This window comes from Oscillibacter sp. 1-3, from assembly GCF_000403435.2.
Taxonomy (GTDB): Bacteria; Bacillota; Clostridia; order Oscillospirales; family Oscillospiraceae; genus Oscillibacter.
Window position 1 is genome coordinate 537,071 of sequence record NZ_KE159703.1, and the last position, 56,865, is coordinate 593,935.

Sequence of the window (56,865 nt, forward strand, 5' to 3'; positions counted from 1 at the left end):
CGCACCGTTGCTTTCTCATTCAAGTCCATCTTCCGGCTGCTCACATACGCCTTGACAATACTGTAACCTCCGTCAAACCCCATCTCCCGCAGCTTCTCCAGTATCCGCAACGCTGAATACGGCGCCTCTTCCAGCCACTCGTCCACGATCTGCTTGTACGGGTCCATCTTTGTTGGCTTGGGTTCGCTCAATGTGTACTCCGGCTTCTGCGGCGATTCCGCGTACCGCTTTGCCGTCCGCGGGTCCATGTGGTACTTCCGTCCCAGCTCCACATAGCTCAGCCCTTTTTGTCTGTCGCTTCGGATATCCATCCACTGTGCTCCTTTCATTTTCTGACTCCCTTTCCGGGCTCTTTCTCGCCCTGATTGGGAGTCTATCTTTTTCCCTTCACCTCCGCCACTAAACTACATTTTTTCCTCGGCGTTTTCTTACATTTTATCACTGGCGCTGACAGGCGGGGTAATTTCCTCGGCGGTATAGCTGCCAAGGGGCATATCCTTCCAGGGAACGTCCGTCAGGTAGCCACCTGTCCCGGTAACATATGTGCCGGTAAAATCATTGTCCACGCCGGTGATCTTAATGACCGCTCCGGCAAGGCCCTTGGTGGGGTTGTCCGCATCGACCTTGCGGATGCTGCCCTCGCCGGTGATTTCGGGGGTGTCAGTGAAGGTGACGGTCACGGTGGTATTGCTGCCATTGGGCAGGACAACATACTGCGGCCCCGCGTTGTCGATCTCGTAGCCTGCCGGGGCCTCCAATTCAGTCACGGCATAGGTCCCCGCAACCAAAGGATAAAGGGTGGCGGTTCCGTCCGCGCCCGTCACGACCTCCTTGGAGTAAGCGCCGTTTTCAGAGGCAACGAGAAACCGTGCGCCGGACAAGCCCTTGTTGGGATTGGTGGAATCCACCTTTTTGACGGTCAGGGTATATTCCTCATGGGTGATGTCCAGCTTGCCCACCATGACAGCCTGCACATCGTTGGAGGGGTGATAGCTGGAACCGGGGCCGGTGTAGACGTACTCATAGACCTCACACTCGCCCCATACGCCCTGCGCACCCAGGTCGAGGATATACTGCGCGCGATCCCGGAATGATTTTCCGTCCATCTTATCGTCGATGCTGGAATAGTTGGTATGTTCCAGATTGTTATAGACGCACAGCAGTTCCTCGGCGCAGGCCACAGCGGGGTCAGAGAGCAGACCGGCCTTGTAGCGCCAGACGATAGCCTGGGTCCAGGAGTTCATGGTCCAGGTGTAGTCGCTGTCCCATACGTCATTCACGCCCAGGGCCTTGGCCTGATCGGTAAAGACGCCGGTGGAATGGGCGTAGAAGTAAGCCATCATTGTCTTTACAGTGGGGTCGGAAATGGGCTGGGGATTGCCCCAGGTATGGCCTTTCAGCGACCAGCCCATGCCCTTGCCCTTTTCAGCGCAGAAGCCCATTGTGCTTTTGCCATCATAGTTGAAGTGCATCTGGTGCATATAGCACTCGCCTAAAGCCGGGGAATCGTACTTGGTTCCGCTGTATGCGCAATCGTCCATCTTGATGGTGCTGGGGTTTGCCGCCAGCGCCGTGGAGGGCAGCAGTCCCAACATACACACCAGCACCAACAGCAGAGCCGTCATGCGGGTGAGTGCGGAATAGGTTTTCTTCCTCATAAAAAGTTCTCCTTTGCTTTTTCGGGCAAGAGAAAAGGTCCTCCAGCCTGGGCTGAAAGACCTTTCTCTGTCCGTATTTTGTTATCCGTAGGGATTGATGGTATCCGGCCTGCCGACAAACATATAGCAGTAGGTCACACCGTTGATCTCTGTTACGCCCACGCCGATGCTGTCGCATTTGGGGTCGATCATCGCCTGGAAGTGGCCGGGGGATTTGATCCAGTTCTCCAAAGCGTGTTGGGCGGTGTCCGCAGTTGCCACGCCGGTGAACACAGTGAGATTGGAGCCGAAGCCGTGGGGGTAGCCATAGGCGGTCACGGCCTCACATTCCTCCTGGTTGTGATGGTAGGTGTACTGCCGGTCGGAGCAGGCTTGCGCGGCGTTCATCAGGGCCTCGCTGACCGGCAGCTCCGCCGCGCCGTTTGCCACGCGGGTCTGGTTGATAAGCCGAATCAATTCCTGCCGCACATCCAGATTTTCCGGCTGGCCTGTGCTGTCCGCGCTGGCGGGGGCGGCGGAGCCGACTGTGAGGGTCAGGGTCCCGCGCTCCCCGGCGCGGTTGGCGGCGGTGATTTCCGCAGTTCCCTCGGACTTGGCAACGGCTACCCAAAAGCCCGCTATTTGCTCTACCGCTACTGTGTCCGGGTCGCTGGAGGTGACGGTGTACTCCGTTCCGCTGGGGCCGATGATGAGGCCGCTGCGCTCACCCACATCCAACGAATTGCCTTTGTAGCTGCCCACTCGGATTGTCTCGTCGGGAGCTGCCGCCCTTGCGGGGAGGGTCAGTCCGAACACCAGCGCGGCGCAGGCGATTCCAGCGGTCAGGCGGCTTGCAAAATCTTTCATCTTCATAGCTCTTTATCTCCTTTGTGGTGGTTTTGTGGTTCCGTTGTGAAAAAGATACCACAGAAGAAGAAAAGTGTCGAGGATGCCGCCCAGACCGCCGCCTTAGACCTCCTGGGCCATCACGCACCAGCGATAATCCCGCTCATTCATCACACAGGTATAGAGCGTGATCTGATTGCCGGACGTGGCGGCGGTGCCGCTGGTGTCCGTCTCACTGACTTTGGTAACGCTGGTAACGGAATAGGTCCGGGTGCCGAGTTGGGTGGTGAGGCTGATGGTGTCTCCGGCGTTCAGTGTGTGGATTTTGCCGAAGTGGTTCGTTACCCCTCGATTATGCCCAGCAAGGCAGACGTTGCCGTTCCAGATGCTGGTGTTGGTGAAGTGGCCCGCGCCCTTGGCAAGCTGGGCGCTGTCCGTTCCCTCGTAGATTTTGACGTTCACGCCCAGAGAGGGGATTTTCAGCGTCCCCAGGTAGCCCCCGGAATAGTAGAGATCAGACGTGACCTCTGTGTAGGCGGTGGTCTGCGTGGTGGTGTAGCTGAACTGGCTTGTGCTGCCAGCACCGCCCACATCCACCGTAGGATAACCGCTGTTCGTGACAGTGCCGCCGCCCACGCTGCCCACCTGATTCACCAGTCCGCCGCTGAGAGCGCCAGGGACCAGATTGGGGGTCAGATATTCCCCGGAGTTGGGCAGATAGCTGGTGGGGGTCCCGAAACCGGGCGGGATGAGGGCGGTGTTCTTGCTTCTGTCCACGTTGGGATTCTCCGCCGTATAGGAGGCGTCCTCGCTGGTGGGCCTGCCAAACAGGTAGTCCTCCGGCTCGTCAACGGTGTACTCCAGCGCATGGGCCGGGGCCACCAGCATGGCGGCGAAAACCGCCGTCAAAAGAAAAATGTGCAGTAACCGTTTCATGTTCAATTCCTCCTTCCTTTCATTTTCTGGATGGTCCAAACCGCCGCCGCTGCCAGCGCCGCCACACCGCCAGCACAGCCCAGCAGGGAAAACCAATTTGTGCTACCCGTTTTAGCGGGGGCAGGGTCTGTGTCAGGGGCCTCCGGCCCGGTCTGGTTGGACGGGGCGGAAGGGTCAGCCGGTTTTTCCTCTTTTGCCAGTTCCTCGCTGCCAAAGATGGCGGTGTAGGTGACAACCTCGCAGCCGGTCTTTGCAACTTGGCCCGTATAACTGGCCGTGACCGTGTAGCCGGTGGCGTAGCGGGTGGAGGAAGTGCCGGTATAGGTGGCCGTGGCGGTGTAATAGCCATTCTCGCCGCCGCTCCACTCCACAGCTCCCAGGGTCAGGGTTTTGCCGTTGTCCGTGGTGGTTTTGGGGACAAGGGACAGGTCGGCATCGGACAGGTTGGGATAGGTGCGGGTGGCGGACAGGCTTTTTGTGCTGGTCTTGTAGCCCTTGGCCTCCACGGTGACAGAGGTATAGTCCAGCGCCAGCAGGCCGGTATAGCCGTCCTCAGTCGTGACCTCCCGATGGGGGTCCAACTGTTTCAAGACCGCCGAGAGGTCGTTGGTGTTGCTGTCCTGGGTGATGGTGTCGGTGTAGTCCTGGGTGTCCACCCCCACCTCGTCCTCTCTTATCATGTCCAGCAGGAAATAGCGCCGCCCGTTGCGCTCGAAGTCCTCCGTAGGGATGCGGCTTGGGTCGTCGGACAGCGAAAGCTGGTACACTTTGTTGATGCGCAGCTCGTCAAAGCTGCCGTAGGTGTATTCCTCCACGGAGATGGGATAGAACGGCCCGCCAGCGGCCAGCGCCGGGGGTGCGGCGATGCTGATTGCCAGAACAGCGGTACATAGCAGCGTCAGGATTCGTTTTTTCATAGCTCAAGGCTCCTTTCGATGTCTTATCAGCGGGAATTGGAATCGCCCCGGCCCTGGCCCTTGACGGTGAGGATGCCATCCAGGGTGGTGGCGGTGATGCGCAGGCGCTCGGCGGTGGCGATGTCGTTCTTCACTGTCTCGTCGATGCTCCGCCCGCAGACCACCAGGACGCGGGAGCGGCGGAGATAGTCGCGGGCGATGTCGAGGCCGTCCTTATGCTCCTGGGGGACGGCATCGTGGAGGAAACGGGCGGTGAGCAGGAGGGGGCAGATGGGGGAATAGCCCGCGTCATACACCTGACGGCAGTACCGGGCGGCGGTTTCAGCGTTCTCAATCTCGCTGCCGCTCCAGGCGGCGGTGATGTAAGCAAGGGGGCGTTTCATGGCATGATCCTTTCTCCCGGTGGCCGGGTAAAAAATAAGACGGCTAATTGCCGCCGTTGAGGTCGTGGTTGACTAACATGGTGTAGTGGTTGTCCATCGTGGAGGGCGCGTTGAACAGCGCCGCCAAAAGATAAGCCCTGGTGTTCCAAACGCGGGTGGTGTTTTCCTGGATGCCGTCCAGCACCTTCTCGATGTGGGCGGAGGTGATCTGCTCGAACCGCTGCCGGACGAAGGCCGTAGGATATTCCGCGTCCCGCCCGATCTTCATGGTGGGGGTGCGGCTGAGCGCAACCTCCAGCATAATCTCCACAAACTCGTTGAGCTGCTCCCGGTTGGAGGGAGTAACGATCAGGTCATACTCGATCTGATCCCGAATTTCATCCCGCTTCTCAAAAATTTCTTTCATTCCTTCCACCGGCTGCGCGGGTGTCTCGGAGGGGGTAGGGGGAGGGAATGAATGAGTATTTGATCGCTGAGTATTTGATTTTTGAGTTTTGAATTGATTTATATTTAATTGGGCGGGGTTCTCCGTATGCGGCGCAGCCATATCCGGGCCAGCCACATCCGGGTTTTCCGTATGTGGTGATGCCGTATCTGGCGGGGGCATATCCGGCTCGTCCGCATCCGGCGCGGGCGGCTCCTGCGGCTGGGGCTTTTCGTAGATGATGTACTCGGTGTCCGTAATACGCCCGTTGGCCCCGCGAAGCTGGCGGCGGATGATGTAGCCCGCCTTTTCCAGCTCCTTGATGGTGCTGCCGATGGCGTCAACACCCTCCTTGCAGATGGCGGCAAGCCCCCGTGTGCTGTAATTCCAGTCCTCCGGGAAAGAGAGGAACATGGACAGCAGCCCCTTGGCTTTCAGCGACAGGGATGTATCTTTCAGATGATAATTTGACATGACGGTGTAATCTCGCGTCCGTTCTACACGATAGACAGCCATTTCAACTCACTTCCTGTTAAAATTTTGTGTTATGCGGTGGTTGACCCGTCCTCGCGGGCAAAGCGGGCCTCCAGCCGTTCCACGCTACAATTCTGCTTGAACTGTCCCAGGGGACCGGGGCCGAACATGGCCCGCGCCCGGTTGTCCATATCCAGCAGCCGCGCCCACAACTCTGGGTGGTGGTGGCGCAGTTTTTTCAGCTCTCCTATGCGCTGGAGGGGGCAGCACCAGCAGGATGCACGGCGGTATATCTCGTACAGCCCACCCCAATCGTAGCCCCGGTCATAGCAGATTTGCAGCGCCTGGGCCTCGGTGATTCCCCATTCCACCAATGGATAGCGGTTATGAGGATCGTCTTTGCAGCGGTGGGCTTCATCGGCGGCAATGCCGATATGGTGCAGGGCATTCTTCTCTTTTTTCAGCCGGTTGACCTCTTTTGTGATAAGGTGGGTTTTGAGCTGGCCGGTACACCAGCGCACCCGCATCCCGGGCCAACCATAGCCAGTCGGAGGCTGACCCATAGCAATACGGCGCTCTATGGCCCGCTTCTGTTGCTGGGGAACATCGAACATGAGCCATTCAAAACCGTGGGGATGCCGCAGGGTGGTAATGTGCAATCCTCGCTCCCGAAAAAGAAAATCATCCAGCTTGGCGATATGGGCCTCCATCTCCGGGAACTCCATGCCAGTGTCCGCATAGAGTACGCAGTCGATGGGCAGGCCCTTTTCGATCATCAGAATCAAAAGACACGAGCTGTCTTTTCCACCTGAGAGCGAGACTGCCGAATAGGTTTCGTTGCTTTTTGTGGTTCCCATGACGGGAAAACTGCCTTTTTATCTCCTTTCCCGTCTGTTACAGCTCATAGAGAGGGATGTCGCTCTCATAGTAGGCGGCGCACATTGCGTTGATCTCATCGACCAGCTCATCCAGGTCCAGGTACATGGGGCTGTCCCAAGGGTCCCCCTCCTTGATCTCCCGGTACTCGGTGACGTACTCGCCGTCCCCGCAGTCCAGGGACACGCAGGCCACGGCTACAAGGTCCATGTCCTCCAGCAGCCACAGCTCATAGGTGCGGTCCGTCAGCACGATGGAGGCGCAGCTCTGGTCGTTGTCCTCGTACAGCCGGGTGGCCCGCTGGCCGAACAGGTCCCTGCCCCGGTAGTTGAAGGACATGGGCGCTTTGCCGTCGGTGGTGTAGGCGTGGACGGTCTGGGCATTGTGCCGGACCGCTTGCAGCAGGGCCTCGAAGTCAATGCCGTGGAGCAGCGTCTCCACTTCTTCCTCGCTGTACCCATGCTCCCCGATGCCGCCCTGGAACAGATGCCGGACGGCATACTCCAAAGAATCCACAGAATACATAAAAATCCCTCCTTATAGTTATTTGCCCCGCCGCTTCTTGGGCTTGGCGGGGATGATGTGTCCCTCGATGATGTCAGCGTGTTTGTAGACGCGGACACGGCCCTGCCGCTGGGCGTCCAGCACCTGGGCATAGCCGTCCTCGGTCAGAAACCGCCGGATGTACTGGCCCTCCTGCCCCTGGGGGCAATCCTCCAGCACCAGAAACTCGGCCATGTGGCGGGTATCGTCCCGAAACCGCTCCACAGCCAGCAGATCATGGCCCGTGATGGGCAGATGGACCGCTTTCACTCCTTGCCCTCCTTCTCACTTATTTTCAGTACAGAGCAGCCATACCGGGCGATGAGCAGGGCGTTGACAATCAGGCTGAACGCCAGTGTGTCCACCACCTCCGAAATGGCGAGGTCATTCAGCGCCACGCTGGAGCCGTCCGAGTAAATGTCCTTCGCCGCCGACAGCAGGGTATAGTTGTGGGGCGAGATGTCCTGCGTGGTGGCGTAGTCGAACTCGATGCCATATCTGCAAAAGCAATTCGCGGCGCGGGTGCAGATGTCCTCATTGGCGGTGAGCAGATACATAGCCGCATAGTAGGCCGGGGTGTCCCGGCGTCGGCGGTAGCCCTGCTGGACCTTCATACGCTCCATGCGCTGGTAGTGGGCGGCGGTGAGGAACAGGGAGCCGGAGAACCGGCAGATAGCCGTATGCAGGCGGGCGTCCGTGTGGACGTTCCGGGGGAATGTCTCCATGACAGCCTCTTTGTAGCCCACAACACCAGCCTCGATCCGCTCCGCCAGCCAGGGACAGGTTTTGGCGGTGCAGCCCTTCTTTTTCCCGGCGTACTCGGTACACAGCCTGCAATCGACGTGTTCCGGCTTATACTGGAATGTGTTGATATACAACGATAGGTCTCCTTTCCCGGACAGCAAAAAAGCCGGTCAGAGAAAAGAAAAATCCCTGTCCGGCCTGCTTGTCCGATATTCAATTACCGCTCCTGGCTGCGCTGGCGTTTCTTCATCCACTGTTCCAACAGTTTGATGATGGTGTCCTGCATCTGCTTGGGGGTGTAGGAGCGGGGGAAATATTTGTGGAGGGTATCGGAAGTCAGAACGATCTTATCGACCTCCGGCTTTTTTTCCTCCGACATGATGCCCAGCATGGTGTCCTCATCCAGTTTCCCGGACTGACTGAGTTTTTTCATCCGCTGGGCCTGGGACAGCGACGGAGTAGCCTGTTCACTCTCGATGGTCTCCACCAAAAGTTCCTGTTCCTCCGGCTTCAAATAGGAAATTTCTACGGCGGGGGTCATGGCGATTTTCTTATCGTCCACCATTTGCTGAAGCTGGGGGGATAGTTCATTAAGGCGAAGGTAACGCTGTATAGTCCTGGCACTATCATCTGAGTTCTCGGCAAGAAGGTCACGGCTTTTTACGCCACGGAAATGGTGGCCAACTTGTCCACCATTTTCAACACCAGCAATTTCCTCATCTTTTGAGGGCCTGCCTGCCTTTCGCCGTATAGCATCCATCTTCATCTGATAGGCTTTTGCCTTTTCGCTGGGCAGAATGTTTTCACGCTGGATATTGCTATCTACCATGAAAATCGTAGCGGTGTCCCGGTCCAAGTCTCGAACAATGACCGGCATGGTGTCCAGTCCAGCCAATTCACAAGCGTATTTGCGCCGGTGTCCGGCCACCAACTCATAGCCGCCGCCCTCGCGGGGGCGGGCGATGGCGGGCATGAGAACGCCGTATTCCTTGACGCTCTCCACGGTTTCCTTCATAGAATCATCATCCCTTACGGAAAACGGATGGTCGGGGAACGGGTACAGCTCGGACAACGGGATATTCTGCACCTTCTCCAGCTTGGCGTCCTGACGCTCCTGTTCCGTGGTGAACAGGTCAGAGGCTGATGCCAGCTCTACTTTTCGCGCGCTGCTTTTCAAGCCGTAGCACCTCCCGCGTCAGATTTCCATAGGCTTCGGCCACCTTTCCGCCGGGGTCATGGGCAAAGATGCTCTTGCCCTCGGCGCTGGTCTCCTTGGCCCGGACAGAATGGGGTATCTCGGAATCGAATACCTTGATGTCCCCGCCGTAAGTCTCCCGGAGCAGGGCGCTGATCTCCCTGGCAAAGTTGGTCCGGCTGTCCACCATCGTCAGCAGGATGCCGTCAATGAGCAGCTTGGGATTGATCTGCCGCCGCACCTTGCCCACGGTCTGCAAGAGCTGTTCAAGCCCTTTCGCCGGGAGGTACTCCGCTTGGACGGGGACGATCAGACGATTGGCAGCAGCCAGGGCGTTGACGGTGAGCATACCCAGGGAGGGCTGGCAGTCCAGCAGGATGTGGGTGTACTGTTTCCGAACCGTGTCCAGATACTGCCGCAGGATGGTCTCGCGGCTCATGGCGTTCACCAGCGACACCTCCATGCCGGAGAGCTGGATGTTTGAGGGCATGAGGTCCACGCCCTCCGCATGATGCAGGATGCCCTCGCCGGGAGCGATGGGCTGATCGTTCAGCACCTTGCCCATCAGGTCCGAGAGGGTGACGGGCAGATCGTCCGGCTGGGAATGACCCAGGCTGATGGAAAGACTGGCCTGGGGGTCTACGTCCACCACTAACACCTTTTTCCCGGCTTGGGCCAGACCGATGCCGAGGTTTGCGCAAGTTGTACTCTTGCCCGTACCGCCTTTTTGATTGACTACGGCGATCACTTGGGCGTTCATGTGTTCTCAACTCCCTACTACAAATAAAAATACCCCATCGCAAAATGGGGATGAAAAAAGGGAGAACGTAGCTATGCTACATTCTCCCGCAAAAAACAGTATGCAGTTGTCGGCTTTTGCCGTTTTCTATTCCAGGCTGGGAACAGTCAGGAGCCAATCCGCCGCAATCCCGCATAAATCCTGGCTTTTTCAAAACTTTTCGTACCCTTCCCCAACAGCACCTGTTCAACGAATGGCTGGTGAGGGATACGAGCAAGAAAATCCGGGCGGTAAAACGCTCAAAAGGCATGAGTGGGAAGCCTGTCACAAGCAAGCCCGTGTACGGCTACCTCATGGACGAGGACGAAAATTTCATCATTGACGAGGAAGCCGCCCCCGTGGTGAAGCAGATATACAGCCTTTGCCTTGCCGGGAACGGACCGACCAAGATAGCCCGTATGCTTACGGAGCAGCAGACACCCACGCCGGGAACGCTGGAATACCGCCGGACGGGAAGTACACGCCGCTACCACCCCGGCTATGAGTGCAGATGGGCGACAAACACCGTGGCGCATATCCTTGAAAACCGGGAATACACGGGCTGCCTTGTGAACTTCAAGACCGAGAAAGTGTCCTATAAGGTGAAGCAGAGCAAAGAGAACCCCGTGGAAAAACAGGCAATCTTTGAGAACCACCACGAAGCAATCATTGACCGGGAAACATGGGAGCGTGTGCAGGAGCTACGCAAGCAGCGCAAACGCCCCAACCGCTATGATGAAGTGGGCTTGTTCTCCGGCTTGCTCTTTTGTGCCGACTGCGGCAGCGTCATGTACCAGCAGAGGTATCAGACGGACAAGCGGCGGCAGGACTGCTACATATGCGGCAGCTACAAGAAGCGCACGGCAGACTGTACGGCGCACTTTATCCGCACCGACCTTTTAACCGCCGGAGTGACCGAGAACCTACGGAAAGTCACCAGCTACGCCGCAAAGCACGAAGCCCGGTTTATGAAGCTGTTGACCGAGCAGACCGAGGACGGGAGCAAACGCCGGAACGCCGCCAAGAAGAAAGAGCTGGAAGCGGCAGAAAAACGGATTGCGGAACTCTCCGCTATCTTCAAGCGGCTGTATGAGGACAGCGTGACCGGGCGCATATCGGACGAGCGTTTCACGGAGCTTTCGGCAGACTACGAAGCCGAGCAAAAGGAACTGAAAGAGAAAGCCGCCGCCTTGCAGAGCGAACTTTCTAAAACGCTGGAAGCCACGGCAAACGCTGAAAAGTTTATGAAAGTGGTACGCAAGTACACCAGCTTTGAGGAACTTACCCCTACCCTGTTACGGGAGTTTGTGGAGAAAATCGTAATCCACGAATCGGAAGCCCTTGACGGGAAACGCCGGGGGAAGCTCCGCAGACAGGAAATCGAAATCTATTACTCTTTTGTCGGCAAGGTAGAGTTGCCCGACTAAAGCCCGACCCGTCCGGCAGTCAGCCGGACAGGGAACGGCAAAATTTTTTACACTTCTTTTACTTCTTTATCTCACATGAGCAAATGATTATGAAAATGTAGTTTCATATATTTCCCAAAATGCCCCAGTTCCTTATGACCCAAGTTCTTTCACCTGGGGAAAGGAGATCATCCGGCGTCTAAATGCCCAAGGAATGGATGTCAATTCTTATAATATCTCGGTTTCTTTTGGGAACACAACCACACCACTGTATAAACCTTATAAAGATCGGTTTTTGGTTGATAAAGGAAAAAACTTGTATGATGGTATTAATGACATCGACCTTATAAAGATCACGCAAAATGATGGCAGCGTGTTAGCGATAGCATGGCTTGGAAGAACGAATTATCTTGGAAGCATTTATGATAAGACCGTTAAGGGGCTTCGCTTAAGAAAAGGGAATATACAGATTGGTGATGGACAAACCCTGAACACAGTATTCAAAGATGCGCGCTTTAATGGCTGGTCAATCGGTGAAGTGTTCGTTTCAAGTCCTCACCTGATTCCTAATGCTCGCCGCGATAATTTTGAAAAAAATCCTGCCTATTTTGTCCTGATTGAACAGTTGCAAAGGGTTGCAGCAGAGATAACCCGAGAAATAAGGGCCGCATCATTGAAACGGAATCGAGAGCTGACTATGGAACTTGAAAAGGCCAAAGCAACTGTCCATGATGCGGCCGATGCCATCGAAAATGGTACTGATATTACAGCTAAGAGCCGTATTCTTCCCAAATTATCTTCAGCTCAAAAAGCAGTTTCTAATTCGACTGTCACAGATGAATCTGGTGTATATTATCAAGAAATCGCTTTTATGAATTGGATATGCTCATTGGTACATTCAAAGGTACGACGGCATTCAAAGCGATCAACACACTGAAAACACTTAATAAAACAGAGAAAAAGATTCTTGAACATGTTTTTAGCGTTATTGTTGATCAATTAGGCCCTGACGCAGACCGTCTTATTGAGGCTTTAATTGATGACTTTGCCAGAACTAGAGAGCCACATAGCAAATAAAGGAGGGGGAATGATGGCGCTACCGTATAGATATTGTGTGGTAAATATGCTTAGCTTGAAGTTAGATATAAAGAATCCTCGATTCGCATCCAGTACATTGGTGGACAATGCCTCTAAAATGCCTGAAGAGGCAGATGTGATTAATACCTTTTAAAGTATGCGGACATATCTTCGCTTGCAAGCAATATCGAACGAACTAACTGTTTACATGGATCTGAAATGGTAACAGGCTGTGTCGATAACGAAGGGAAAATAGCTGTTGCGGAGGGCAATCGCCGTGTATCTGCATGTAAATTGTTATTAATAGGTCGTTGATTCCGGATGAATTTAAAAATGAGTACCCTGTCGCATCACAAGAAACGATAGAAAACATTAAGTCGGTCATAATCAATTTATATAATTCAAAAGAATTGATTCAATCATACTTGAGTGATCATCACATTAGTGGTGTAAAAAATGGTCTGCACTCGAAAAGAATAATTGTTATATGAACCTATTCCAACAGTATTATCTGTTTTTATTTTCAGCATTTCAACGCCAAAGAAATCGAAACTGCTGTTTTTATACATGAAATTTCAAATATGTCCATAGCTGAATCAGATCTTTGTGTAAACTGACTCCCGGGGCAGAGAGTCAGTAAATTGCTGCTTTATCGCTTGTGCCCAAGCCACTCCGCTTTATGCTTTCCATCTTCCAAAATGTATTGTGCTCATATAATATTCTATGTGGAAGTAAAGCAAGTCTTGCATTGCAGGAAAATCTATGGCATAATATCGCTGGAAGTAAAATATGGAGATGTACCCAAGTGGCTGAAGGGTCCGGATTCGAAATCCGGTAGGCGCCGCAAGGCGTGCGGGGGTTCAAATCCCTCCATCTCCGCCATGATAAGTTGACAGACCACCAAGGGAGTGGTCTGTCAATTTTTATATAAATCAACATAGTAAATGCTTTGCACCGCAGTGATTTCGCTGCGGTATTTTTATTTCTAAAAGGAGAACTATAATAATTGTGATACAGAAAAGTGAAGTGATCAAGGCCGGCCTCTGGAAAGGATTTCAGGATAGTAGCTCCAAAATAGCAAAGCGCAAGTGCTATAGATATGATATTAGGCCTTGTTTGAAAAATGTCAAAACGCCCCGCCCAAACAGCGGATCTTTTTCCGCCATACGGCGTTAAAAATTCTTGAAAATACACCAAGTATTCCTGCGGATTTTTGCCTTGTCTGGAAGAAAAATCTCTCGCCGTTGGGCATTCCGCCAATTTTCAAACAAGGCCTAATGTAAACAGACCCTAAAATCCGAAATGTACTACCTTTGGTATTTTGATGTCTATGATGAACTTTATGAAGCGATTTCCGCATACATCAACTTTTATAACAATGAGCGTTACCCAAAAACTCGGCTGTGTGACGCCTATGGAATTTTTGAGTCCAGAGATAAATAAAAGAAGGAAACTCTTTTCTGATATTTTCTGTTTTGTCTGCTTGACAGGGGGCACTTCACCGCAAACCTGGCGTTTTCGGGAGAACAGGCGGGGATAGAGCCCCGCTCCTGCACAGCCGCAGCCGAAACCAAAAATTGCGGAGGATCAATGGACGCTTCCCTGCTGGAGAACCCGCTTGTGTTGCGGGGGCAGCCTGTGGTATACTGTCTATGAGGTGATGAAATTTGCTGACATTCAACCATTTCAACTTTAATGTAGCCGACCTGGCGCGGTCCATCCAATTTTACCGTGACGCCCTGGGCCTGGAGGAGGCGCGCCGCAAGGAGGCGGAGGACGGCAGCTTTGTGATCGTGTTTCTGGAAGACGGAAGGACGGACTTCCGCCTGGAGCTGACGTGGCTGCGGGACCATCCTCAGAAATACGATCTGGGGGAGTGCGAGTTCCACTTGGCCCTGGCGGCGGAGGACTACGAGGCCGCCCATCAAAAACACGCCGGCATGGGCTGTATCTGCTTTGAGAACCCGGCCATGGGCATCTATTTCATCAGCGACCCGGACGGGTACTGGATCGAGATCATCCCCGGACGGTAAGGGGATCAAAAAACCGCCTGTGTCAAGAGACGCGGGCGGTTTTTTGCAGGCGAAAAAAGCGGACGGAAAGGCAAAGAGCTGGTTGACTTTGCTGTGTGGCAGTGATAGAATATTTGTTGCCCCGCAGGGAAAAACGCCTGCGGGAGCATAGAATTTCAGAGATTTTTGGAGGGATTTCAAATGAAGCGGTTGTTATCGGTATTGCTGGCGCTGGTTATGGTGCTGGCTCTGGCGGGCTGCGGAGGCAAGGATTCCGGGAGTCCCGGAACCAGTTCCGGAACCAGCTCCGGCGGCAGCGGCGATAACGTCGGCTCCGGCGATGGGGATGTCTATGCGGAGGACGGTTGGGCTGAGGGACGCATGGGCGACACCATGCATGCCTACTGGTTCAATTACATCGTCAACAGCGCCTATACCTGCGGCGAATTCGCCGGCCGCGCGGCGGCGGAGGGCTGCAAGATGCTGGTGGTGGAGATCACGGTGAAGAACACCTTTACCAGCAGCGTGGAGATGTATGACACGGATTTCCAGGCCCAGTGGGGCAGCAGCGGGGACGAGGATTACCGTCTGCCCATCACCACCGACCCGGAGACCTATGAGGAGCTGGACCCCATCAGCGACGACCAGCTGCCCGGTACATATCAGCTCGGCGTGAACCAGGAGCGCACCGGCCTTCTGGTGTACGAGGTGCCCGCCGAGCACAAGGATTTCTCCATCTCCTATCTGGAGGCATTTGAGGAGGGTGACGAGGGCGATACCTTCTTCGTGTACTTCACTCCCGAGGAGAGATGACCTGCTCTCTCTGAAGATCAGAACCCCCGGTCCCGCGTGCGCGGGACCGGGGGTTTTCGGTTCCTCATCCGGCCGGAGTGGGCAGCAGTGTGGTGAGGAGCTCCACGTAGGGCACGTCCAGAACGCCGGCGATATTCTCCGCCGTCAGGGGCACGAAGGACAGCTCCAGAGACTCCGCGTCCTCCACAATGCCGTCCCGCCAGGCCAGGTACTCCGCCCCGTCCACCGGCGGCTCCTCATAGTACCAGTACGCCTCGCCGCTGGCGGGGTCCTGGTGGTAGGTGAAGTCCCAGTTGTCAGAGAGGAGGACATAGACCATGCCGTCCCTGTCGGCGTCCACATCCCGGGGGAAGCCATTGGACACGCGGATTTGGTCCCAGGCGTCCACGGAGCCCATGTTCTCATAGGCGCCGGTCTCCGGCTGAAAGCGGTGGAGGGTGTAGGGCCAGAAGTCGCCGGCCCAGCCCTGGTTGTGGGACCAGGGGGCCTCCGCCGCGCCGTTCTCGTAGAAGATAATGCCGGGGAAGTCCCGCAGTTCCTGGCGCACTTCGCCGGCGGTTTCGTCGTAACCGTAGACAATCTCTGTCTGACCGGCCATCATGGCGTTTTGCCAGAGGAGGATCAGCTCTGCCGCGCCGTCGCCGTCCACGTCGTGCAGGGCAAAGAGATTGCCCTCAATGCCCTCGATGGAATTGCCGTCCAGGACCGTGCCGTCCGGCAGGACCTGCTGGTCATGGGCGGTGCGGAGGATCTCCGCAAAGGCGGCCCGGCGGGCCTCATCCCCTGTAAGAGCGGGTTTTGTGTCCGTCTCCTCCGGCGGGACAGCTGGGTCCCGAGCGGGGGCGCCGCCGGGGGGCGCATCGGCCCGGGGCTTTCCGCCGCAGGCGGTGAGGGACAGCAGAAGGCAAAGCAGAAGGAGAGAGGCGAGTAAACGGTACATAGCGGAAAGTCCTTTCTATCAAAATCTGATAGGGATAGGATACCACTCCGCCGGGGGGAAGAAATCTCAAAAGGATTACAAAAGGGATACAGATTCACGGCAAAAATAACAAACAGGCGGCGCGCCGGTTTCCGGCGCGCCGCCCTTATGTGCCGTTTAATAGAATTCCTTGATATAGGCCTCCAGGTCCTGCCGGGTACCCATATAGGGCCCGGGAGTCTCCATCTTCAAAGAGACCAGGGCCGTGGCGGTGCGGAGGGCCGTGGGAATGTCCTGCGTCAGCCGCTCGTTGATGTAGCAGGCGAAGGTGGTGTCTCCCCGCCCGGTGCGGCCGGAGAGATTCCGGGCCCTGATGGGACAGGTGTAGATCTCCGCTCCGTCGTAGACCAGCACCTCGGTGTTGTGGGTAATCAAAACCTCTTTCGCGCCCCAGCCGTACAGCGTTCTGGCGGCCTCCGCCCGGTCTGTGAGGCCGGTGAGGATCTCCGCCTCGGCGGCGTCGGTCTTCAAAAAGCGGACATAGGGCAGCATCTCCCGCTTGGCTGCCCAATCGTGATACACCATGCCGCCGTTCTCCACCCAGCGGAGCATGCACTGCACGTCAATGGCCACCATGGCCCGCTCCGCGGCAAAGGGGATCATCTCGTCGGGGATGTCGCCCCCCACCAGGCCCGCCAGGTGCCAGATTTTGGCGTCGATTTCAGCGGGGACCTCCTCCGTGCGGTAGGGATCGATGACGCTGTCCACCGTGGAGGTGCGCCGCTCCCGGTCCGGGGTGTGGTAGACGTTTTTGGTCACAAAGGAGTGCGTGCTGGGCAGGGGGTACACCACGGCGCTGGGCGCTTTGGCAAAAGCCGCCTCCAGCTCCTCCGGGGCCATGTCCGCCTTGGGCAGCACCGCGATTTTGTGGCCGATGTTGGCGGCGGCGAAGCCGGAGTAGTACACGGCGCCGCCAATGGCCTGGACGGTGGCGCCGTCGTAATCCACGTTGGTGTCCCGGGCCACCTCGCCGATGATCAGAGAGTCAAAACGGCTCATTTCGCCGCCTCCTTCCGAATGGCCTCGTCGGCCTCCACAAACTCCTGGAACGACGGGCTCCAGAGGTGAAAACTGCGGCTTTCGATCAAGGCCTTGTAGGCAAAGGAATCGTGTACCCGCTCCGGAAGAACCACGGCGGTGCGGGCCTCGTCCCCGTCCCGGTGGGTGTCGGACCCCGCCAGACGGAAGTACTCCGGATGGCGGCGGCACAGCGCCAGGGCCTGGTCGTTGTTGTTCTCATGGCGGGGGTTGCCGTTGATGATCTCCGCGCCGTGGACGGCGGTCTCCTGCACAGGGGCGCTGCCCTTGCGGAAGGGGTGGGCGTGGATGATGAGGACCTGGTCGTGGAACTTGTCGAAGAACTCCTGGGCGCTCATGCAGCAGGCGTAGGGGTTGGAGCGCAGCCATTGCTCGTCGATGCCGTAGACCAGGTAGTCGTTGTCGTTCTCGGGGAAGCGGAACTCCGCACCCAGGAGCACGTCCAGTCCTACCTCGTCGCCCCGCTTCCTGGAGGCGTGGTAGCCGCTGAGGTAGTGGTCCATGACCTTATCCCAATTGTGCTCCGTGTCAATGCGTGATAGGTACTCCGGATGGAGGTGGTCGGTGACCACCAGGCCGGAAAAGCCGTGGCGGACGTAGCGGTCCACCACGTCGGCGGCGAAGAGGCGGCCGCATCTGCTGGTCTCCGCCGTATGGGTGTGGGGGTCGTAGAGATAGCCGTTCATATGAGATCTGCTCCCTTTCTTTTATGGGGGTCCGGCGTGGCTGTCGGGCATCCCTGGATTTTTTTGGCGGCGATCAGTCCAGCGTGCGGCAGGTGCCCCGCTTCACAAGGCCCGGCAGGAGGATCTGGTGGACATACCCCTGGGTGCCGTGCTCGATCTTGTCCCGCAGCATATCCACGGCCTGGACCGCCATCTCCCGCAGGGGCTGCTCGATGGTGGTCAGCTCGATGCGGGGCAGCTCCGCCGAGGGGATGTTGTCGAAGCCGATCAGGCTCAGGTGTCCGGGGATGTCGATCCGCAGCTCATCCGCCGCCCGCATGACGCCCAGGGCGTGGGAGTCTGTGGAGGCGAAAATGGCGGTGTAGTCGATGGGGCGGGAGAAGAGGTCCCGCGCCATCTGGTAGCCGTTGTTGATGGAGGAGCGGCTGTACTCGCTGTTGAAAAACCGTTGCTGGAGGCCCAGCTCCTGGCAGGCCCGCATATACCCTTCGGCCCGCAGCTGGTGGGTGGTGGTGTGGCGGCGGCCGAAGTACAGAATGTCCCGGTGGCCCAGCTCATAGAGGTACTTGGTGCCGATGTAGGTGCCCCGGCTGTTGTCCACGGTGACGTAGCTCTGGGGCTGGTCCCGCAGGTTCTCGCTGACGAACACTGTGGGCACCTGGTCGGCGTAGGCCCGGATGTTCTCGTAGGTCTGGGGCCCCTGGGGCACGATGAGGATGCCGTCCACCTGGCGGCCCAGCAGCAGCTTGACCACCGTCTTCTCCTGCTTTAGGTCCGGGCCGGAGTTGCACAGCATGATATTGTAGCCATGGGCCCTGGCGCTCATCTCCGCGTGGTAGGCCAGCTCGCTCATGAACTGGTTGTCCACCGAGGGGACCACCAGGCCGATCAGGTCCGTTTTTTTCATCACCATGGACCGGGCCACATAGTTTGTGGTGTAGCCCATCTCGTCGCAGAGCTTGATGATGCGCTCCCGGGTGTCGCTGCCGATCTGGGGGCTGCCGGACAGGGCCCGGGAGACGGTGGCGTAAGAGACGCCGGCGGCTTTTGCCACATCCTTTAGCGTTACGCTTTTCATAGAATTCAGCCATCCTCCCCAGCCCGGAAAACCGCAAACGTTTCCGCTTTATATTTCGCGGCCGGCAGCGCCGTTCCCACTGCCAGCCACATAATAAAAGCATATATGATTTTCCTTCTATTGTCAATAACAATCTGATTTTTTCCGTCTTTTGGTCATAAAAACGAAAAAACCGCCCTACACTTTGGCATTTGGGATATTGACAAAGAACCCGCCGTTATTTAGAATGAAACCTGTAAAAGGCCGTAAACGTTTACAGATTTGTCCCCGGCGCCGGACGGCCGGGTCCCCGGGGGACTTTCCGGCGGGGGTTCCGCGGTTTTCGGTTTCGTATACTATTTTGAAGGAGGACTTTGAAATGACCCCGGATATTCAGACGATTTTCTTTGACGTGGGCAACACCCTGCGCATTGTGCTCAAGGAGCAGGACTTTATTGACAGGGCCGAGGCCGGCCTGATGGAGCTGATCCAGACCAAGGAGAGCCATGACGAGCTCTTCGCCAAGCTGGAGGAGCGGTGGAAGAAGTACCGCAAGATGTCCAAGGAGACGCTGCTGGATGCCTCCGAGGGCGAGCTGTGGACCCAGTATATGCTGCCGGAGTACGAGCCCAACATGGTCTTCGCCAACGCCGCCCGGCTCACCCGCCTGTGGCGGGACCACGACGGCCGCCGTGTAGCCCGGCCCGACGCCGTCGCCACCATCAAAGAGCTGTGCGCCCGGGGCTACACGCTGGGCATCATCGCCAACACTGTCACGGAGACGGAGATCCCCGACTGGATGGCCGCCGACGGCGTGGCCCAGTGCTTCAAGACCACCATTCTCTCCTCCAAGGTGCGGTTGCGCAAGCCCAACCCGGAGATCTACCACCTGGCGTGCCGCTGCATCGGCACGCCCGAGGCCAACTGCGCCTACGTGGGCGACAACCCCGTCCGGGATGTGGAGGGCACCCAGGCCGCGGGCTTCGGCATGATGATCCGCATCGACGAGCCCGACACCCTGAACAACGAGCACGCCACCGGCAAGGAGTTCACCCCCGACCACGTCATCACCGCCCTGTCTGAGCTGCTGGACATCTTCCCCGCCCGTACTTAAACAAGGAGGAGCGCTATGGATACGACAAAGCGTTACAAGGCCGTCTTCTTCGACCTGGGGGGGACCCTCCGCATCGCCCTGCTGGAGGAGCCCTGGATGCGCCACGCCCGGCGGAAGATGGCGGAGATCGCCGGTTCCCCTGTTCCTTACGAGGAGTTCTACCAGATGATCGAGGAGCGCTACGAGCCCTACCGCAAGTGGGCCCTGGGGGAGAACAAGGAGTCCAACGACGAGGAGCTGTGGTGCAAGTGGCTGCTGCCGGACTACGACCAGGCGCGCATCAGGCAGGTCTGCCATGAGCTGAGCTTCCAGTACCGCCAGTGCAAGGGCCGCCGGGTCGTTGTGGACGGCGGCGTGGAGGTCATCAAGGGCCTCCATGAGCGGGGCTACAAGCTGGGAATTATCTCCAACCTCATCGGCGAGAACGAGGTGCCCGACTGGCTGGAGGAGGATGGTCTGGACCGGTATTTTGATACGGTCATCCTCTCCTCCGTCTGCGGAATGCGCAAGCCCTGCTTTGAGATCTACCAGCTGGCCGCCAGGGAGATGGGCGTGGAGCTGAGCGAGTGCGTGTCCGTGGCGGACAACATCAAGCGGGACATCCCCGGCGCCAAGAAGGCCGGCGTGGGCTGCAACATCATCTTCTCCTCCCCGGAGAAAAAGCACCCCGTGGAGTTCACCGAGGAGAACCGCCCCGACGCGGTGGTGGAGGACTTCCGGGAGATCCTGAACCTGCTGCCGCCCCTGAACTGAATGGATTTGGAGAACGTCCGGGGGAGGAGGCCCTCCGGGCGCGTCTCCCGTTTTCCAGAGGACTATATAGTTGAAGCGTTTGAAAATCCGCAAATTTCGGATTTTCAACCAGCGGGTCTTTGACCCGCCGGACGGGCTTGCCTGTGCGCTTCACCTATGAAGTCAAACACACAACCGTTTACACGGTCCCCGGCGGCAGTAAAACTGCCGCCGGGCTGGAAAGAATCATTCTCATTCTTTTCAGGTGTGTCGACTATAACAACAAGGAGGCTGATGGAATATGAACACCGACATCAGATACATCTTCCTGGACCTGGGGGGCACCTTCCGGGTCATCGACGAGGACCCGGCCTACCTCTCCGCCGCCCGGGCGAAGATCGCGGAGCTGTGCGGCGTGGAGACCGACAACCCCAACCAGTGGTTCAGCGACGTGATCGACAAGCGGTATGACAAGTACCGGGAGTGGGCGCTGAAATTCATGTGCGAGGCCCCGGAGGAGGTCCTGTGGACCCGCTGGCTGGCCTTTGATATGGACCGGGAGCGCATTTTGAAAAACGCCTCGGAGCTGACGTACCAGTACCGCCAGACCAAGGGCCGCCGCACGGTGGTGGAAGGCGGCGCCGAAACCGTGAAGGAGCTGTGCGCCCGGGGCTATACGCTGGGCATCATCAGCGACCTGGTGGGCAGGCGGGAGGTGGACGAGTGGCTGGACGCCGACGGCCTGCGGCCCTATTTCAAGACCGTCCAGCAGTCCTCTATCACCTACGTCCGCAAGCCCGGCCCGGCCATCTACTACTACGCCATGGAGGAAGTGGGCGCCCAGCCGGAGAACTGCTGCTATGTGGGCGACAACCTGAACCGGGACATCGTGGGCGCCAAGGCCTGCGATTTCGGCATGACAGTCACGGTGCAGTACAACAAAAACAAGCCCCTGAAGCTGACGGAGGAGAACATGCCCGACGGCAAGGTCTACACCTTCCCCCAGCTGCTGGACATCTTTCCCGCCTGCGGGCAGGTGGCGGCCGACAGGCTGATTCCCCCCAGCGACGGACAGTGATCTCTTTCTTGAGAGAAAAAGAACCCGGAAGAACCTTGCCCCGCGCTCCGGTCTGGTAATCATCCGGGCCAAAGCGGCGGCAGCGAGGACACATTGATCGATACAGGAGGTTTTTGATATGGCAGACATCAAACGCGGCGGCGCTCAGCTGGCTGAGGCCGTCAAAAAGGCATACGAGCTGGGGCAGGACGACTACCACCTGGAGCCCATGGTCCTGGTGGAGGACGGCAAGCCCGTGGGCAAGATCTCCGACGGCGACGCGGTTATCTTCTGCTGCCGCCGGGGCGAGCGGGAGATCGAGCTCACCGAGATGTTCACGGAGGAGGGCTTCGACAAGGCGGAGCGCCGGAAGCTCAACGACCTGGACTTTGTCATCATGACCATGTACCACGACAAGTTCAAGGACCTGCCCATCGCCTTCGCCCCCGCCAAGGTGGTGAAGCCCCTGGCCCAGGTCCTCAGCGAGGCGGGGAAGACCCAGTTCCACTGCGCCGAGAGCGAGAAGTTCGCCCACGTGACCTTCTTCTTCAACGGCGGCGAGAACAATGCCTTCCCCGGGGAGGACGATCTGTGCTTCCCCTCTCCCAAGGGCATCGACTTTGACCAGAAGCCGGAGCTCTCCCTGCCCCAGGTGGCGGACGCCGTGGTGGACGCCCTGGGCAAGTACGACTTTGTGGTGACCAACTTCGCCAACGGCGACGTCATCGGCCACACCCAGAACACTGAGGCCAAGATCAAGGCCTGCGGCTATGTGAGCCAGTACCTGGACAAAGTGGTCAACGACGCCCTGGGCAAGGGGTATGTGGTGGCCATCACCGCCGACCACGGCAACATTGAAAAGCTCTACACCGCCGCCGGCAAGCCCGACGGAGCCCACACCACCAACCTGGTGCCCTTTATCATGATCGACCCCGCCGATCCCAGCCCCATTCGGCTGCGGGACGGCTCCCTGGGCGACGTGTCCCCCACAGTGCTGAACGTCATGGGCATTCCTCAGCCGCCCGAGATGGACGGCAGGCCCCTATGCGAGGGCAAGGACTGGGGCCAGGGCCGGAAGATGCTCCTCATCATCTGTGACGGCTGGGGCCTGGGCACCGGCGACGACGGCGACGCCATCCATCTGGCCGACACCCCCTACTGGGACTCTCTGCTGGCGGAGAAGTCCTGGTCCAAGCTCCACGCCTCCGGCGAGTTCGTGGGTCTGGGCGCGGGGAAGGCCGGCAACTCCGAGGCGGGCCACTCCAACCTGGGCGCGGGCCGCTGCGTGATGCAGGACGACGTCCGCCTGGACGCCGCCGTGAAGGACGGCAGCTTTAAGCAGAATCCCATCTTCCTTCAGGCCATCGAGCACGCCAAGAAGAACGGCACAGCCCTGCATCTGCTGGCGTACCTGACCTACAAGTCCTCCCACGGCTGCATTGACTACCCCCTGAACATCTGCGAGATGGCCCGGGACAACGGGCTGGAGCGGGTGTATCTCCACATTATCTTCGACGGCCGCTCCACGGACCCCGGCTCCGCCCCCGCGCTGCTGGCGGAGACCGACGAGAAGCTGGAGGCCATCGGCGTGGGCCGCATTGTGGACGGCGTGGGCCGCGGCGTGGTTTTGGACCGGGATAAGAACTACGACAAGGTCAAGCGGGCCTACGACGCCATGGTAGAGGGCGCCGGCACCCGGTACGAATAAGCTCCCCCGGCGGGCACCATTCTCTCTCTGCTGCTGACAGGCGGCGCGGCAGACGCCGCGCCGCCTCAACCTTTGTATGATTTGTAGTGAAATACAGTGGTTTTTTTGCGTTTTCCCCAATCCATTGTGAAAATTCAAACAGATATTGACGGGACGGTTTGAATAGGAGTAAAATATAGCCGCAATGAACAAGGCCTCCGGTGGTAACCGTGCAAATCTGTGTGAACGCACACAGTTCCCGGGAAGTCCTGCTCTGACCGCTGGCCGCGCCCTGTGGAATCCACGGCGTGGCAGACGGCAAAACATGGAAAGGAAGAAAGAGCTGATGAACGAAAAAAATCTCAAGGTACTGGCGGCGGAGATCCGGTTGGAGACGCTGAAGGTGATCCACAGCCGGGGCTTCGGCCATGTGGGCGGGTCTATGGACCTGGCGGACCTGATGGCCGTGCTGTACGGCGAGGTCATGAAGTTCGACCCCAAGAATCCCCGGTGGGAGGACCGGGACTGGCTGGTGCTCAGCAAGGGCCACGCGGGCCCCGTGGCCTACGCCACCTTTGGCCTGATGGGCTTCTACCCCATGGAGGAGGCCTACACCCTGAACCAGCCCGGCACTAAGTTCCCCAGCCACACGGACCGCAAGCTCACCCCCGGCGTGGACCTGACCACCGGCTCCCTGGGCCAGGGCGTGTCCACCGCCACCGGCGCGGCTCTGGGCAACCGGATCGACGGCCGGGATAATTACGTCTACTGCGTCATCGGCGACGGCGAGGCTGACGAGGGCCAGGTCTGGGAGGGCTTCCACTTCGCCTATGCCCACAAGCTGGACAACATTATCTACTTCATCGACAACAACGGCTATCAGCTGGACGGTTCCACGGACGACATCCTGGCCCACGGCGACATCGCCAAAAAGGCCGAGGGCTTCGGCCTGCACACCCAGGTGGTGGACGGCCACGACGTGAAGGCCATCTACGAGGCCATCCAGAAGGCCAAGGAGACCCGCGGCGTACCCAGCTGCATCGTGCTGAACACCAGCAAAGGCAAGGGCGCGACGTTTGCGGAGCCCAAGCACGACCACTCCTCCCAGCCCAAGGAGGAGCAGTGGCTGGAGGCCATCGCGGCCTCTGAAAAAGAGCTGGAAGCCGCACGGAACGCTTAAAGGAGGGTGAGAGAGATGAATGTGAAACTGATCGGCAAGCATGAAAAGGACTCCCGGGCCTGCCGGGACGGCCTGGCTCTGACCCTGAACGAGCTGATGGCCGAGGATAAGAGCATCGTCTATGTGGACTGCGACCTGATGGGATGCATCAACACCAAGCAATTGCGGAAGAACTATCCCGAGCGGGCCTTTGAGGCCGGCATCGCCGAGGGCAACGCCGCCGGCGTGGCCGCGGGCCTGGCCGCCACGGGCAAGAAGGTCTTCTTCCACTCCTTCGGCACCTTCTCCAGCCGCCGGTGCTACGACCAGATCTATATGTCCGCCGCCTACGCCGGGCTGAGCGTCCGGGTGCTGGGCAGCGACGCCGGCGTTACCGCCGCCTTCAACGGCGGCACCCACATGCCGCTGGAGGACGCCGCCATGTACCTGAGCATCCCCGAGGCCACCGTACTGGACCCGGCGGACTATGACCAGCTGGCCAGCATCACCCGGGGTCTTGTGAACGTGGAGGGCGTGAGCTTCACCCGTTTCGTCCGCAAGGACGTGATCCAGGTCTACGGCGAGGGCAGCGAGTTTGAAATCGGCAAGGGCGTTGTCCTGCATGAGAGCGCGGATGACAAAGCGACCATCATCACCTCCGGCATCATGGTGGACGAGAGCCTGAAAGCCTATGAGGCCCTCCAGGCCGAGGGGATCAGCGTCAGGGTCGTCGATATGTTCACCTGGAAGCCCCTGGACGAGGAGCTGGTGCTGAAAGCCGCCAGGGAGACCGGGGCCATTGTCACCGCCGAGAACCACAACGTGACCTGCGGCCTGGGCAGCGTGGTGGCCAACTGCCTCGCCAGGAACTGCCCCACCGTCCAGGAGTTTGTGGGCGTGCAGGATCAGTTCGGCCAGGTGGGCCCCCAGGCGTTCCTGATGGACACCTACGGCCTGCGGGCGGCCAACATCGTGGAGGCCGTGAAAAAAGCCATTTCCCGCAAGTAAGGCGGCGAAGCCGCATCCGGCGGGTCCAGGGGCAGAGCCCCTGTAAAGATCCCCGTGACACGCGGTGTCCGGCTTTGCCGGACAGAACTGACGCAATTTCTCAGCCACCCTATGGCTGAACCGCAGGGGGCGCCGCCCCCTGCACCCCCGCAAGCCTTTGAAATACCCCATTTGGGGCACACGAGGCTTGACCGAAACTTTTAATTAAGGAGACTGATAGCAATGGCACAGAAAATGGACGCCTTTTCCGCCGCTCTGATGGCCGACAAGCGCGAGATCATCTTTGCTCCCACCGTGTATAAGTTCGACACCTTCGCCGCCATGGCGGAGGAGTTCAAGCTGAACGAGCGGGACGTGGTTCTCACCAACGAGTTCATCTACACCCCCTTCATGAAGGACCTCGGCCTCAAGTGCCAGTACGTGTTTCAGGAGAAGTTCGGCGCCGGCGAGCCCAGCGAGGAAATGATCCAGGTCATGTACGACGCCATCCCCTACGACAGCTATGACCGCGTCATCGCCGTGGGCGGCGGCGCCATCATGGACCTGTGCAAGCTGCTGGGCTGCAAGCGTCCCGACACCGTGCACAATCTGTATTTCAAGCGCTTCCCCGTCCAGCATGAGAAGGATGTCATCGCCATCCCCACCACCTGCGGCACCGGAAGCGAGTGCACCAACATCTCCGTGGCCATCGTCAAGGACGAGAAGGACGGCGTTCTCACCGGCGGCGAGACCAAGCTGGGCCTGGTGTCTGACGACATCATCCCCAACAAGGTCTGCCTGATCCCCGACCTCATCAAGACCCTGCCCTATAAGCCCTTCGCCTGCTCCGCCATCGACGCCCTGGTCCACGCCACGGAGTCCTTCCTCAGCCCCCACCGCAAGACCATGACCTCCGAGCTCTTCTCCGAGAAGGCCATGGACGTGATCCTCAAGGGCTTCAAGCTGATTGACGAGAAGGGCCAGGACGCCCGGTTCGAGTATCTGGACGAGTTTGTGACCGCCAGCTTCTATGCCGGCATCGCCTTCCTGAAAGCCGGCTGCGGCCCTGTCCACGGCATGAGCTTCCCCCTGGGCGGCACCTATCATGTGGCCCACGGCGAAAGCAACTATATGCTCTTCGGCGCCATCCTGGACTACTATGACGAGAAGAACCCCGACGGCGAGATTATGCGCTTCAAGGAGCTGGTGGCCCGGATTCTGGGCTGCGAGGCCAAGGACGCCATCCCCACACTCAACGCGCTGCTCCAGCGCATCCTGCCCCTGCGCCCCCTGCGGGACTGCGGCTTCACCGAGGCGGACTTCAAGGCCTTCCCCCTGTCCGTGGAGGCCAATCAGCAGCGGCTGATGACCAACGCCTACTATCCCTTCGATCTGGAGGCCGAGGAGGCCATCTACCGCAAGTGCTTCTGATTTCCAGACGTAAAAACGGAGCGCCGGATTTCCGGCGCTCCGTTTTTCTGTTGAAGAACTTGAGTAAGGTGGAGATAATCGTCCTCTAGTTCAGGCTCCGGAGCTGTGTTATACTGGAAACATAAAAGGAGTGGGGGATTATATGGGATTGTTGGTGCTTGGAGTCCTCATCTGTATTCTGATAAGTTTCCCAATTGTGGCGGAAAGAAAGCGATGGGAAAGAGCGCGCGAACAATATAACCAAACCGAGTACGCAGTCCAAACGCAAAACTCTTATGAACAAGTTATGGGAGACGGGGGCTTCTGGGTGAATTTTCAATCTACAAAGCCCTGGAGATTCTGGGGGCCCCCAGAAAGTTTCTGTTTAATCTCTATTTGCCCATACAAAACGGAGGAACCACGGAATTGGATGTGGTTCTTTTACACGAGTCTGGGATATATGTATTTGAATCCAAAAATTACAGCGGCTGGATTTCTGGATCAAAGGAGCAGCGGTACTGGACCCAGACCCTTCCAGCGGGACGGGGGTGGTCGCAGAAGCGCCGCTTTTACAATCCTATCTTACAAAATGACGGACATCTGTACCGATTATATCAGCTGCTCCGTCCCATGCGGTTTGTGAGCGGCCCGCCGGTCTATTTCTCTTATATCGTGTTTGGTAATCGCTGTGTACTGAAGGATGTTCCTCGGAGAAGCGGAATACACAATATTCTGAACCTCGGCGAGCTTTTTTCTGCCATTCAAGAAAACGCAATGGAGGCCGGTGCGAGGCTAACGGCTACGGAGATCGAAAGACTCTATAATCGGCTTGAGCCGTACACCTGTGTGGATGACACTGTAAAGCAGACACATATTGAAAGCATTCGATTGAAATACCGCTGATAGCGGGGGAAACATCCGCTCAAGTCACATCTCAATTCCCTGCAATTCCAGAATCTCCACCGCCTCCTGTCCGGCAGCGGTGAGGGCCGCGCTGCCATGGAGGAAATTCTCCCCGTAGGCGGCATAGTCGAAATTGCTCAGGGGCAGATCGTAGTCCAGGCTTACAAGCCCCTTCAATTCCAGCCATGCCAGGGCCTCGCCGTACTCCGCGGAAGAGTAGTCCGCCTCCTCCAGGCAGACCGGCGTCCCGCTGTTGTTCCGGCGGGCCACCGGCAGAAAAGCCACCTCCCCCAGCCGCAGCAGCAGCGCCGCCTCTGGCGGCGTCAGCACGATTTCCCGGCGGCAGCCGCCTCCGCAGGAGCCGCACCCGCCGCAGTTTTCACAGCCCATCACAATGCACCAGCCTTTCTTTGGATGGTTTATTCTGTCCGCTGAATGAACTTTTTATGACAGGGGCAATGGCGCCCCATAAATGGACAAGGGCATAAGAAGATAATGGCCTGACGGTATGCCCGCCGTCAGATTTTCCACTCAATTTGCAGTTTCTCGCTGGTGGCACGAATGACGGTAATCATCAAATCCATCACCTGCTGCTTGTCCTCGAAACTGACATTCTCCCAATCGTCCAGGTAATTGGAAATCGTGTCAATCTGCTCCAGGGACACCGCTTCGGCGGTCAGCTTGGCAATCTCGCTGGCAAGGGCCTGACGGCGGTTGTCCAGTTCTTCAATCTTGGCGTTGGCGTAGGAGATCAGCACTGGGGTCGCACCCGTCAGCGTGTCCAGCAGCTTTTCGATCTCGTTTTCCACCTGGACCAGTTCCATCTGCTTTGCCGTCAGTTTCGGGTTGGCGGCTCTTTTCTTTTTACGGCCCGTAGCGTCTTATATAGTCCTCCAGTTTTTTCACCAGCTGCTGGTAAACTAATGCCTCCAACTCCTGCATTTTGACCGTACCACAACCGGGACAGACTTTGTTCTCGGTGTGTTTCGAGCAGCGTAAATAGATATAGCCGCAGGAGTGGGCCGACATCAGAGCGTAACCGCAATTTCCACATTTGATTTTCCCCGCCATCCAGGTATTGCGGACTTTTCTCGCGGGCTGGTAGCTTTGGCTTGTCATGATTTTCTTTCGTACCCGAAGCCACAACTCAGACGGGATGAAACCCTCGCTGGGGGCCAACACCAACATCTGCCCTTGCAGATATTTGTGCTTGTTATCAGTATTGCCCTTACTGCGATAATAATAGCAGCCGTTGGTTCCTGCGAAGTCGGCGGCATCGTTGTAAATCTCCGTTCCCTGGCTCTTGAAAAACTCGTAAATGTCCAGGTCAGCCATTGCGTAAATTTGGATTGCGGAGGATTAGGCTGATGGTTGACTTGGAAAACGGTTTTCCATAGAATGACCTCACGCCTTGGGCCGTAAGCTGGGTGGCGATGTCGTGGAGCGAAATGCGCGGGTCGATATACATATCGTACATCTTGCGAACGAACGCCGCCTCTGTCGGCTCAATCACCAGCTTCTTTGTATGGATGCCGTCAATGATGATAGGCTCTGTCCTAAAACCGTAGGGCGCACGCTCACCCATTTGGAAACCTCGCTGACACCGGGAATACCATGCATCCTGCACTCACTTCTGGATAGTCTCTCACTCTAACTGCGCGAACACAATGCAGATGTTCAGCATCGCCCGGCCCATCGGTGTGGACGTGTCGAACTTCTCAGTGGAAGAAATAAATTCCACGTTGTACTCCTGGAACAAAGCCATCATGTTTGCGAAGTCCAAAATGGAACGACTGATGCGGTCGAGTTTGTAAACGACTACCCTGGCAATCAGCCCACGCTTGATGTCCTCCACCAGCATTTGAAACTGGGGCCTGTCCGTATTCTTGCCGCTGTAACCCTTGTCTTGATATTACTTGTAACTCCCGCCTCTCAATTCGTATTTGCAAAACTCAATCTGACTTTCGATAGAAATACTATCCTTTTTGTCAATGGACTGTCTTGCATAAATCGCGTCAATTCGGTTGTTCATTTTGCGCTCCCTTTCTGAAAAGAAACGGAGCTGCTGACAGCTTCATTATACCGTCAGCAGCTCCGCAAAGCAACGGCGCGGCAAAAATTTAGCTGGGCCGGTTCCTCCGTCTGCCGGTGGCTGGTGTACTTGCGGAACACCTCATAAAGCCGCTGCTCCAACTTCCGGCGCTTCACCGCCTCCTGTTCCGGGGTGAGGAAGGGCGTGAGGTTTTCCAGCGGGATTTCCCGGCCCTGGGAGGTGACAATCTCGGTCTGTGTTTTGTAGCTGATATGCACCATAGGCAACTCCTTGTTTTCAGATTTTTAAGATGTAGCTGCGGACATTTGTCCGAAAAGTGGGCGCTATTTACTCCCACTCGTTCCCGCTTATTTATACTTGGTATTGTTCTTATAGTTCTCATTAGGGGGGGCAGGTTTTTTACCTACGCCAGCCGGGTTTCTGCCCTATTACACGACCAGTTTTTTGACTATCGAGAAGGGAAAATTTTTATCCATCAGGAAGTTTCACATAGATATGGTTGGGCTTGGAGAACTGCTGCTGCTTGCGCTCAATCAGTCCTGCCGCCTCCAATTCCGTCAGCACACTCTTGGCAGTAGTCGGACACTTGTCGAGCATTTTTGCAATCTTCTCAATCAGGAATATGATATAAACTCTTCCGGCCTCGTCCGTCCATTTGTTGAGTTGGGACAGCCGCGCTTGGTTAAGCAAACGGGCATAGGTCAGTTTGGCGGTAAAGGTCAGCTCCATCTCTATCAGGAATCAGGGGAAAAAGAAATAAGGTGGCAATTCGGTAGTTGTTGTCATGTAGATGGCATGGGCCTCCTTGCCGTTGTCCAGGAGCAGGCGGTTCCTGCAATCGTAGTTACAACACTCATGCACCAGCCGCCGGGCTGTGCGGTACTGCTGATAGGTCATGTGAGGGATTTCGGATAGCGCCATTTCACACGTTCCCCCGGCAAAATCCTAAAAACGTCAGATTTGCGTTTTTAACGTGAGCGCCAATCTGGCACTGACGATACCTGACCCGCAGAAAAGGAACAGACGCAGAGCGGGTGTTCCGTTCCTGTGGGTGCACAAGGGGTTTGGGGAGTACAGCTCCCCATCACGTCCGAAGGACGCAATGCCCCCAGCAGGGCGCACGACACCGAAACGGTGTATAAGTGCGCTGTAAGAAACGGACACACTCTTGTTGAAGCTGCTTTATCGCTGACATTCTGACCTTCTTGGCATAGGAGGGACAAGCCGCCGAAGCAGCTTGTCCCTCCCGGTGATAGGGATTTTGTCCCTCACCTGGTAGCCATCATGCCGGGGTGATCATTAGGGCAGTCAGCAGTAAAATTTGAAAAACTTTTTCCGAACGCCCTCAATACTCTCATAAACTGCGGCCTTGGAACAGCCGCACAGCCGCCCAATTTCTGCATAGCTGTAATCGTACAGCGCATAGAGCAGAAACCGCTCCCGCTGGGTAGGCGTGCAGAGGGCCAGCACCACCAGAATTTCATCTAGCGTTTCCTGCTGGCAGACCAATTCCTCCGGGGTAGCGCAGTAGGGCACCCCCCCCTGGGCAGCGATTATGTACTCGTCACGCTCGCGCCCGTCCCAGTGCCGCCGCTGTTCCCGGTCAAGGATCCGCTCAGTGCGCTTGGCCAGCTCCCAGAACTCGTCCAGGGTGGCAGCGTCCTCATAGGTCAGTTTGCGGCTGTATCTCTTGATGGTGATCTCTATCTTGTTTTCCTCCTGTTCAGATTTGGGGTAAGCGAAATCTGAACAGGAGGGGCGGGCCGTAGCACCGGGGCCCGGTTGGATAGCCCACCGAAAAAGCAAAAGCGCCCGAACAGCACAAGGCTATTCGGGTGCTGGGGACAACATTGTAGGCAGACAGGAAAGGACTATTTTCGCAAGTGTGGGTAGGCCCTGTTTGAAAAATAAATATTGCACTAACTCTTTATTTGTGCAATATTTATTTTTCAAACAGGGCCTAGATGGTATCGTCAATAAAAATATGATAAAATAGTCCTCAAAGAAATAGGAGGGCTGAAAAATGGGAAAGGAATAGCGGCGACACGGTATAAGCGATAGAGGTTGGGAGAAAATCGAGCCATACACGATAGGCGAAAAGGGAAACGAAGCGGGAATGCTCGAGACACCCGGCAGTTCATCGACGGAGTATTCTGGATTCTGCGCACCGGAGCGCCTTGGCGGAACTTGCCAGAAACCTATGGAAACTGGAAGAATGTACACCGACGGTTTTGCCGATGGCGAGATAAGGGAATTTGGGAAAGGATTCTGGAAGCGCTGGTGGATGACACAGACTTTGAGTGGTTGATGATGGATACCAGCCATGTCAAAGCGCATCCGGACGCTGCTGGCACACGGGGCGGCAATCAGGCGATGGACCGTACAAAAGGGGGATTAACACCAAGATACATTTGGCCGTGGATGCGCATGGTATGCCGGTGCGATTCTTTATCACTTCTGGTACCAAAGCGGATTGCACAATTACAGCGCAACTGATGGAGGGTTTCCGGGCGAAATATCTTTTGGCAGACCGGGGCTATGACACAGACGCGATTATTGACGACACCATCTGCTGTAAGTTAGATACTCGTAAGACAGTATTAGATTTGTTTTTTGGAAACGGCGTAGCGTTGGCTATGCCGTTTCCCCGTTTTGTAAGTCGTTCAGCAGGGACGCGGGGAGTATTCCCACAAGGTCATAGGATATGTCAATCTGCTGTTCCCTGTGTCCGTTTGAAGTGTCCGCCATATGGACGTAAACTGCTTTCACCATGTCATTCAGTACGGCGGGTGTCAGTTCGTCCATGTCGAAATACTCATGTACCTTGCTAATGAACCGTTCAATGTTCTCTGCCTGTTCTTCCTGTCGGTTAATTTCTTCATTCAGTTGCAACAGCTTTTCCCGCAGTTCTTCCTGCTCCTGTTCGTAATCGTCAGAGAGCATTTGAAATCTGCTGTCAGAAAGTTTACCATTTGCGTTATCTTCATAAATACGTTTAAACAATCGGTCAAGTTCCGCAATCCGGCGTTCCGCTTGCGTCAGTTGCCGCCGCTTTGCCGTCAACTCCCGTTTTGCGTCTGCTTTCTGTTTTGCGCCCATAGCCTTACGGAATTGTTCTTCATGGTTGGCTACACAGGCAATCGTCAGCCGGAGATGCGCAAACACACCCTGTTCCAAAACTACGGCGCGGATATAATGCGTCGGGCAGACTTCTTTTCCCTTGAGCCTTGAAGTGGAACATACAAAATGGTCTTGCCGCGCTTCAAAATTTTTGCCTGTGCAGTAGTACAGTTTTTCGCCACAGTCAGCACAGCGGACAATGCCGGAAAACATATTCGTCTTTCCCGTTCTTGTCGGGCGGCGTTTGTTCTTCCGTAATTCCTGTACCCGCGCCCATGTGTCAGCATCTATGATTGCTTCATGGGCATTTTCAAACCTTGTGTAGATAAAAAAGATACAGCCCGAAATCGGCAGAATAAAATTTAGAAACAGCGGCTGAAACGGAACGTTTTGGAAAATAAAAGCACGAAAAAGTTGAGTTTTTCAAAACGGCCTTCCGTTTCAAGAAATTTACGCACCAGAGATGCAAAAACAGGTTTCCCACAGACGGAGTAAAATCGCTGTCATCGTAATTACTTCCAAAGCAAATGATTGCTTTTTATGAGAATTCGGATACCTAAAATCTTAAAACACAGCAAATCGCCGCCCTCGCCTGCCAGAAACTATTTGGTGGGCCGAGGGCGGCTTTTTTATTTCAATAGCAAGGAGGAATCAGCATGGCATACCGGCAAGTCTACTTTCGCATCCGCACCGACTGCTACAACTCCGGCTGGACAAGCGATGCCGACAGAACCGCATTCGAAAAGGAAAGCCGCCGCCTGTTCCAAGAGCTGGGGTGGACAGCTACCCTGGGGTACAACGGAGGTTGCGACACAGTCACCATGGGCCAGCAGGATCTCTACCTGCACCCCAGCAGCTTCAGCGGAGTGATAGATGAGGCCAGCATCCAGCCCCTGCAAGAGCAGCTATCGAAAGCGCGAACCTTCCGCTGCTATCACGTTGACCGCGCATCAGCTTCTCATTCAGCACACCACATTATAGCACGCCGTACACTGGAAATGTGGGGCTTTACGCGAATCGGTCCCCAATATCCCCAATCCACAATCCGACTCACAGGATCAGCCGCAGAAGAAGCAGTCCCTCTCGCCGCTTTGGACCAATGGTTAAAATTTCGATATATAAATTAGATAACCATTTTTGATGTCCATTTCGTAAAGTGTGTGATTTAGGGTGTGAAATGCAGGTGGTTGGCCTGACAATTTATTTTATAATTAGGGTAAGAAGCCGGTCTCAAACGGTTTCGGCCAGCGAAAGCCGATTTTTCCCAGAATGGAAGGATCCGCTGTGAAAACCTAACGGCCGATCGCGGTGATCGCCACACAGGCAGCACGCGCATCCGGCAAAGCTGTCAATACGCACAGCAGGGGGTTACTAAACGATAGTGAGGAGTGCTACAATGAAAAATTCACGAAACGAACGGATCGTCTTGGATTCCTGGCGAAGATGCGCACAGGCGGGACTGTCGCCCGATTCCACCCGGCAGCTTTACCCGCTCTCGGATCAGCAGCTTAAAACGCTGTGTGAGCAGTCGCACAACAACATTTCCGCCTTTGAGTCCTGTGCGGTGCCCACCGCCGCCAGCCTGCCAAAAGCCTCCGCGTTTCTTCTGGTCAGCCAGCAGGGAATACTACTGAAAAAAAATACCTGAACTTCCGATTTTCCGGCTTTTCAGACCTGGTTTCTCTTTTTCCGAGGCTCATGCGGGCACCAATGCCGTTGCCCTGTCCATTCGGCACAGTGAGCCGATGTGGACCTTCCCGCAGCAAAACTACTGCACCCTTTTAACGAACTGCACCCTGTACAGCGCCCCATTCACCCCTGATCGCTCCTCTGTCACGTTGGCCATTGTTACAAACCAAAAGCAGATATCCGACTGGCCTCCCGTGCTGCTCCGGCAGCTGATCGGCAGCATGTCGCTGGAGCTTCGGCAGGTGACAAGCTCCCACATCCGCCAGAAAACGGAGTCCATCCATTTAACCGCGCGTCAGCGGACGATTCTTTTGTGTATCGCCGGAGGCATGACCGACCGGCAGATCGCGGCCGACCTGCACATCACCCAGGAAACCGTGCAGTACCACAAAAAGAACCTGTACCGCCAGCTGGACGCCGAAAACGCTGTGCGGGCCGTAGTCAAAGCACTACAGCTGGGGCTGCTCTCGCTGGAAGATCTCCCGGTTTAGGCGGATCCGGACTGCGGAAACTGGTAGGATTCTGCATCGCTCAGGCAAAACTACTGAAATTAGGGAATTGAAAAAGCTTTGCGGATTTTACATAATTAGCATGTGGTTTGAACCAAAGACACCTCGTATAAGCCCGGGCAGCTCACAAGTAAGGTAGGAGGTTTTTATGAGCAGCAATGTGAACATCAAATATGTCAACCACTCCATGAATCTGGATCAGCCGTCTGTATTCGTATTCACCAAAAACGAGATCCCCAGCTTCGACGCCCTGCGGGAGGGCGTGGCCTGGCGTGTGATTAACAAGGTCGGGCGCGGCTCCTCCTGCGACTTCACCTTCCCCATCTCCACTGAAATCAGCGCCTCCTGGAACGACGGCTGCTGCCGGACGGCTATGCTGCCCGCAGTCATCGGCAGCCGCTTCTGCGTCGCCAAGGACAGCACCGGCATTGTCCTTCGATCCGATGGAAACGCCTCCAGCACGACCTCCATTGACGTTTGCAGCGACATCCAGACCCCCGGCGGCGTCAGCGTCAGCCTGTATAAGGACGGCCGCGTGGTCATGACCAAACAGGTCGTGTCCTACAATCAGAAGGCGACCTTCGTGCTGCATCCCAAGCTGTATTGGGGCCTGGCCTCCGAGATCCAGGAGGGCGATCAGCTCAGCTCCGCGGTCCTCAACTCGGACAGCTTTTTCGAGCAAGACCTGGAAGGCGTGTCTGAGGTGACGGTGGGCCTGTACGGGAATCCCGAGGAAGGCTATCGCTTTGAGGTCGAAAGCCAGAAGTAAGCCCGCGCCTTTGGATACCCGCTTATCGCTGCCGGAGCGGCGCTCCAGCGCTGTTTGAGGAAAGCCAGTCCCTCCCGGGAAGGCCGGCCGTCAGCCCGGGAAGAGACTGGCCTTTTTCTGTCTGGCCGCCGCGCCAACAGCTGCGCGGCGTGCCAGAGCGATTTGGATAGAAACGGAGTTGAATATATGCCAGAATATTCAAAAGTACAGTTTATCGCATGGGAGATCTACACCGGGGCGGTATATGGGCCGTCGGGCTCGGACCATTATGCCGGCCTCGCTCCGGCGGCGGATGACCGGCGGTTTCATGTGCTCAGTCAATGCCTGGATATCATGGCGCGCGTCGAGTTCACCCGCCGGGCCATTGAGACGGCCTATAAAAATGCGCAGGCGGATTCCGAAACACTGAAAATCTTTATGGCGCCGGAGTTCCTCTACAGAGGGGCGGCAGGGGCGTACTTCTACGACCTGCTGAACGGCTGGGAGAAGGCGCCCGCCTCCTTTGGCCCCCTGCCCGCTTATTTTAAAGGGCCTTGGGGCGGCCTGTTTGGCGAGCTGCGGTCATTGGCGGCAGAGGAGCGGTTCCAGGACTGGGTCTTTGTATTCGGCAGCGCCATAGGCGCCAGCTTTCCCCTCTCCTCCGTGATTCCCGGCGATCCCCGCTTTTCCGCTGCCACGGGCTGTAACATAGCGCTGATCCAATGCGGCGGCAGTACGCCGCGGCAGCGCGACGCCTGCTACTTCACCGAAAAGCACCTGAAGTCTGCCATTGACTTCGTGAACTTCACCCTGCGGAATGCCACGCCGCGGATACTCACCGATCAGGATATCGCCCATGGCAGCCAGCCCACCTGGAGAATTCTGGACCGCTTGATCCAGGAGGACCCCAACGGTCTGGGCGGCTCCCTGTTCCGGTTTCCCCACCTCCGCAGAAGCGGCGGGCAGATCCTCCAGTTCGGCCTTGAGCTATGCCTGGACCACTGCGTGGGCTATGTCACCGCCGGCGGCGCGCCCTCGCCCACCGGCCGGCTGGCTACAGGCACAACCCTGGTGGATATCCAGCTTGTGCCCTCCTGCGGGATGTCGCTGATTCCGACCTCCCTCGCCCTCGGCCCTCGGAGCGGTCCGCGGAATTTCTCCTATGCCTTCAACTGCGATGGACTGATCCCGATAGGCGGCAGCGGCCATGACCGTAATACGCACATTCAGCTCTGGAACGAGCTTGAGAGCGGGGAAGGCTACCAAGCAAATGAAGTGGCGGTCATTCGGAGAGGCTATGCCGAAGCGGGGCATATCCCCGTCGATGCCGCCGCCGCGGATCTGTCGGCGCTGGCTCCGGCCGAGGAAATCCCGTACACCCTCAGGATCGATGTGCAAAACATTTTGGCCGGCGACCTCTGGCGCAGCCACGACCCCTTCCGGACAGGCCAAAACAACCACGGGCAATTCTGGCCCCACGGACCCGGCTTCATCCGCACGCTGGACCCCCAGCCATTGGCGGAGGCCCGTGAATCCCCGGCTCCATCCGCAAATACGGCAGGGCCGTCCCTGCCGCTGCATGAGCATCCCACCACTGCCCTGAAGGCGCTGGCCAGCGGGGAGGAAACGAGCTGAGCTGTGCGCGGCGGTCTGATCCACCGTGCAAAGCGGCGCGGCTGAAGCAAGGCCGCGGCCTCAATCTAACAGTTTTTTACCGTCAGAGAGTCCCCACCCCTCTGGCGCCCTCGGAGCGGCCGGTAATTTTCGTCCGTTCCGGGGGCTGCTTTTGGGCATTTTCAGCACTGCGATGCGATATTCTACGCCCCAAAAGCTATATCCCCAGCATGACCGACGAATGGAATACCTCCGCCTCATGGGTAAACTCCACGCCGCCGGAATACTTTTCCGCAATCGCCTCCACGCTGGCCAGGCCAAAGCCGCTGTGCTGGTCTTTGGTGGACAGATAGCGGCCTGCCTCCATTTTTACGGTTCCGTTAAAGCCGTTGTCCACGGTGACAGCCAGCATGTTCCCGAAGCAGGCCATGTTGAAGCGGATAAAACGGGCCTCGCCCTCCACCAGAAGCGCGGCGTCAAACGCGTTTTCCAGCAGGTTCCCGATCAGAACAGACAGATCAATATCCTGGACGGCCAGATCTGCCGGGATCGCAATACGCGCTGAAAAGCAGATATCCTGCTCCGCCGACAGCATTCGATAATAGTCGGCCACCGTGTTCACCACGGCGTTATCGCACAGCTTGGGGATTTCGAGTTCCTTCGTGACTAGCAGGTAATGGTCCAAATACTGCTCCGCCTGCTTTACGTTCCCGCCTTGGAGGAAGCCCTGTATCGTAATCATATGATGTTTGAGATCATGGCGCATCCGCCGGGTTGCCTCCATATTGTTGCTGATCCGGCGGTATTGCTCCACCTGAAGGGAGAGCTGACAATGCAGCTCGTCATATTTCCGCTGGGCGCTCATTTTCTCATGGGTGATGTCCAATAGCTTGAAGCAGATGCCGTTCATCGCAAAAATTGAGATAAGCAGAGCGATATAGAGAAGCAAATTCATTGGCTCATAAAGATTGAGGTAGCCGAAGCAGATCAGGCCGCTGGACAGCGCCACGCACAAAACGATGGACAGCGTGGATATGTAGATGCTCTCCCTGTTCGTAAAGCTGTCCGCCATGATTTGGTAGTGCCGCTTGAGGACGAAAAACAAAACGGGCAGGAACACCGCGGCCGCCAGAAGCAGAATCAGCGGCGCACGGCCCAGGTATGGCAGCCCGTCGCTTCTGCCCATATACAGCCTTGTGGCAATCGCGTTGCTGATGGACGTGATGATAAACGCTCCGCTCAGAACGTAGGAGAACACAAACAGCTTTTTCGGCCATGAAGCGGTTACGGCGTACAAATACCACAGGAAGCAGAAAATCAGGCTCACAAAAAAAGCCATGTTGACCTTGACAAACAGCCAGGGGTCGGAGGCCGACGCACGGTGCAGCGCACATCCTGTCAGCGCGAACGCCGCCGCAAGCCCCGCAAACAGAATCAGCATAACGGCCCCGGTTTTCCGGAGGGGAAAGCGAAGCTGCCCCGCAAAAGGCTGAATGCACAGGAGCGCAAAGGGCCCAATCTGTATCAGCCAGCCGAAAAACAGTCTCCAAAAGATCACTCCTCAGCCCTCCTCGCTAAACGAAAGAGAAAGCTTTGATACTGTCTTTTCAGCTCGGTCCGATTGCCCCTGGACAGCATGATCTCTGTGCCGCCTGCTAAAATCACCCGGTCAAACAGGAAGGACTCCACAAACCGCATATTCACCACATAGCTGCGCTGCGCCCGCAGGAAAGCATCGTCCAGCTGCTCAAACAGCGCGTCCAGAGAGGTATAGGTGCGGAAGTCGCTTTTGGCGGTATGTACAATGCACAGCTTGTTCAGCACTTCGATAAACACGATCTGCTCCATCGGCACCGGAATCGTTCCCTGATTCGTCTTTATCACCAGGCTTTTCCGGGGAGGTTCCCCCAGCCGCATCAGGCACCGCTCCATCGCCTCCGCCACAGACTGGGCGCTCAGCGGCTTCGTGAGATAGTGGGCGGCGTTCAGCCGGAAGGCTTCCACGGCATACTCCCGGCTGACGGTGGTGAACACGATCTGCTGGCGGGCCAGGGCACCGGCCCGCTCCGCCGCCTCCATCCCGTTCATGCCGGGCAGGTAGATGTCCATAAAAAGAATGTCATACCGCTGAGCCGACGCCAAAAAATCCTCCCCGCCGGAAAATACATCTATGACGGCCTCCAGCCTCTTTTTTTCGCAAAATGCCTGGACCATCTCCCGCAGCAGGAGCAGCTCGTTCTTTTCATCATCACACAAAGCGATATGCAAATCAATCTCCCCTTCTGACCGGCGGCGCAAAATACCTGACGTGGCCTGTCAGTATGAGCCGGTGCGCGGCTTTTGGCCGGTCAGCGCCCCAGTACTGCAAAAACCCCTGTGTCCGTACCAACACAGGAGTTTTGGGCGGCTCACCGGATTCCTTGCTGCCGGTATTTGAAACTCAGGCCATCGGAGTCAGGGACGGGCGAATTCCAATCGACACGGACGAATCCAACGGCACCGCCGGGAGGGGCTGGCGGTGCCGAGCCGCCTGTCCGCTCAGCCGGATCAATCGGAGTAAGGCGGAAGCATTGCTGTACCCTGGATAAGCCTTTTTACAGTTTATATTATAACACAACAGATAAAAATTTCCATACTGATTTGACAAAAACAATATGCCTTTCCGCAAATATGATTTGTTTGTAAAGCTGACCGCTGAAGCATTTTTCCGGCAAGTATTTACAGGGCCTTGGCTTACAAGAACGCCTCCGAGACAGGCCCATCGGTCGAGGCCCGGTTCAAAGCCATGCGCATGCCGGCTCCGCAGAGGATTCCCTCAAGCCGTTTCCGCATTTTGCCGGGGGAAATCCTTTCGACCTCCGCTATTTGCGAAAAACAGAGCAGGGCGGCTGCCAGGTTTGCGAGCCGATCCAGCAGCGCTGAAAGCCGATGGTTCATATGGCCCCACTCCCGTTTGATCTCGCTCTTCTCATCCAGATACAGGCGGAGAAATTCCAAAAAGTCCCTGTCATCGCGGATCGGCATGATTTCCTTGAATTTGCCGTCGGCCAAGTCCCTGAAGTCCGCAACCTGCCCGCCTGTGCAGATGCTACACAGAATCACAGGAACCTTTCTGCCTTTATAACCAAGTTTCCCCGACTTGCCCCGGTTATTTCGTTTTCCCGCTTTTCGGAACTTGTAGACAAAGCCCTGGAGAAAATACGGAAGATGCTGGGGAAAAGCAAGGCCGTACAAGCATATGCTCTCCCCGGTATTGTTGTCCGCAGTCGGCACAGATGGCGTTCATGGTTATGTTCGTGAGGCAGACTTAAATCCCTATGTTGCCACAAGGCAGGATGCGATAGCCTATATGTCCAAGCTAGAAGAAAACCGGGTCCTTCCGATCTATGATAAAGACGGGAATGTGATTGGAACTTTTGTGCTGGACGGCTCTTTCATCAGCGGAACAGCAGCCAAGGAACTGGAGCGCGCAAAGGCAACAGCGGCGGCAAAGCCGGGGGCGGAAACACGCCAATCTGTAATTGTGAAGCAAGTATAGCTGGAAAGCATAGAGAAAGCTATTCACCATTACCAACAATGATTGGGAGACAAACCAAGCATAAGCACCAATGTGAACAGGCAGGGGAAGAAAAAGCCGCCCCCAGCCTGTGACCGTCCTACAGGCAGGGGCCAGCCGGTTTTCGCCCCTTTTTCTTTTTGGGCGCCTTGTTTTCCTGGTTCTCCATGGTGATGCCCATCGACCTGTGCGGCAGGCTGACGGGAGATGCCACGTTCTTTATTGGTGGCGGTTCGGATGCCCTCGCCGTAAGACGTCTTGGCAGAGACCAGCCAGCCCTTCTGGAGCAGTTCGTCCATCAGTTCAGCCACAAACTGATTCCCGATCTTATTGCGTCCGTCTTTGTCACACAGACGGCGGATCTTAAAGTGTTCCGCGACATGGATCGCAACAGGGTCTACAATGTAAAGATTGCTGCGCTTTGTCCTGCATTTTTCCAGGACATAACTTGTGATCTCATCCCGCTTGGCCTCCAGCTCCGCCCGATACGCTTCATCGCTCAGATCCCGGTATTACTCATAGCGGTCAACGTGATAGCAGCGGAAGGTTCGCGCTTTCGATAGCTGCTCTTGCAGGGGCTGGATGCTGGCCTCATCTATCACTCCGCTGAAGCTGCTGGGGTGCAGGTAGAGATCCTGCTGGCCCATGGTGACTGTGTCGCAACCTCCGTTGTACCCCAGGGTAGCTGTCCACCCCAGCTCTTGGAACAGGCGGCGGCTTTCCTTTTCGAATGCAGTTCTGCCGGCATCGCTTGTCCAGCCGGAGTTGTAGCAGTCGGTGCGGATGCGAAAGTAGACTTGCCGGTATGCCATGCTGATTCCTCCTTGCTATTGAAATAAAAAAGCCGCCCTCGGCCCACCAAATAGTTTCCGGCAGGCGAGGGCGGCGATTTGCTGTGTTTTAAGATTTTAGGTATCCGAATTCTCATAAAAAGCAATCATTTGCTCTGGAAGTAATTACGATGACAGCGATTTTACTCCGTCTGTGGGAGACCTGTTTTTGCATCTCTGGTGCGTAAATTTCTTGAAACGGAAGGCCGTTTTGAAAAACTCGACTTTTTCGTGCTTTTATTTTCCAAAAAGTCCCGTTTCAGCCGCTGTTTCTAAATTTTATTCTGCCGATTTCGGGCTGTATCTTTTTTATCTACACAAGGTTTTACAACAGCCCGAAAAACACCCTCATCATTGAGAAGTACATTGAGGAGGAGGGTAGCGAGCATAAGCCCCTGAAGGGCGTCACCTTCCTGGTCACGGACAGCAGCGGGGCCGTGGTAGGCAACAGCAACGGCGAGTTCATCTCCGGCGACGATGGCCGGGTGGTGATCCCCGGCGTGGAACCTGGTTCCACCATCCATGTCCGGGAGATCAAGGTGCCCGAGGGCGTGGTGCTGGACGGCATTCCCAAGAGTATCAAAATCAGCGATGATGGCGCCAATATCCTCCGGTTTTACAACAAAAAGACCGGGTATTTGGTGGTCAGGAAGCTGGATAAGATCACAAAGGAGCCTTTGAGCGGGGTTCAATTTGAGTTGACCTACGCTGAGGGCGGGTATGTGGATGACGCACATGGACATCTCTCCTCCAAGGGGCTGTATACTACCAACGCCAATGGAGAGATTCGGGTTCCCGTGGTGGGCACAGTCGTGGTCAAGGAGGTCAAGACCCTGCCTACCCACATCATTGACGAGGCCACCAGAATCCAGACCGTCACGGTGAATCCCGCGGACACCCAGACGATCACGGTGTACAACGAGCCTCTGTGTTCGTTGACGCTCTCGAAAAAGGACGCCGTCACAGGCAAGCCCGTACCGAATACGGAGTTCACTTTGAAGGACGTGGACGGGAACATCCTGGGCCGCTACACCACCGGGGGCGATGGAACCGTGACCGTGACGGGCCTCACTCCAAATTCCACGGTGGTTGTGGTAGAAACCAAAGTGCCCTCCAATTACGTCCTCGATTCCACGCCCAGGACGATCATCGTCCGCAACGCCGAACAGTACGGTTATAGCAACAAATATTTTTTTAGTTAGTACGTTTGCAGGTATTCGTACCAACCAAAAATGGAACGGGTGAACTTCTTAAAAGCACCCTAATCAGCCGGGGAACCTATCCAGCGCACTCCGCAAGGGCCAAGATTTCCCCGGCTCTTTTGCGTTTACGGCCCTTTTCCTCCGGCTCCAGATAAAGAGCCTGAAATTCCTCGAAGGATACGTTGAACTCAATATCCAACTCATAGCCCCGCTTGACGCGGACGGCTTTCACAAACTGAGCCACAATCATTTTCTTTGCTTCAAGGGAACAGTTGTCATACAGCTCGGCCCAATTCATCAGCTGAGTGTATTCCTTCTGTACCTGCTCGGCGCTGGACACGGTTTCCCGTACTTCCAATTCCGCCGCCTGCATCTGGCTTTCCAGCTCCTTCAGCTGGGCGGCAGTCTCGTCCATCAGGCTGTTCAGCAGGTCGGCGCTGAAACGGCTGTTGCCCTGGATAACTTTCAGCGTCTCGGCTCGTAAATCCTGATAAGCCCTCTGCTTCTGTTCGTAATCGTCATGCAGGCGCTTCGCTTTCATTTTGGCAAGGTCAACTTCCCGGCTTCTCTGCTTCGCAAGCAGCGTTTGGGGCGGGGCCTTTTGGATTTGCGACAGCTGGATGCGGATGATCTGCTCCACAAGGTTGTCCAGCTTTTCAACACTGAAAGAAGTCTGCCCGTCACATTTCCCAGGGGCGAATGTCCTGTTGTAGCACTTATAGCTGGAACAGGTGCTTGTGCTTACAGTACCGTCCTTCTTCTGATACTTGTGGCCGGAGGTTGCCAGCATGAGACGTGCCCCACAGCAGCCGCAATAGACATTTCCCACCAAAAGGGACCGGCCTCTTGTAGTGAGGGGGACTTCCCGTTTCTGCACCTTCCGCTCACCGGCAATTTCCAACGCCCTGAAAAACAATTCCTCGTCAATGATTTTCAGGTCCGGCAGCACTTCCGATTTACTGTCACCTCTGTGGATGACACCGATGTAGATGGAGTTTTTCACAGCCCTGTTAATCATGCCCACGGTCACTTCGCCGCCGTCCTTCCTTCGTATGCCCTGCTCCCTGAAATAGCGGCAAAGACGGAGCGCCCCGTAACCCTCATAGACATATTTCTGAAAAATCAGCTTGACAATCTCCGCGTCCTCCGGGTCTATCACGAGGTCTCGCACGTCCTGATTTTTCTTGTTCATGCGGCCTGTCTTTTCGGCCCGGTAGCCAAAAGGCGCGCGTCCGCCGGTAAAGTGGCCCTCTTGGGTCAACTGTTCAATCCGAGTCTTAACACGCATAGAGGTCTTGATACTCTCACCGGACGCCTGCCAGTAGCGGATGTAATTCAGCAGCTTATCAACGTGATTATCAAACCGCTGCTGGCCCTCCATGGCACTCCACACTTCAATATTCTGCTTGACAAACCACTCCACCACAAAAGGCGTTTCATCGTCCCTGCGGCCCAGCCGGTCAAACATGAACACCAGCAGGATGTCAAACCCGCCTTGCAGGGCCAGCTTCTGGATTTCCTGAATGGCGTCCCTGTCCTTTGCGGACTTCTTAAAACCGGATACGCCCTTCTCGGCAAACTCCTTAACAATCTCCCAGCCAGTTTGTCTCTGAACAAACTCCCGGCAGGACTGCTTCTGCATGGGAATATCATCCTTCTCTACCTGTCCCACAGAGGACACCCGATACAGACAAACAACCCGCCTTACATGGACTCGCGCTTCTCCACCAATGACGCCGCTGATATTCTGTATCATTTGCTCTGCCATAATATACTCCTCACTTTCCGAGTGAACGGTGTATATATGGCGGCCAGAAATATTCTGTTTTCAAGGTGCCGTCTACTACACCATTATTATCTCATATTTCAACAAAAAATGCAAAAAATCAGCTTTTCCCGGCAGTCGCGCCAGCAATCAGCGTGTCCTTGATACGTTTGACCGCAGACGGATTTTTCTGCCCGCTGTATCTGACAGTGACCTTATAGCCGCCAATATAAACCACTTTCGGCTGTTCTGCGGATTGATCTGCTCTCTTGGAAAAATTATCCCTCTCCATTGCACGGCCTCCTTGTAGAAAATGCAGGGCTGCCCCCGGCTGTCGGACGCGGCCCCGGTATGTCAGCCGGACCGGAGATATTGCGTCATGCGGCAATATACCGGCCCGGCTGTTTCGCTTGGAATAGGGAAAATGATGCTCCCGTTCTGTTTCACCCCCTGTTTCATAAATTGCCGTTCTGTCCAAAGTCGTTCCTGCCCCTGGTTCGTCAGCGGCGTATCATCCCCCAGGCACGCAGACGGCATACTCAAAAGGGTACATATCCTCTTTGGTCGGTCATTCCGTTGTCAAGGTGCATGGGCCAGACTGTCGCCAGTCCGCACAGACGCGCCGGAGACGGTGCGCCCGTGCCGCTTGGCGGCGTGTCGAAATGTGTCTCAATTTGAGCCGCATTTCTCTGGCCCCGGCTGGGGCTTTTCACCCCAGCCGGGATAGATTTTTGGGGGAGCTATGCCTCCCGCCGCCGCAGAAACGCAGCAGCCATATCCAGAAACATCCCGTTGGTGGGCTGGTATGTCAGGCGAGTACCCGCCACCTCGTCAAAAAACTCCCGGTTCCCACGGCTCCAGCAGATATGGATAACAGTACGCAGATTGCGCTCCACAACACTTGGGGAAACATTGAAATGTCTGGCTGTTTCCGGGTAAAGGTACTTTGTGACCTTTGTAACTGCGGTCGGGTCCTGTTCTGCCAATTCGATCATATGGACGGCATACCGAAACCCTTTCAGGTTCCCGGTAGCGCCGAGATTTCTCAAAAGCTGTTCTGTGTTCATTTCTACCTCCGACTAAAGCCAATCGTCCACAATGTCCAGCAGAGTGGCGGGAGTAACGCTGTTCCGGGAGAGCTTGTCCGCTAAAGTGTAGATACGCTCCGGCTCCGTGGTCAGATCAAAGGCCAGGGACTGTGCCCCGCTGTTTTTCTCAATGACCTTGATCCCATACTGTTCCGGTTCGCCGTCTCTTACCAAAATGAAGTAGTCCAGGGCCAGGGGCCGTCCGTCCTCCGCGTGGTCCAGCTTGGATGTATAGGGAATATCTCTCATACTGCCGCCTCCTTGGTGATTATGTTGTAGGGGCTGTGGCCGCTCATGCGGCCCGGAACGCCAGGATGCCGGTAATCAGCTTGATTTCCAGCCTGCGGCGCATAGCCTCGTCCACGCAGAGATAGGTATTGCCATACTCGTCATGGAGCTGGCGCATGGCCAAACGGGTGATGTAGCCCTCATAGTGCCGCAGGACGGCGTTCACAGCGTCGGGGTCGCCCTCGGATGCCGCCCGGATGGTGGCGTAGGGCAGCAGGCGGCTGTGGGGCTTGCTGTTGCGGCGATAATTATTCATACTCATATCCCTCCATCAGTTTTCTTAGTTCTTCCAGGGTGTTGGTGCGTTGGTACTGTACGGTGGAGCGGTTCATCTGGAGCCTTTGGGCGATCTCGTCGTCCTTCATTTCCAGCAGATAGGCCAGCAGGACGATACTCCGCCGCTTCAGGGTCAGAGCGGCCAGCGCCCGGACAAGGTCGGCGTCCTCAATCTCAAAGTCCATATCCAGAACGGTGAACACCCGGCGTTCCGGGGCGTAGCGGTCTGTGCAGCAGAGACTTTGCAGCTCCCGCTGGGTCAGTTCGGAAAAGACTGCTTCCCGTTTCCCCTGGCGGGCATACTCCAGATGGATGTTGACCGCCTCGTTTTTCACCAGCCGCTTGCAGTAGGCGTCAAAAGCGTGCCGCTTGTTCTGCTCCATGCTCATGCTGTCACCCCCTTTTCCGGGAGGGGCTTGTTTTCCCCCTCTATCCTTATTACAAGTGCCAGGGGGTGTTTTGCCAAACTTTTGGAAAGAATTTTTTTATTCGGCGAAAGAAGATACTCCTCGACAGTTTTAGCGGCAGCGCGTTGACCGTCCCCTCTGCAAAAACGCTCGTTTTCTGTCGAATAGAAAGAAGCCGCCGCCCCTTGTTCCGGGGCGGCGGCCTGTTCTGCCAGCGATATGTACTTGACGTGGAAAAATGAAAAGCGTTTCATGGTGGTCGTCCTTTCTTCTGTGTAAGGACAATGTACCACTCGTTTCTAACACTACTCTAACAATGCGCTAACACCGCTCTAACACATATCGCAAGTTTCGACACAATACGCGGTAAAGCAATAGCCAACCCGATAGACTGTTTTGATATAGACCGGGTTGATCGGGTCCGGTTCGATAGCCTGCCGGAGTAAACGGACCGGATGGGAAACACCTTGATTATAGCTTCCCTCCATCCCCCAGGCGTGTTCACATATTTGCTCAGAGTTCAATACAATGTTGGGGTTTCGCATGAAGTACAGGAGCAGCGAAAATTCCCGTGGGCGGAGATTTACCAACCTTCTGCATACTTTCACAATGCGCCGGGCCGGGTCTATAAATATATCACCCATTTGAAAAGAAGAAGTCTCTGTACGTGCCGGGTCATTGTAATGATTATATTCCGTATATCGCCGGAGCTGGGCACAGGCGTGATTGGCAATCGCGGCAAAAGGCGGCTTTCCTGAAATGCACATATCAGCGCCAAGCTGCACCATGTTATTTATATCTTGCTCCGGGGTGTCGGACAGGACGATAAGCGGCACAAAGCTGATGTGCCGAATATCTGTCAGCCAGTCGGCTTGCTGGATTGTCCGCAGATAGTCCAGACCAATAATCAGCAGATGGAATACTCGACGCTCCAATAAGCGGTTTGCCTCCCGCGTGGTCAAGGATGTAGTGAAGTTCAAATCATACTGGATGATTAAGTTTTGCAGGGCCGCAACCAATTTATCAGACAATCCCACGGTCAATACGCTGTATATCATGTCGGATAGTCCCCCCTTTCTTTCCAAAATGCGTCTCAAATTGAGACATATTTCTACAATTTTTGCGGAAATGCTTATATTGAAAGCGGGACGGAAAAACACCGTCCCGCTTTCGTGGTACTATGCGTCTTTCAAGAAAATACAAGTTTTTTAAGCATCGGGCTCCCGATTCTCAATAAAGTTTTTCAGCATCTGCGCCACCTGCGCCCGTGTCGCCTGCCCCTGGGGGCCGAGCAGCCCATCGCCGTAGCCGTTCAAAATGCCGTTCTCCACAGCCCACCGCAGGGCCTCCAGCGCGTAGCCGCTGGCCTTGTCCGCATCGGTAAAGTGCAGTTCCTTATCGGTAGCGGCGGGGCTTCCGGCGTACCGCCAGAGCATGACGGCCAGCTGCTCACGGGTGATGTTGTCATTGGGGCCAAAATTCCCGTTTCCGTAGCCGCCAATAATCCCCCGGCTGGTGGCCCAGCGGATGGCCTCGGTGTACCACGCGCCCTCCGCCACATCGCTGTATTGCAGCAGGTAATTGACAACCGGCCTGCCCTCCTTGTTAAAGAGGATTTGAGCAAATTGGGCGCGGGTCAGGTTGTTGTTGGGGCCGAAGGTCCCGTTACTGTAGCCGTTCATCAGCCCATTCCGCAGCACATAGTCCACCGCCTCGTGATACCAAGTCCCCACGGTGCCAAGGTCTGTAAAGCCGTGGGAGGGGCAGTCCGCGCCGCCATCGCAGGGCTTTTGCGTATCGTCCGGCAGAGGAACAAAGGATGCCTTTACCGTTACGGCCCTGCTGGGCATAGTGAAGGTGTATTTGCCGCCGCCCTGGGCCGTCAGCTTGATTTCATTCCCCCGGCTGTCGGTGACGGTCAGGGTGTCCAGCACATAGCCGCTGTCCGGGGTGACAGTCAGGGTGACAGTACTGCCATTGCTGGCATTGGTGCGGTTGGAGGTCACTTTGCCATGTTCCGATTTCTCTACGGTGACGGCGTAGGTGCTGGAACTCCAGCCCCCGCCGCCGGAGTTGCCGCCTGGATTCGGCTGGGGATTGGGCTTTGTGGCTGCCTGATAGCCGATGGCTACCGGGGACAAGCTGCTGAACTTACATTGCAGGCCGTCCGCTGTCGGTGTATAGGCCAGAGTCTCCATTGTCCCGGCCTGCGCGCCGCTGGAAATGAGGTGCTGGACGGTGAAGGTGTAGCCGGTGGCCCCGGTCCCCGCCGGGTAGGGCAGGACCGCCGTCACGCCCTCCGCCGGGAAATGGTTGGGATCGACGTTGCGCCACACGCCGCTTTCGTCCTTGTACTGGAGGGTCACATCGAACACCGCGATCTGCTCTCCCACATTGGACATCACCTCGGCCACTCTGGTCCGCAGGGCGGTTTCGATCTTCCCCGGCGTATTGAACTGCTCATTTGTTTTCAGCGCCTCCGGGACGGTGGACAGCCCGGTTTCCACCTCCAGCCGCAGCTCGTGGCCGTCGTCGTCCTTCTGATCCAGCGGTTTCTGCTCCACAGGATTGATGATAAATACCGCTGTGGCCGTTCCTGTGTAATTGCCTTTGCCGGTGAGGGTGACGGTATATGTACCCGCTTCCGTTCCCTCCGGGATCGCGGCGGTGTAGTCCACGTCCGCCGTCAGCGGGGTCCCATTCAGCGTCACACTGGTGATGCCGGGGCGGTGGGGCTGGCCGTCGTACTTGAACGCCGTATGGTCCAGCACGATCACAACACCCATAATGGGAGCCGGGAGGACCTGGATCAAGGCGGTTCCGGTGACAATGGCGTAGGTTTTGTTATCATCTGGCTTGAAGATCCATGCCGCCGCATAGTTTTCCTGCACAGCAGGCCGGTTATCCGGGTTGCTCCACTCAAATTTACCGGGAACAGGCGTTTCACCGTCCTTCATGTTGCCGGACAGGGTAATGGAGCCGAGGGCTTGCCCATAGGTGAGGGTATTCCCGCTCAGGTTGGGTCCGCCGGTGGGGATGATCTTGTTGACGCTCCGCACGTCGAGGGTGGCGGTCATATCCTCGAAGTTTTGGGTATGGATGGTGACAGTGATGGTTCCGATTTTAGTTTCGCTGTCGCTCTCCACCGCCTTAATGGGCAGGGTGAGGGTCTGGCCGTCAATCATTGCGCCGCTGTCGTAGTAGCTGCCCAGGCTGACCGTACCCAGCTCGTAGGTGACGGCGGTGCTGCCCAGGCTTATGCCCTCCGGCACATCGGGCCGCAGAGCGCCCAGGCCGTAGGTGTAAGTATGCTCCTGCTTATTGGCAACCGCCAGATCGCCGGTCTTGGGGGTGAGGGGCGCAGCTTTGCGGATGGTCACGCTGGCCGGGACCGCTCCTGCGGGCCGGGTCACAGTGTAATTCTCCGCGTCCGCGCCGGTGAGGGTCATTGCGGGCAGGGTGAGGTTGGTATAGGTTCCCGCGTTGGAGCCGTTCAGGGTTCCGGTCAGGCCGGTGGTATCAACGGATACATCATCGCCGTTCAAAATCCCGGCCAGCGTCACGCCGGTGATCTCCACCGAATTGGTGCCGTCATAGGCCCTGCCCTCCGCCGTTGCTCCGGTGGCGGTCAGCGGGGCGGGAAGGACACTTAAATAGCCACTTTCAGACATGGTCTCGCCATCCGAGCCAGTCCACGTTACGCGAGCATTCCACATGTACTCACCTACTGCCAGCGTCTCCGGCAGGGTAAAGCTGGCTCCCGTCCCCTCGGCAGTGCTTCCATTAAGGGACCAGCTAAAAGTTGCCCCCGGCAGGGTGGAGGAACAGGTAAGTGTGATGGGCTTTCCATATTGCATGGTTTGGACGTGGGCCGGTACTGTGAACGTGCCATCCGTTTTCGTATAGCCGCAGTTTTCACAGCTGCGCCGGATGGTAACAGCGTTCTCATTATGTTCCGGCGTCCACGAGCCGTAGGTATGCGCCTCTGTTTTGGTCCTGCCGCAGAACTGACAAGCAGTGATGTGATGCTCCCCGCCGCTGTCGGGCGTATAGGTGTACTGACAGTCCTCCGCAGCTCCCGCATACCCGCAGGCCAGACAGGTCATGGCGTGGGTTTCCGCACCTTCATTCGGCGTGTACTCGCAGACGCCCTCGCCGGTATGGTTGCACTTCTTCACCGTCACTGTGCCGGTCAGTTCTTTGTCGTCCAGCTTGCCCGTAATGGGTTTGATGCCGCTTTCGTCAAAATAGGCGTACCGGGTGTCGCCGCTGTGGGCCAGCAGACCGCCGAGGGTGAGAGATGAGGATTGGCTCGTTATGACAATTGCCCCCGCCGTCCCGGAGTATTTTCCACCTGAGAGTTGAACAGACTGTGCATTGCTGACGGCCAATCCATAACCGCCGCCTGTGTTCTGTATGGTCACATTTTCGGTGACGGATAGAGATCCGCTCTCATCATTGACATTTACACCAGCAGATTGCGATCCCCCACCGGTAAAGGTTCCACCTTTCAGCGTGACATTTCCCCCCACATCAAGAGCGGTGTTGCTTGCAGAAACAACCTCGCCCGCACCCTGAATGGTCAGATTTGCGTTACGCCAAATGCTGATAGCTGTTCTACCAGTGCAGGTGATGGTATGCCCACCCAGGTCCAGGTTGCAGGTGATTTGGATGTCGAGTACTGGTGTTCGCGTCACATCCTTCAGCAGCGTAATGGTCGCGCCATCGTTTTCCGTTTTGAACGCATCGTCCAAATTGCCCACATAGGTGGTGGTGCTGCCATTTTCAATCTTCGCTACGGCGGAGATGCTGACATCCACCGTCCCCGCGCCGTCCGCCATATTGTCATTCCCAACGAATTTCGCCGTCAGGGTGATTCCCGTACCTGGGCCTCCTGCCGCAGCCAGCACATCGGCGGCGCTGACGGTCATGGTGTAGGTGCCGTCCGCACCAGCGTCCACCGCCTCAGACACCTGCGTATTACCCACAAACACCGCCATCTGGCCCGCGCCCGGCCCGGTGAAGCTGGCCGCAAACATAGCGGAGTTTGCCGGAGCCTGCCCAGTTGCGGTGGGCGTGGCCTTGACGGTGATGGTGTCGCTGGCGGTGAAGTCTTTGGTTTCCGTTTCGCCATTGTAGGTTTTCACAGCGCCGTCAAGCGTCGTGCCGGACTGCTGGAGCGTGATGGGTTTCGTGAAGTTTTTCGTTGTGTCGCTTTCGTTCGTATAAGTAGCGGTATAGTGCAAATCGTCTGTCCTGCTGACCGCCACCGTCCAGCCGCTGACCGTAAAGGTCTGGCCGCAAATTGCAATGCCCTGGGTCAGTCCGTCGGAAAGCCGTGTTTTTATGTCATTTGACCTGTCCTGCCCGTTATAATACAAATCGGTGGGGACAGAAACCATATCCTCCGACAAATCGGCGGTAAACGTTCCGCCGCCGGTCAAAGTGCCGCTCCCGGACAGGCTGGCCCCAGCGGGGATGTTCAGCGTGTAATCCGCGGGGACGGGATAGCTGCCGTCAAAGGTCACATCGCCGCAGACCGTCCCCACGCCGTTCTCAAACACGATGCCGGTGGTTTTGTTGACGGTTGCAGTACCATTTGTGTTCCCGCCGTTGCCGATGGGAGCACCCTCATAGCCTTCCCAATCGACATCTGTGGGACTGGAAGCATCTACAATGCCGCCGGTAATGGTGACGCTGCCGGTGCCGCCGGTGGTAGAGTCACTGACCCATTGGTTGCTGTACTGATACCCACCGCCGCCGCCAATGCCTGCGGCATAGCTGCCTCCAACAGCGGTCACTGTGCCGCCACTGATGGTGACGGTGCCATCTCCGCTCTTCTTGCCAACACCACCACCGCCGCCAATGCCCGCACCCAAATAGCCGCCTGTGGCGTGTACCATCCCGCCGTTAATTTGGATATTGTTTCCCGCACCGCCGTTGCCATTGTTACCCGCACCGCCACCGATGCCAGCGCCACCAGAACCAGTCCCACGAAACGTTGCTGTGATACTGCCGCCGTAGATAGTGATACCACTGCCGTCTCCGCCGTTTTTACCATTTCCGCCGCCACCACCGCCAATACCTGCGCCAGCGACATTGCCTGCGCCGCTGTTGGCGGTGATCGTGCCGCCGTAAATCTCGATGGTGCCGCTGTTGCCGCCATTTCCAGAACTGGTGGTACTGCCGCCAATACCTGCGCCGCCATAATTAGGATTACCAAAATTATTATTCGCAACGCCGCCGGTGGCGTTGATTATGCCGCCATGAATGGTAATGCTGCCGCTGTCAACGGAGGAGGTGCTGCCGCCGATGCCCGCACTGGCATTACCGCTATCGTCAGTCGTGCCGGTGGCGTTCAGCGTACCGCCATTTTCGGACTGGGCGTAGATGGTCAGGCTGTTGGTGCTCGTCACCACAATGCCCTTTTCCGCTGTGAGGGTGCAGCCGTCCGTCAGGATCAGGTGTACCTCCCCGTTGACGGTGATGGGTTCGGAAATGGTGACGGTGCCGCTGACCGCGTACCAGCCCGCAGTCCATGTGACCGCCTCGGCGCTGTTTTCAACGAGGGTACAGGTTTCGGTCTTGCTCTCATAGGTCACTTGGCTGCCGTCCCAGGACGCCTCTTGATACTCGACAGATTCCGTTATTGGGGCAGGGTCGTTGGCCCCGTCCAGCGCCCCTTGCAGCTCGTAGCAGCGGGAAAGGTCGATCTGCTCCTGTTCGTCCTCGTTCAATTCCGAGAACAGGGTGAGGATTTGGTCAAGCTGTGCCCGCACTTCGTCCGCGTTCTCCTCTGTCACTGTATCGGGCAGGGCGGCGACCAAGTCCTCAATGGGGCAGAGCTTGCAGACAAACCCGCAGGGCGTTCCGGGTTCGGCCTGGACATAGCCGCACTCGCTGTCATGGATGTGCTGGCAGTCCAGCGGGTTTTCCGTGTCTGCGCCGATCTCGTAGGGGTCGCCGCCGTCCGCGTCGGGGAGTACCCCCAGGGTGTAGCACCCCGCTGTGTGCTGGTGGCCGCAGGGCTGGCCCTCGGTGGGGGCGGTGTAGCCGCAGTCCTCCGTATGCTCCCGGTGATGGGGACAGAGCGCGGGGTCCGCCTCCGCCGCCAGCGCCCAGGTGGGGCATAGGCTCAGGCACAGAGCCAGAGCGGTGATGATGCTTAATATTCTGCGTTTCATAGAACATCCTCCTTGAAAAAGAATTTGCATTAAACTTTCATTCCCTGTCGAAATGTGTCTCAAGTTGAGACGCATTTCTTGAATTACAGCAGGCCCAGGCTTCGCGCCGCCAGCAGCGCGTCCGTTTTGTTGTCAACATTCAATTTTCGATAATTCTCCTTGATGTGATATTTCACATTGTCCGGCTTCAAATCCAGCCTTTGGGCGATCCGATTAACAGATAGGCCGTCGGCCTGCAAACGGAGGATGGTCAGGGCGACGCCTTTGAAATCCGCCGCCACAGCCGCCCGCTTTTTCAGATAGAGGGGATAGCGCCTGGCCACTTCCTCGGCCTCGGCCAGCAGGCGGCGCAGCCAGTCCTTATTCAACGTCCCAGCTTCCTGCAACGCCTTTTTCTCCCGTTGGAACAGGGGCCATACCGCCGCTCCCTCCTCGGTAATCAGGCGCAGAAAGCGGTAACGCTCCACTTCTTTCAGAACGATGGCCAGTTCCTCCTGCCATGGCCCGCCAACCCGCTCCTTGGTGATGGCGGACAACAGCCCGGTTTCCATGCGGACATAGGGCCTGCCCGTCTGCTCGGCATAGTAGCGCAGCTTTTCCAAAAGGGCCTGGGCTTTTGTGTACTCTCCGTTCGCCAGATAACAGCGTACTTTGGTCAGGTAGCGGTAACGCTCCAAACTGCAAAACTCCCGATCCTCGTCCGGGGCGGTTTTCATCCAGCGTTCCACCATATCCATATCGCCCTCATACAAGGCCAACCGGCAGCGGAGCGCCTGGATGTTGGGCAATAGCTGGACGGCCCTGTTTTCCCGCACAGACTGTTCAAAGGACGCCAGCAGCTCCCGCACCGCCGGACTGTCCCCTTGCAGCAGGGCCAGCCGTACCCGGACGCCTACGGCGGCAAAGGCGATCTCCATCGTCCCGCCCTGCCCTGCCTCCACCTGGGCGCGGGTCAGCAGGGACATTACCTCGTAATTGTCCTCGCCTTTTTCGTAGTAGCTCTCGCCCAGCGCGGCCTTGACAAGTCCCTTTCCATAGCTGCCCAGCACACGCTCCACCAGCGGCCCCACAGTCTTTGCCAGCTTGGTATCGTCGGGACTCCAATGGCAAAAATCCTTGCCGCCGTTCATGGTGCTGGGGAGGTTGCTGGTGACGGAAAACTCCGGGAGGCGGTTGCCCTTGTCGAACAGCAGGGCGGGGATGTTTTTTATAATTTCCAGTACGTCCCGGCTCCCCCGGTGGGGCAGGCCAATGTCCAGGTAGGCCAGACGGCTCAGAGCCTCCCGCCGGACGCCGCCCTTGGCATTGGTGGCAAAGGCTTTTAGCTTCTCGTACCAATACTCGCTTTTTTCGTCGTCCATCAGCATGGAGTGCAGCATACTCATACCCGCCATCAATACCGGGCTGTCCTCGATCTCCCTCTCGTCCATGTTGAAATAGTAGCGGCGCAGTTCGTAATAGTGGCCGTTGCCGGGGTTCATCCGGGCGTTGCGGATCAACAGATTTTTGATGCGCTCGGTTTTGCCGCACTCCTCGAACAGCCTCAATGCCGGGACAACTTCATCGTGCATTTCATAGTAGAGGGCTGCGTTATATTTGAAGTCCTTGACACGCTCCCGGCCATATAGCTTCAGCGCCCGGTTCCGCAGCGCGTCGATCAGTACCGGGCGTAAGCGGTATGTGCCGTCCTCCTGGGTGATGAAATTCCCGGCTTCACCCGCCTGCTCCAGCAGGGCAGTGACATGGAGGTTGCCGGAGATCATCTCCGCCAGCTCCAGCGTAAACTCGTCCACCACACTGACCTGCATTAAAAATTCCAGCAGGTCGCTGTCCCAGCACACCAGCACCACGTTTTCCAGATAAGACGCGAACGCCTCCCGTATTTCCGTTCGCAGCTCTGGGCCGGGTGATTGCCCCTCTTTCATCCGCAGGGCTACATGGTGGAGGACGTAGGCGTTGCCCTCGGCGGTATTCTGCAAATACAGAATATCTTCCTCTGTGTAGACGACGCCGCGGGCGTCCAGATAGGCGGTGATCTCGTCCCGGCCCATCCGCAGGTCATCTTCGGAAACCACAACAAAAACGCTCTTGATATGCCGGGGCATGAGCCAGGCCGGGAGAGGGCTTCGGCTGACCAGGATCAGCCATATATCCTCCCGCTCCTCCAATGCCAAAATCTCTTGGCGTAGTTTTTCGCTTTTCAGTCGGTGCAGGTCGTCAATCACCACCACCCGGCGGTTTTGCCTGCCCGGTTCCGACCGGGGCAGCGCCCCATCCTCCCAGGGCAGTTCCTCACAGGAGAGGTAAGTGTATCTGCGGCCCGACAGATATTGGCGTACCAGCTCCGTCTTGCCATAGCCGGTGGCCCCGTAAAGGTAAACTGTCTGTGACAGGTTCCGGGCCTTTTTCAGTTTCTTTAGTGCGCTTGCCGGAGCGATATAGTTTTGGTCCACGGGTCAGCCTCCTTTTCCTCAACTGAGCGCAAAAAGGCCGCCCGGACAGCAGAAACGCTCGCCGGGTGGCCTTTTAGATTGAAATTCAATTTTACAGGAAAAAAGGGCGCAATTATCCCTTGCTTGCTTGCTTGCTTGCTTGCTTGCTTGCTTGCTTGCTTGCTTGCTTGCTTGCTTGCTTGCTTGCTTGCTTGCTTGCTTGCTTGCTTGCTT

Annotated in this window: 56 protein-coding genes, 1 tRNA gene and 5 pseudogenes; 22 read left to right on the top strand and 40 right to left on the bottom strand. The window is 56.6% G+C overall.

Annotated elements, in window-relative coordinates; all coding sequences use genetic code 11:
* From C816_RS24135 to C816_RS02665, 13 genes and pseudogenes are all read right to left on the bottom strand, one after another.
* Positions 1-311 (bottom strand): annotated as a pseudogene (locus C816_RS24135) (hypothetical protein); the annotation flags it as partial.
* Between the two features lie 141 nt (positions 312-452).
* A pseudogene (locus C816_RS02610) lies at positions 453-1,658 on the bottom strand (collagen binding domain-containing protein); the annotation flags it as partial.
* An 81-nt stretch (positions 1,659-1,739) separates the two neighbouring features.
* Positions 1,740-2,510, bottom strand: coding sequence for a CAP domain-containing protein (locus C816_RS02615; RefSeq protein ID WP_016320856.1), 771 nt, complete (start codon positions 2,508-2,510; stop codon positions 1,740-1,742).
* A 96-nt stretch (positions 2,511-2,606) separates the two neighbouring features.
* Positions 2,607-3,419: a class D sortase gene (locus C816_RS02620; protein WP_016320857.1), complete on the bottom strand. Its 813-nt coding sequence runs from the start codon at positions 3,417-3,419 to the stop codon at positions 2,607-2,609.
* Between the two features lie 2 nt (positions 3,420-3,421).
* Positions 3,422-4,336 carry a hypothetical protein gene (locus tag C816_RS02625; RefSeq protein WP_016320858.1) on the bottom strand — a complete coding sequence of 305 codons (915 nt, stop codon included), beginning with the start codon at positions 4,334-4,336 and terminating at the stop codon, positions 3,422-3,424.
* A gap of 26 nt (positions 4,337-4,362) precedes the next feature.
* Entirely contained in the window at positions 4,363-4,719 is a 357-nt protein-coding gene (locus C816_RS02630; protein WP_016320859.1) for a DUF7768 domain-containing protein, read from the bottom strand.
* 43 nt (positions 4,720-4,762) lie between these two features.
* On the bottom strand, positions 4,763-5,659 hold the full coding sequence (locus C816_RS02635) for a DUF6017 domain-containing protein (protein ID WP_016320860.1): 897 nt from the start codon (positions 5,657-5,659) through the stop codon (positions 4,763-4,765).
* Positions 5,660-5,688: 29 nt separating this feature from the next.
* Positions 5,689-6,474, bottom strand: coding sequence for a phosphoadenosine phosphosulfate reductase domain-containing protein (locus C816_RS02640; protein WP_016320861.1), 786 nt, complete (start codon positions 6,472-6,474; stop codon positions 5,689-5,691).
* 37 nt (positions 6,475-6,511) lie between these two features.
* Entirely contained in the window at positions 6,512-7,018 is a 507-nt protein-coding gene (locus C816_RS21495) for a hypothetical protein (RefSeq protein ID WP_016320862.1), read from the bottom strand.
* Positions 7,019-7,036: 18 nt separating this feature from the next.
* Positions 7,037-7,306 carry a DUF5720 family protein gene (locus C816_RS02650; protein ID WP_016320863.1) on the bottom strand — a complete coding sequence of 90 codons (270 nt, stop codon included), beginning with the start codon at positions 7,304-7,306 and terminating at the stop codon, positions 7,037-7,039.
* A complete protein-coding gene (locus tag C816_RS02655; protein ID WP_016320864.1) occupies positions 7,303-7,914 on the bottom strand; it encodes a hypothetical protein in 612 nt (203 codons plus the stop codon). The genes C816_RS02650 and C816_RS02655 overlap by 4 nt, the downstream gene beginning before the upstream one ends.
* Positions 7,915-7,997: 83 nt before the next feature.
* On the bottom strand, positions 7,998-8,957 hold the full coding sequence (locus tag C816_RS02660; RefSeq protein WP_016320865.1) for a ParB/RepB/Spo0J family partition protein: 960 nt from the start codon (positions 8,955-8,957) through the stop codon (positions 7,998-8,000).
* Positions 8,914-9,735, bottom strand: a complete 822-nt coding sequence (locus C816_RS02665) for a ParA family protein (protein WP_016320866.1) — start codon at positions 9,733-9,735, stop codon at positions 8,914-8,916. The genes C816_RS02660 and C816_RS02665 overlap by 44 nt, the downstream gene beginning before the upstream one ends.
* Positions 9,736-9,944: 209 nt before the next feature.
* On the opposite strand from C816_RS02665, the pseudogene C816_RS02670 reads away from it, so the two are divergent.
* From C816_RS02670 to C816_RS02690, 6 genes and pseudogenes are all read left to right on the top strand, one after another.
* A pseudogene (locus C816_RS02670) lies at positions 9,945-11,180 on the top strand (recombinase family protein); the annotation flags it as partial.
* 193 nt (positions 11,181-11,373) lie between these two features.
* Positions 11,374-12,096, top strand: a complete 723-nt coding sequence (locus C816_RS02675; RefSeq protein ID WP_040654544.1) for a hypothetical protein — start codon at positions 11,374-11,376, stop codon at positions 12,094-12,096.
* 931 nt (positions 12,097-13,027) lie between these two features.
* A tRNA-Ser gene (locus C816_RS02680) sits at positions 13,028-13,118 on the top strand.
* A gap of 420 nt (positions 13,119-13,538) precedes the next feature.
* The gene (locus C816_RS25525; protein ID WP_081646243.1) at positions 13,539-13,679 is read left to right on the top strand and encodes a hypothetical protein; all 141 of its coding nucleotides are present in this window, start codon (positions 13,539-13,541) and stop codon (positions 13,677-13,679) included.
* 224 nt (positions 13,680-13,903) lie between these two features.
* Positions 13,904-14,269, top strand: coding sequence for a VOC family protein (locus C816_RS02685; protein WP_016320870.1), 366 nt, complete (start codon positions 13,904-13,906; stop codon positions 14,267-14,269).
* Positions 14,270-14,449: 180 nt separating this feature from the next.
* Positions 14,450-15,061 (top strand): DUF4352 domain-containing protein, encoded by a 612-nt coding sequence (locus C816_RS02690; protein ID WP_016320871.1) that lies wholly within the window; start codon positions 14,450-14,452, stop codon positions 15,059-15,061.
* 64 nt (positions 15,062-15,125) lie between these two features.
* Here C816_RS02690 and C816_RS02695 read toward each other — a convergent pair whose 3' ends face one another.
* The 4 genes from C816_RS02695 to C816_RS02710 all read right to left on the bottom strand — a co-directional run bounded on the left by C816_RS02695 (position 15,126) and on the right by C816_RS02710 (position 18,842).
* On the bottom strand, positions 15,126-16,001 hold the full coding sequence (locus C816_RS02695) for a hypothetical protein (RefSeq protein WP_016320872.1): 876 nt from the start codon (positions 15,999-16,001) through the stop codon (positions 15,126-15,128).
* Between the two features lie 156 nt (positions 16,002-16,157).
* Complete coding sequence (locus tag C816_RS02700) at positions 16,158-17,039, bottom strand: PfkB family carbohydrate kinase (RefSeq protein ID WP_016320873.1); 882 nt, start codon at positions 17,037-17,039, stop codon at positions 16,158-16,160.
* Positions 17,036-17,764: a PHP domain-containing protein gene (locus tag C816_RS02705; protein ID WP_016320874.1), complete on the bottom strand. Its 729-nt coding sequence runs from the start codon at positions 17,762-17,764 to the stop codon at positions 17,036-17,038. Before C816_RS02705 ends, C816_RS02700 begins: the two co-directional genes overlap by 4 nt.
* 73 nt (positions 17,765-17,837) lie before the next feature.
* Positions 17,838-18,842, bottom strand: coding sequence for a LacI family DNA-binding transcriptional regulator (locus C816_RS02710; protein WP_016320875.1), 1,005 nt, complete (start codon positions 18,840-18,842; stop codon positions 17,838-17,840).
* 358 nt (positions 18,843-19,200) lie between these two features.
* Here C816_RS02710 and C816_RS02715 point away from each other — a divergent pair, with 358 nt between their 5' ends.
* The 8 genes from C816_RS02715 (at position 19,201) to C816_RS02750 (ending at position 27,870) form a co-directional block, all read left to right on the top strand.
* On the top strand, positions 19,201-19,935 hold the full coding sequence (locus C816_RS02715; protein ID WP_016320876.1) for an HAD family hydrolase: 735 nt from the start codon (positions 19,201-19,203) through the stop codon (positions 19,933-19,935).
* Positions 19,936-19,950: 15 nt separating this feature from the next.
* Entirely contained in the window at positions 19,951-20,688 is a 738-nt protein-coding gene (locus tag C816_RS21500) for an HAD family hydrolase (RefSeq protein WP_016320877.1), read from the top strand.
* A 280-nt stretch (positions 20,689-20,968) separates the two neighbouring features.
* Positions 20,969-21,745: an HAD family hydrolase gene (locus C816_RS21505; RefSeq protein ID WP_016320878.1), complete on the top strand. Its 777-nt coding sequence runs from the start codon at positions 20,969-20,971 to the stop codon at positions 21,743-21,745.
* Positions 21,746-21,863: 118 nt separating this feature from the next.
* On the top strand, positions 21,864-23,432 hold the full coding sequence (locus C816_RS02730; RefSeq protein WP_016320879.1) for an alkaline phosphatase family protein: 1,569 nt from the start codon (positions 21,864-21,866) through the stop codon (positions 23,430-23,432).
* 304 nt (positions 23,433-23,736) lie between these two features.
* On the top strand, positions 23,737-24,591 hold the full coding sequence (locus C816_RS02735) for a transketolase (RefSeq protein WP_040654546.1): 855 nt from the start codon (positions 23,737-23,739) through the stop codon (positions 24,589-24,591).
* Positions 24,592-24,606: 15 nt separating this feature from the next.
* A complete protein-coding gene (locus tag C816_RS02740) occupies positions 24,607-25,578 on the top strand; it encodes a transketolase family protein (RefSeq protein WP_016320881.1) in 972 nt (323 codons plus the stop codon).
* A 222-nt stretch (positions 25,579-25,800) separates the two neighbouring features.
* Positions 25,801-26,988 (top strand): 4-hydroxybutyrate dehydrogenase, encoded by a 1,188-nt coding sequence (locus C816_RS02745; RefSeq protein WP_016320882.1) that lies wholly within the window; start codon positions 25,801-25,803, stop codon positions 26,986-26,988.
* A 303-nt stretch (positions 26,989-27,291) separates the two neighbouring features.
* Entirely contained in the window at positions 27,292-27,870 is a 579-nt protein-coding gene (locus C816_RS02750; RefSeq protein ID WP_081646245.1) for a nuclease-related domain-containing protein, read from the top strand.
* 24 nt (positions 27,871-27,894) lie between these two features.
* Here C816_RS02750 and C816_RS21510 read toward each other — a convergent pair whose 3' ends face one another.
* The 6 genes and pseudogenes from C816_RS21510 to C816_RS02770 form a co-directional block, all read right to left on the bottom strand.
* Entirely contained in the window at positions 27,895-28,263 is a 369-nt protein-coding gene (locus tag C816_RS21510) for a hypothetical protein (RefSeq protein WP_155978875.1), read from the bottom strand.
* Positions 28,264-28,388: 125 nt separating this feature from the next.
* Positions 28,389-29,902 (bottom strand): annotated as a pseudogene (locus tag C816_RS23385) (recombinase family protein).
* Positions 29,903-29,955: 53 nt separating this feature from the next.
* Positions 29,956-30,183, bottom strand: a complete 228-nt coding sequence (locus C816_RS02760; protein ID WP_016320890.1) for a hypothetical protein — start codon at positions 30,181-30,183, stop codon at positions 29,956-29,958.
* A gap of 208 nt (positions 30,184-30,391) precedes the next feature.
* Positions 30,392-30,652: a replication initiator protein A gene (locus C816_RS02765; RefSeq protein ID WP_016320891.1), complete on the bottom strand. Its 261-nt coding sequence runs from the start codon at positions 30,650-30,652 to the stop codon at positions 30,392-30,394.
* Between the two features lie 12 nt (positions 30,653-30,664).
* A complete protein-coding gene (locus C816_RS22295) occupies positions 30,665-30,844 on the bottom strand; it encodes a cysteine-rich VLP protein (protein WP_016320892.1) in 180 nt (59 codons plus the stop codon).
* A 387-nt stretch (positions 30,845-31,231) separates the two neighbouring features.
* The gene (locus tag C816_RS02770; RefSeq protein WP_040654827.1) at positions 31,232-31,630 is read right to left on the bottom strand and encodes an RNA polymerase sigma factor; all 399 of its coding nucleotides are present in this window, start codon (positions 31,628-31,630) and stop codon (positions 31,232-31,234) included.
* 343 nt (positions 31,631-31,973) lie between these two features.
* On the opposite strand from C816_RS02770, the pseudogene C816_RS22300 reads away from it, so the two are divergent.
* Positions 31,974-32,481: pseudogene (locus tag C816_RS22300) on the top strand (IS5 family transposase); the annotation flags it as partial.
* A gap of 76 nt (positions 32,482-32,557) precedes the next feature.
* Here C816_RS22300 and C816_RS02775 read toward each other — a convergent pair.
* The gene (locus tag C816_RS02775; RefSeq protein WP_016320894.1) at positions 32,558-33,256 is read right to left on the bottom strand and encodes a DUF4368 domain-containing protein; all 699 of its coding nucleotides are present in this window, start codon (positions 33,254-33,256) and stop codon (positions 32,558-32,560) included.
* 443 nt (positions 33,257-33,699) lie between these two features.
* Between C816_RS02775 and C816_RS21530 the strand changes: the two genes are divergently transcribed.
* The 5 genes from C816_RS21530 to C816_RS02800 all read left to right on the top strand — a co-directional run bounded on the left by C816_RS21530 (position 33,700) and on the right by C816_RS02800 (position 37,624).
* Positions 33,700-34,170, top strand: coding sequence for a hypothetical protein (locus tag C816_RS21530; RefSeq protein WP_016320895.1), 471 nt, complete (start codon positions 33,700-33,702; stop codon positions 34,168-34,170).
* Positions 34,171-34,439: 269 nt separating this feature from the next.
* Positions 34,440-34,691: a hypothetical protein gene (locus C816_RS02785; protein ID WP_016320896.1), complete on the top strand. Its 252-nt coding sequence runs from the start codon at positions 34,440-34,442 to the stop codon at positions 34,689-34,691.
* Between the two features lie 97 nt (positions 34,692-34,788).
* Positions 34,789-35,223: a response regulator transcription factor gene (locus C816_RS21535; RefSeq protein ID WP_016320897.1), complete on the top strand. Its 435-nt coding sequence runs from the start codon at positions 34,789-34,791 to the stop codon at positions 35,221-35,223.
* A gap of 166 nt (positions 35,224-35,389) precedes the next feature.
* Complete coding sequence (locus C816_RS02795; RefSeq protein WP_016320898.1) at positions 35,390-36,010, top strand: hypothetical protein; 621 nt, start codon at positions 35,390-35,392, stop codon at positions 36,008-36,010.
* A 186-nt stretch (positions 36,011-36,196) separates the two neighbouring features.
* Positions 36,197-37,624 (top strand): hypothetical protein, encoded by a 1,428-nt coding sequence (locus C816_RS02800; RefSeq protein WP_016320899.1) that lies wholly within the window; start codon positions 36,197-36,199, stop codon positions 37,622-37,624.
* 196 nt (positions 37,625-37,820) lie between these two features.
* On the opposite strand, the gene C816_RS02805 is transcribed toward C816_RS02800, so the two are convergent.
* The 3 genes from C816_RS02805 to C816_RS24140 form a co-directional block, all read right to left on the bottom strand.
* A complete protein-coding gene (locus tag C816_RS02805; RefSeq protein ID WP_016320900.1) occupies positions 37,821-39,161 on the bottom strand; it encodes a sensor histidine kinase in 1,341 nt (446 codons plus the stop codon).
* Positions 39,158-39,871, bottom strand: a complete 714-nt coding sequence (locus C816_RS02810) for a LytR/AlgR family response regulator transcription factor (RefSeq protein WP_016320901.1) — start codon at positions 39,869-39,871, stop codon at positions 39,158-39,160. The genes C816_RS02805 and C816_RS02810 overlap by 4 nt, the downstream gene beginning before the upstream one ends.
* A gap of 465 nt (positions 39,872-40,336) precedes the next feature.
* Positions 40,337-40,627: a hypothetical protein gene (locus C816_RS24140; protein ID WP_196803603.1), complete on the bottom strand. Its 291-nt coding sequence runs from the start codon at positions 40,625-40,627 to the stop codon at positions 40,337-40,339.
* A 214-nt stretch (positions 40,628-40,841) separates the two neighbouring features.
* Here C816_RS24140 and C816_RS02820 point away from each other — a divergent pair, with 214 nt between their 5' ends.
* A complete protein-coding gene (locus C816_RS02820) occupies positions 40,842-41,141 on the top strand; it encodes a hypothetical protein (protein ID WP_016320903.1) in 300 nt (99 codons plus the stop codon).
* A 29-nt stretch (positions 41,142-41,170) separates the two neighbouring features.
* Here the strand turns inward: C816_RS02820 and C816_RS24145 are convergent, their stop codons facing one another.
* Both C816_RS24145 and C816_RS24150 read right to left on the bottom strand, forming a co-directional pair.
* Positions 41,171-41,470 carry a hypothetical protein gene (locus C816_RS24145; protein WP_196803604.1) on the bottom strand — a complete coding sequence of 100 codons (300 nt, stop codon included), beginning with the start codon at positions 41,468-41,470 and terminating at the stop codon, positions 41,171-41,173.
* A 201-nt stretch (positions 41,471-41,671) separates the two neighbouring features.
* Complete coding sequence (locus tag C816_RS24150; RefSeq protein ID WP_016320904.1) at positions 41,672-41,971, bottom strand: hypothetical protein; 300 nt, start codon at positions 41,969-41,971, stop codon at positions 41,672-41,674.
* Positions 41,972-42,354: 383 nt separating this feature from the next.
* Here C816_RS24150 and C816_RS02830 point away from each other — a divergent pair, with 383 nt between their 5' ends.
* Positions 42,355-43,191, top strand: coding sequence for an MSCRAMM family protein (locus C816_RS02830; protein WP_371254356.1), 837 nt, complete (start codon positions 42,355-42,357; stop codon positions 43,189-43,191).
* 76 nt (positions 43,192-43,267) lie between these two features.
* Here the strand turns inward: C816_RS02830 and C816_RS02835 are convergent, their stop codons facing one another.
* The 11 genes from C816_RS02835 to C816_RS24695 all read right to left on the bottom strand — a co-directional run.
* Positions 43,268-44,959, bottom strand: a complete 1,692-nt coding sequence (locus C816_RS02835; RefSeq protein ID WP_016320906.1) for a recombinase family protein — start codon at positions 44,957-44,959, stop codon at positions 43,268-43,270.
* A gap of 118 nt (positions 44,960-45,077) precedes the next feature.
* Positions 45,078-45,248 carry a hypothetical protein gene (locus C816_RS24155; RefSeq protein WP_016320907.1) on the bottom strand — a complete coding sequence of 57 codons (171 nt, stop codon included), beginning with the start codon at positions 45,246-45,248 and terminating at the stop codon, positions 45,078-45,080.
* A 448-nt stretch (positions 45,249-45,696) separates the two neighbouring features.
* A complete protein-coding gene (locus C816_RS02840) occupies positions 45,697-46,023 on the bottom strand; it encodes a sporulation initiation factor Spo0A C-terminal domain-containing protein (RefSeq protein WP_016320908.1) in 327 nt (108 codons plus the stop codon).
* Positions 46,024-46,035: 12 nt separating this feature from the next.
* Positions 46,036-46,293, bottom strand: a complete 258-nt coding sequence (locus tag C816_RS02845) for a DUF6514 family protein (protein WP_016320909.1) — start codon at positions 46,291-46,293, stop codon at positions 46,036-46,038.
* Positions 46,294-46,336: 43 nt separating this feature from the next.
* Positions 46,337-46,588: a helix-turn-helix domain-containing protein gene (locus C816_RS02850; RefSeq protein ID WP_016320910.1), complete on the bottom strand. Its 252-nt coding sequence runs from the start codon at positions 46,586-46,588 to the stop codon at positions 46,337-46,339.
* Positions 46,581-46,997, bottom strand: coding sequence for an RNA polymerase sigma factor (locus C816_RS02855; RefSeq protein WP_016320911.1), 417 nt, complete (start codon positions 46,995-46,997; stop codon positions 46,581-46,583). The genes C816_RS02850 and C816_RS02855 overlap by 8 nt, the downstream gene beginning before the upstream one ends.
* Entirely contained in the window at positions 46,994-47,269 is a 276-nt protein-coding gene (locus tag C816_RS02860; protein ID WP_016320912.1) for a hypothetical protein, read from the bottom strand. The genes C816_RS02855 and C816_RS02860 overlap by 4 nt, the downstream gene beginning before the upstream one ends.
* Before the next feature lie 78 nt (positions 47,270-47,347).
* Positions 47,348-48,073, bottom strand: a complete 726-nt coding sequence (locus C816_RS02865) for a winged helix-turn-helix transcriptional regulator (RefSeq protein ID WP_016320913.1) — start codon at positions 48,071-48,073, stop codon at positions 47,348-47,350.
* A 150-nt stretch (positions 48,074-48,223) separates the two neighbouring features.
* Positions 48,224-54,199, bottom strand: a complete 5,976-nt coding sequence (locus C816_RS02870; RefSeq protein WP_016320914.1) for an S-layer homology domain-containing protein — start codon at positions 54,197-54,199, stop codon at positions 48,224-48,226.
* Positions 54,200-54,282: 83 nt separating this feature from the next.
* A complete protein-coding gene (locus tag C816_RS02875; protein WP_016320915.1) occupies positions 54,283-56,652 on the bottom strand; it encodes a winged helix-turn-helix domain-containing protein in 2,370 nt (789 codons plus the stop codon).
* Positions 56,616-56,865 (bottom strand): hypothetical protein (locus tag C816_RS24695; RefSeq protein ID WP_242832145.1); only part of this gene is annotated, 250 nt, incomplete at its 5' end. The genes C816_RS02875 and C816_RS24695, both read right to left, overlap by 37 nt.

Bases quoted from the DNA above. Each gene is read 5' to 3' on its own strand.
- C816_RS02615 (WP_016320856.1), bottom strand. From the start codon at position 2,510: ATGAAGATGAAAGATTTTGCAAGCCGCCTGACCGCTGGAATCGCCTGC.
- C816_RS02620 (WP_016320857.1), bottom strand. From the start codon at position 3,419: ATGAAACGGTTACTGCACATTTTTCTTTTGACGGCGGTTTTCGCCGCC.
- C816_RS02625 (WP_016320858.1), bottom strand. From the start codon at position 4,336: ATGAAAAAACGAATCCTGACGCTGCTATGTACCGCTGTTCTGGCAATC.
- C816_RS02630 (WP_016320859.1), bottom strand. From the start codon at position 4,719: ATGAAACGCCCCCTTGCTTACATCACCGCCGCCTGGAGCGGCAGCGAG.
- C816_RS02635 (WP_016320860.1), bottom strand. From the start codon at position 5,659: ATGGCTGTCTATCGTGTAGAACGGACGCGAGATTACACCGTCATGTCA.
- C816_RS02640 (WP_016320861.1), bottom strand. From the start codon at position 6,474: ATGGGAACCACAAAAAGCAACGAAACCTATTCGGCAGTCTCGCTCTCA.
- C816_RS21495 (WP_016320862.1), bottom strand. From the start codon at position 7,018: ATGTATTCTGTGGATTCTTTGGAGTATGCCGTCCGGCATCTGTTCCAG.
- C816_RS02665 (WP_016320866.1), bottom strand. From the start codon at position 9,735: ATGAACGCCCAAGTGATCGCCGTAGTCAATCAAAAAGGCGGTACGGGC.
- C816_RS02675 (WP_040654544.1), top strand. From the start codon at position 11,374: ATGGATGTCAATTCTTATAATATCTCGGTTTCTTTTGGGAACACAACC.
- C816_RS25525 (WP_081646243.1), top strand. From the start codon at position 13,539: ATGTACTACCTTTGGTATTTTGATGTCTATGATGAACTTTATGAAGCG.
- C816_RS02690 (WP_016320871.1), top strand. From the start codon at position 14,450: ATGAAGCGGTTGTTATCGGTATTGCTGGCGCTGGTTATGGTGCTGGCT.
- C816_RS02695 (WP_016320872.1), bottom strand. From the start codon at position 16,001: ATGTACCGTTTACTCGCCTCTCTCCTTCTGCTTTGCCTTCTGCTGTCC.
- C816_RS02700 (WP_016320873.1), bottom strand. From the start codon at position 17,039: ATGAGCCGTTTTGACTCTCTGATCATCGGCGAGGTGGCCCGGGACACC.
- C816_RS02705 (WP_016320874.1), bottom strand. From the start codon at position 17,764: ATGAACGGCTATCTCTACGACCCCCACACCCATACGGCGGAGACCAGC.
- C816_RS02710 (WP_016320875.1), bottom strand. From the start codon at position 18,842: ATGAAAAGCGTAACGCTAAAGGATGTGGCAAAAGCCGCCGGCGTCTCT.
- C816_RS02715 (WP_016320876.1), top strand. From the start codon at position 19,201: ATGACCCCGGATATTCAGACGATTTTCTTTGACGTGGGCAACACCCTG.
- C816_RS21500 (WP_016320877.1), top strand. From the start codon at position 19,951: ATGGATACGACAAAGCGTTACAAGGCCGTCTTCTTCGACCTGGGGGGG.
- C816_RS21505 (WP_016320878.1), top strand. From the start codon at position 20,969: ATGAACACCGACATCAGATACATCTTCCTGGACCTGGGGGGCACCTTC.
- C816_RS02730 (WP_016320879.1), top strand. From the start codon at position 21,864: ATGGCAGACATCAAACGCGGCGGCGCTCAGCTGGCTGAGGCCGTCAAA.
- C816_RS02735 (WP_040654546.1), top strand. From the start codon at position 23,737: ATGGAAAGGAAGAAAGAGCTGATGAACGAAAAAAATCTCAAGGTACTG.
- C816_RS02740 (WP_016320881.1), top strand. From the start codon at position 24,607: ATGAATGTGAAACTGATCGGCAAGCATGAAAAGGACTCCCGGGCCTGC.
- C816_RS02745 (WP_016320882.1), top strand. From the start codon at position 25,801: ATGGCACAGAAAATGGACGCCTTTTCCGCCGCTCTGATGGCCGACAAG.
- C816_RS02760 (WP_016320890.1), bottom strand. From the start codon at position 30,183: ATGGTGCATATCAGCTACAAAACACAGACCGAGATTGTCACCTCCCAG.
- C816_RS02765 (WP_016320891.1), bottom strand. From the start codon at position 30,652: ATGGAGCTGACCTTTACCGCCAAACTGACCTATGCCCGTTTGCTTAAC.
- C816_RS22295 (WP_016320892.1), bottom strand. From the start codon at position 30,844: ATGGCGCTATCCGAAATCCCTCACATGACCTATCAGCAGTACCGCACA.
- C816_RS02775 (WP_016320894.1), bottom strand. From the start codon at position 33,256: ATGTTTTCCGGCATTGTCCGCTGTGCTGACTGTGGCGAAAAACTGTAC.
- C816_RS21530 (WP_016320895.1), top strand. From the start codon at position 33,700: ATGGCATACCGGCAAGTCTACTTTCGCATCCGCACCGACTGCTACAAC.
- C816_RS02785 (WP_016320896.1), top strand. From the start codon at position 34,440: ATGAAAAATTCACGAAACGAACGGATCGTCTTGGATTCCTGGCGAAGA.
- C816_RS21535 (WP_016320897.1), top strand. From the start codon at position 34,789: ATGTGGACCTTCCCGCAGCAAAACTACTGCACCCTTTTAACGAACTGC.
- C816_RS02795 (WP_016320898.1), top strand. From the start codon at position 35,390: ATGAGCAGCAATGTGAACATCAAATATGTCAACCACTCCATGAATCTG.
- C816_RS02800 (WP_016320899.1), top strand. From the start codon at position 36,197: ATGCCAGAATATTCAAAAGTACAGTTTATCGCATGGGAGATCTACACC.
- C816_RS24140 (WP_196803603.1), bottom strand. From the start codon at position 40,627: ATGCCGATCCGCGATGACAGGGACTTTTTGGAATTTCTCCGCCTGTAT.
- C816_RS02820 (WP_016320903.1), top strand. From the start codon at position 40,842: ATGCTCTCCCCGGTATTGTTGTCCGCAGTCGGCACAGATGGCGTTCAT.
- C816_RS24150 (WP_016320904.1), bottom strand. From the start codon at position 41,971: ATGGCATACCGGCAAGTCTACTTTCGCATCCGCACCGACTGCTACAAC.
- C816_RS02835 (WP_016320906.1), bottom strand. From the start codon at position 44,959: ATGGCAGAGCAAATGATACAGAATATCAGCGGCGTCATTGGTGGAGAA.
- C816_RS24155 (WP_016320907.1), bottom strand. From the start codon at position 45,248: ATGGAGAGGGATAATTTTTCCAAGAGAGCAGATCAATCCGCAGAACAG.
- C816_RS02840 (WP_016320908.1), bottom strand. From the start codon at position 46,023: ATGAACACAGAACAGCTTTTGAGAAATCTCGGCGCTACCGGGAACCTG.
- C816_RS02845 (WP_016320909.1), bottom strand. From the start codon at position 46,293: ATGAGAGATATTCCCTATACATCCAAGCTGGACCACGCGGAGGACGGA.
- C816_RS02850 (WP_016320910.1), bottom strand. From the start codon at position 46,588: ATGAATAATTATCGCCGCAACAGCAAGCCCCACAGCCGCCTGCTGCCC.
- C816_RS02855 (WP_016320911.1), bottom strand. From the start codon at position 46,997: ATGAGCATGGAGCAGAACAAGCGGCACGCTTTTGACGCCTACTGCAAG.
- C816_RS02860 (WP_016320912.1), bottom strand. From the start codon at position 47,269: ATGAAACGCTTTTCATTTTTCCACGTCAAGTACATATCGCTGGCAGAA.
- C816_RS02865 (WP_016320913.1), bottom strand. From the start codon at position 48,073: ATGATATACAGCGTATTGACCGTGGGATTGTCTGATAAATTGGTTGCG.
- C816_RS02870 (WP_016320914.1), bottom strand. From the start codon at position 54,199: ATGAAACGCAGAATATTAAGCATCATCACCGCTCTGGCTCTGTGCCTG.